Consider the following 56436-nt stretch of genomic DNA (forward strand, 5'->3'; position numbering starts at 1 on the left):
CCCACCACATCCGCTGGTGGTCCCACCAACCAGAAACGAACCTCGCCAACGGGATCCTGCTCTGCACCGCCCACCACCACACCATCCACCGCAACGGCTGGGGCATCCACGTCACCGACAACATCCCCTGGTTCACCCCACCCGCAACCATCGACCCCCACAGGCGACCACGACGCGGCGGGAAACCACCCCTGCCCACACTGCCACCGCGACCGGAGGCACGCACCATGCGGCAATGAAACCCATGCGGCAGTGAAACTCATGCCACTGCCACAGCGAAACGCACTGAGCGCGGCCAGCACAGCCGAACACGAAGACGCCCCCTCGCGGCCGGACTCAGGCCGGGTGGGCGAGCGCGAGGGCGAGAGTCGCCGCCACCACCGTGAGCGGCGCGGCGATGAGCCCGAGCAGGCAGTAGCGGGCCCAGGAGAAGTGCACGTCGAGCGCCTTGAGCCTCTCGTGCCAGAGCAGCGTGGCGAGCGAGGCCCACGGCGTGATGAGGGGGCCGACGTTCACCCCGATGAGCAGGGCGACGAGACGAACCGGGTCGCCCGCGACCGGTTCGAGCGCGAGGTACGCCGGGAGGTTGTCGATCGCGTTGGCGCCGAGCGCGCCGGTCGCCGACAGCTGCAGCAGGCTCAGCGGACCGTGTCCGGCTCCGGAGATCGTGGCGAGCAGGGTGCCGAGCCCCAGCGAGTGGGCGGCCTCCACCACGAGGAAGAGCCCGGCCGCGAGCAGCACAAGCTGCCAGGGCAGCAAGCCGAAGCGGATCACGGCGGGCCGACGCACGAGGAAGAACCCACCGAGCACGAGCGCGGCGCCCAGAGCGGGCATCCACACCGGGATCCCGGAAACGAGCAGCGGCATCAACACCGCCACGATCACGCCGCTGGCGATGAGCAGCACGCGGTCGTCCGCCTCCCTGCTCTTCTTCGGCTCGTAGCGCGCGAGAAGGTCCTTTCGATAGACGATGAACAGGATGGCGGCGGGGATCACGATCGACACCACGGCGGGCGCCGCCATCAGGGCCGCGAACTCGAGCGGGCCGACCCCGGGAAGTTCGTGTTCGGCGAGCAGATTGGTGAGATTGGAGACGGGGAGCAGCAGCGACGCGACGTTGGCCATCCACACCGTGGTGAGCGCGAACGGCAGAGGCGAAAGACCGACGTGCCGGGCGAGGATCACCACGACCGGGGTGAGCAGCACGGCGGTCGTGTCGAGGGAGAGGAAGATCGTGCTGAGCACGGCGAGAGAGAGCACAAGCAGCCAGAGCAGCCAGGCCCGACCGGCTCCCCATTTGGCGGTGCGCTCGGCCACGGCTCGAAAGATGCCCGCCGCGGCCGCGAGCTCCGTGACGACGGTGATCGCGATCACGAAGAGCAGGATCGGCCAGACGCGGTCGGCAATCGCCAGGGCTTCCGGCACGGGGAGGATTCCCACGGCCAGCGCGACCAGGCCCACCACCACGAGTGCCGCGCCCAGGATGGCTGTTCGCATCGCGCCCCTTCGACCGGCTCGCCGCTGCTCGGCAGTCAACTCTATGCCGGGTGTGCGCTTTCCCAGTGACGGGGTAGCGTTGTTCCCACCACGGTGGGGAGGCGGTCATGCGCAAGTTCATTTTCAGCGGAACTCTGATCAGCGCGATTCTCGGAGGCTGGAGCACGCTCCAGACCACGAGACGCGGCCCCCGCGACTGGCGGCTCGTCCTCATGTGGATCAGCTGGGCGGCGACCGTCGCGATCGCCGTTGGCACAGTAATCGAACAGTCTCGTGATGCTGACGAGCTAGAGGAGTAGGCATGTACAACCCCTTAATCCCCAACATCCAGGACATGGGCTTCGGTTTCGCGGGGCTGCTCGGCGTGGCCGTGTGGGCGTTCTTCATGCTGCTCTTCCTCTCCGTGGCGATCGGGCTGATCTTCCTCCTCGTCCGCTTCCTGCTCGTGGCCACTCGCGCCGCCCAGATCTACGTGGCCCGCCACGAACCGCCGAAGCCAGCGAAGCCGGCGGCGACCCCTCCGGTCGGTCCGTCAACCGGTCCCAGCCTCGGGCCGTGGGGCGAGACCCCGGCGGCCGGCACCTCCACCACCAAACCGGCGACGGTCGCACCCACGCCGGCCACGCCGCAGGCCGAGCCGAAGGCACCGGCCGCGACCGCGCCTGCCGCGGCGACTCCCCCAGCGAGCAGCACGCCCGAGCCGGCGAAGACGACCGGCCCCGTAACGACCGACACGGCGACCAAGGTCATGCCGGCGGCCTCCGCGACCAGGCCCTCCACGAAGCCGGCCGCGACGGCGCCGGCGACAACGACACCGACCGCACAGCCGGTCACGTCCGCGAACGACGAGACCGAGGTCCTGCCGTCCGCGAGACCCGCCACCCGGACACCTCGGGTGCCGCGCCGCGCGAAGACTCCCCCGCCCACGCCGTAGCCGTCGGTCACGGGGTGACCACCAGGCTCACCCCCAGCGTCACCATGAGAACGGCGATGGCTCCGTCGAGCACCCGCCAGGCCACGGGCCTCGCGAACAACGGAGCGAGAAACCGGGCGCCGAAGCCGAGCGCCGAAAACCAGGTCGCGCTGGCTGCCGCTGCTCCTCCACCGAACAGCCAGCGTCCGCCGTCGCCGTGGGTGGCGGCCAGCGAGCCGAGCAACACGACGGTGTCCAGGTACACGTGCGGATTGAGCCAGGTCAACGCGAGACAGCCGAGCGCCGCGGCCGCCAGCGACATCTCGGGTGCCATGGCCGCCTCCAGCGCACCCGGCCGGAAAGCCCGTCTCGCCGCGATCAGCGCGTAGCCGATGAGGAAGGCCGCGCCGGCCCACCGAGCGATCTCGAGGGCGACGGGCGCCGCCCGCACGAGGGCGCCGACCCCCGCGACCCCCGCGAAGATGAGCACGGCGTCGGAGAGCGCGCAGATCGCCACGACGGGAAGCACGTGCCGCCGGAGCAGACCGATCCGCAGCACGAAGGCGTTTTGCGCGCCGATCACGACGATGAGGGAGCCGCCGGCGGCAAACCCGGCAAGCACGGGAAGGAAGAGCATCCTCGAACCCTACGAAGACCACCACGGGTAATCCAGCTAAACATTCTTATGATTCATTAGCATTGCTTCATATGGATCTCCACCTCGACCAGCTCAGGACGCTCAGCGTCGTCATCGACACCGGGAGCTTCGAGTCGGCAGCCCGCGCCCTGCGCGTGACCCCGTCCGCGGTGAGCCAGCGAATCAAGTCGCTCGAACAGCAGGTGGGTCGGGTGCTGGTGCAGCGGTCGAAACCCGCGAGGCTCACCGACTCGGGCCTCGTGGTTCTGAAGCTGGCACGGCAGGTGCAGCTGCTGGAGCACGACACGGCCGCGGCCTTGAACCCGGCCGAGACCGCCGTCACGAGCGTTCCCCTGGCGATCAACGCGGATTCCCTCGCCACCTGGCTGCTCCCCGCCCTCGCGGAGGTGACCGGCATCTCCTTCGACCTCTACCTGGCCGACCAGGACCACTCCGCCGCGCTGCTGCGCGCAGGGACCGTCATGGCCGCGGTGACCTCCGAGCCGGATCCCGTGCAGGGCTGCACCGTGTCCCGCCTGGGATGGATGCGCTACCGCGCGGTGGCGAGTCCCGGATACGCCGCTCGATGGATGCCGCACGGCCCGACCGTCGATGCGCTCGCGGTCGCCCCCATGCTGGTCTTCGATCGCGCGGACAGCCTGCAGGACCGCTACCTGCTCGCCCGCAGCGGCGACGTCCTCGCCCCGCCCAGGCACTTCATCCCGGCTTCGACCGAATTCGTGACGGCCGCGGCGCTCGGCCTCGGCTGGGCGATGCTGCCAGACGCCCAGAGCGCCGGGCTTCTGGCGGATGGTCGGCTCCTGCTGCTCGATGCCGACACCCCGATCGACGTGCCGCTCTACTGGCAGCAGTGGTCGCTCGACTCCCCCGCACTCGAGTCGATCGCCGACGCGGTAGCCCGCGCCGCCGCGGCCCACCTCTTCTAGACGAGTACTAGACGAGAAAGCCGCGCAGCAGGGCGGCCGATCCCTCGAGGTGCTCCTGCATCGCCGACGCCGCGCGAGCGCCGTCGCCGGTGAGGATCGCGATCACGATCGCCTCGTGCTGTTGGTTGGAGTGTTCGATGTTGGGCTGCAGCAGCGGGATGTTCTCGAGCAGTTCGTTCACGCGCATCCGGTTGTCGGCGATGAGCGGCACGAGCGATGGCGCTCCGGCAAGCTCGCCGATCGTGAGGTGCAGCCGGGAGTCGAGCCGACGATAGTCCGCGATGGACGCCCCCGCCGTCTCGCCGAGCCGCGTCCAGAGCGCCTCCCGCTCCTCGGCGGAGAGCGAGCGAGCCGCGGCGGCCCGCGCCGCCCCCACCTCGAGGATCTCGCGCAGGCCAAGGATGTCGTCGATCTGCTCGGCGGTCGGCGGCGCGGTAGGTGCGAGCCCCTCGATCGCAGCACCGGCGCTCCTCGCCGGCAGCTCGTCGACCACGAAGGTGCCGCCGTACCGGCCGCGGCGGGAGACTAGGTAGCCGGCGTCGGCGAGCGACCGGATCGCGTCGCGCACGGTGTCCCGGCTCACGGAAAACCGCGAGGCGAGCTCTCGCTCGGCCGGGAGGGCCTCTCCGGGCGCGACGATTCCGAGCCGGATCGTCTGCAGCAGCCGCGACACCGTCTCCTCGAACGCGTTGCCGGCCCTGACCGGCCGGAACAGGGCATCCCCCGCCACGCTCGAGCGGCCGGTGTCCTCCCCCGGGTCGCTCACGGCGACCGCCATCACAGTGGGGTGACGTAGGCGGCGCTGATGCCGCCGTCAACCAGGAAGGTCGAGCCGGTGATGAACGACGAGTCGTCGCTCGCGAGAAAGGCGACGGCCGCGGCGAGCTCCTCCGGCTCGGCGAAGCGGCCCTTCGGAATGTGCACGAGGCGACGCTGGGCGCGCTCCTCGTCCTTCGCGAAGAGCTCCTGAAGAAGCGGAGTGTTCACCGGACCAGGGCAGAGCGCGTTCACCCGGATACCCTGCCGCGCGAACTGCACGCCAAGCTCGCGACTCATCGCGAGCACGCCGCCCTTCGAGGCGGTGTAGGAGATCTGGCTCGTCGCCGAACCGAGCACGGCGACGAACGACGCGGTGTTGATGATGGAGCCCGACTGTTGCGCCACCATGTAGCGCAGCGCCGCCCGGCAGCACAAGTAGACCGACTTGAGGTTGACGTCCTGCACGCGCTGCCAGGCCGGGAGCTCCGTGGTCTCGATGGAGTCGTCGTCGGGCGGCGAGATGCCGGCGTTGTTGAAGGCGATGTCGACCGAGCCGTAGGTCTCGTTGGCGAGGGCGAACAGGCGGTCGACCTGCTGCTCGTCTGTCACATCCACCTGCACGAAGAGGCCATCCACCTCGGCCGCCGCGGCGGCCCCGGTCTCCGGGTTGAAGTCGCCGATCACGACCGTCGCCCCCTCGGCCGCGAATCGGCGTGCCGTCGCGAGGCCGATGCCACTCGCGCCGCCCGTGACGACGGCGACCTTGCCCGCGAGCCGCTGCGTGAGGTCGATCTTCGGAACTGCCATGGCGATTTCTCCTAGTCGGTGCTGATGAAGACGTTCTTGGTCTCGGTGAAGGCCGCCGCGGCATCCGGCCCGAGCTCGCGCCCGAGACCGCTCTGCTTGAAGCCGCCGAAGGGAGTCGAGTACCGCACCGAGGAGTGCGAGTTGACCGAGAGGTTGCCGCTCTCGATGCCGCGAGACACGCGGAGGGCGCGGCCCACGTCGCGGGTCCAGATCGAGCCGGAGAGACCGTACTCGCTCGCGTTCGCCAGGGAGATGGCGTCGGCCTCATCGTCGAAGGGCAGCACGGTCACGACGGGTCCGAAGATCTCCTCTGTCACTGCCCGATCGGTGCGGGATCCCGGCAGCAGCACCGTGGGCGGAAACCAGAACCCTGCGCCCTCCGGCGCGCTCCCGCGGAAGGCCACGCGGGACTCGTCGGTCACGTACGACCGCACCTTCTCCCGGTGGGCGGCGGAGACGAGCGGACCCATCTCGGTGGACTCGTCGGTCGGCGAACCGACCCGCACGCCCTTCACCGCGGGCTCGAGCAGTTCGAGGAAGCGATCGAGAACGCTGCGCTCCACGAGGATGCGGCTGCGGGCGCAGCAGTCCTGCCCGGCGTTCTCGAACACCGCGTATGGCGCGGTCGCCGCCGCCCGCTCGAGGTCGGAATCCGCGAACACCACGTTCGCCGACTTGCCGCCGAGCTCGAGCGTCACGGCCTTGACCTGGTCGGCACACCCGGCCATCACCCGCTTTCCGACGGCGGTCGACCCCGTGAACACGACCTTGCGCACGTCCGGGTGGGTGACGAACCGGTCGCCGACCACGTCGCCGCGCCCCGGCAGCACCTGGAATAGCGCGGGCGGGAGACCGGCCTCGCGGGCGAGTTCGCCGAGCCGGATCGCGGTGAGCGGGGTCCACTCGGCGGGCTTCAGCACAACCGCGTTTCCGGCCGCGAGCGCGGGGGCGAAGCCCCAACTCGCGATGGTCATGGGAAAGTTCCACGGCACGATGACGCCGACGACGCCGAGCGGTTCGAGGAAGGTCACGTCGATGCCGCCGGCCACCGGGATGGTCTTGCCGATCATCCGCTCCGGCGCGGCGGCGTAGTAGTCGAGCACGTCGCGCACGTGGCCGGCCTCCCAGCGCGCCTGGGAGATCGGATGCCCGGAGTTCGCGACCTCGAGACGGGCGAGAGTCTCGATGTCGTTGCCGACCGCGGCCGCGAAGCGGCGCAGCGCCCCGGCCCGCTCGGCCGGGGCGAGCGCCGCCCAGAGTCGCTGGGCGGCGACCGCGTCGCCGATCGCCTCGTCGACGCGCTCCACCGTGGAGTGCTCAACGGTCTGCAGCACACGCTCGTCCGCCGGGTTGATGATCGTGGTGACGGTCACTTCTTCGCCTCCCGCGCAGCATCCACGAGCCCGGCGAAGAGCCGCAGGTCGTCCTGGTTCTGTTCGGGATGCCACTGCACGGCCACTCCGAACGGCATCCCGCTCACCTCCACGGCCTGCACGACGCCGTCGTCGCTTCGCGCGGTCACGACCAGTCCGTCGGCCACCCGGTCGATCGCCTGGTGGTGGTAGACCTCCACGTGCAGGGGCTCCGCCCCGATGAGGGTCGCCACCGCGCTGCCCGGCTCCGCCTCGATCGGCACCCGGTTGAAGGTGCCGCCCCCGAGCTGGTACCTCGAACTGCCGATGACCTCGGGCAGGTGCTGGTGCAGGGTTCCGCCGAGCGCCACGTTGAGCATCTGTGCGCCGCGGCAGATGCCGAGGAAGGGCAGTCCGCGCTCGATTGCCGCGGTGAGCAGCGCATCCTCCCAGGCGTCGCGGTCGATGCGGGGCTCGTCAGTCGCCGCGTGCCGATCCTGGCCGTAGCGACCGGGGTCGACGTCCTTACCGCCCGTCACGATGAGCCCGTCGATCGAGTCGAGAACCCGGTTGGCGATCTCCTTCGACACCGGCTGGGGCGGCAGGAGCACCGCGATGCCGCCGGCACGAGTGACCGCGTCGAAGTACAGCTGAGGCAGGAAGGCCGCCGGCACGTCCCAGACGCCGGTCTGCGCCTGCTCGAGGTAGGTGGTGAGGCCGATCACCGGCGCGCTGGAGCTATGGTGATCGCGCCAGCGATCACGCGACGCCAGCGCCGACGGAGCCTGCGACGTCGGGTTTGTATGGGCCGTGTTCTCAGAACCGCTCAAAGCCGCGCACCCTCTCCCAGTCGGTGACCGCGGCGTCGTAGGCCGCGATCTCGATGCGCGCGTTGTTGAGGTAGTGCTCGACGACGTCGTCGCCGAAGGCGGCTCGCGCGATCTCTGACCGGCCGAACAGCTCGGCCGCCTCGCGAAGCGTCGTGGGCACCCGCGGGGCGTCGCTGCCGTACGCGTTGCCCTCGAACATCGGCTCGAGCTCGAGCTCGTTCTCGATGCCGTACAGTCCGCCGGCGATGAGGGCCGAGACCGCGAGGTACTGGTTGACGTCGCCACCCGGCACTCGGTTCTCCACGCGCAGCCCGAGGCCATGCCCCACCACGCGCAGGCTACAGGTGCGGTTGTCGAGCCCCCACGCCACGGCTGTCGGGGCGAAGCTGCCGTCGACGTAGCGCTTATACGAGTTGATGTTGGGGGCGAAGAAGAGGGTGAGTTCACGCATGGTCTTCAGCTGGCCGGCCAGAAAGTGCCGGAACATCTTCGACATCCCGAGCTCGTCGTCCTTGTCGGCGAACACCGGGTCGCCGTCCACGCCGCGGAACGAGATGTGGATGTGGCAGCTGTTGCCCTCGCGCTCGTTGAACTTGGCCATGAAGGTGATCGCCTTGCCGTGCTTGTCCGCGATCTCCTTCGACCCGTTCTTGTAGATCGAGTGGTTGTCGCAGGTGGTGAGGGCGTCCTCGTAGCGGAAGGCGATCTCCTGCTGGCCGAGGTTGCACTCGCCCTTCACCCCCTCGCAGTACATGCCAGCCCCCTCCATCGAGACGCGGATGTCGCGCAGCAGCGGCTCCATTCGCGTCGAGGCGAGCAGGGCGTAGTCGATGTTGTAGTCGCTCGCCGGCGTGAGGTCCCGGTAGCCCTTGGCCCAGGCGTCGCGGTAGCTGTTGTCGAAGACGATGAACTCGAGCTCGGTGCCCACGTACGGCACGAGCCCCTTCTCGGCGAGGCGTGCCATCTGGCGCTTGAGGATCTCCCGCGGCGCCGGGGCGACCGGGGTCTCGTCGAGCCAGGTGAGGTCGGCCATCACGAGGGCGGTGCCCGGCAACCAGGGCACCAGCCGGAGTGTGGACAGGTCGGGGATCATGGCCATGTCGCCGTAGCCCTTCTCCCAGGAGGAGATGCGGTACCCGTCGACGGTGTTCATCTCCACGTCGACGGCGAGGAGATAGTTGCAGCACTCGGCACCGTGCTGGCTGATCTCTTCCTTGAAGAGCCTGGCGGACGTGCGTTTGCCGACGAGTCGACCCTGCATGTCGGTGAACGCGACGATGACCGTGTCGATCTCCTGCCGGTCGATGAGTCCGTTGAGCTCGTTGGTGGTGAGCATTCCGGAGCGTTTTGTCATGCACGTTCTCCTCGGTCGGTGAGAGTCCTGCCGACCATTACACCACGCGATTTCGTCGCGCGGGTGAGCAATCGTGTGAAGGGACGTAACAAGATATTTACACCCAAAGGTAGACAAGAGGTACCAATAGGCCAGTACGCTCGGAGCACTCTGATCCACCTCGCGCGCAATGGAGCGCGCGAATAACTCGTTCTACCCATGGGAGAGAAAACGAATGACAGATCACGGCAACACGAGCGTTTCCGGGGTGACGTACACGAGGGCGGAGGTTGGCTACTTCGAGAAGCGCACGCTCAAGCGGTCGGCGGGCGTCTGGGGGCTGTGGGGTCTCGGAATCGCCGCGGTCGTCTCCGGTGACTTCTCCGGCTGGAACCTCGGACTGGCCACGTCGGGCTGGGGCGGCATGGTGATCGCCTTCATCATCGTCGTCATCATGTACTTCGCGATGCTGTTCAGCATCGGAGAGATGTCGGCGGCGATGCCGCACACGGGCGGGGCCTATTCCTTCGCCCGGGCCGCGATGGGCCCGTGGGGAGGCTTCGTCACCGGACTCGCCGAGACGATCGAATACGTCGCGACGACGGCCGTGATCGTCTACTTCTCGGCCGGCTACGCGAACGGGATCACCGCCACGTTCGGCCTCCAACTGCCGACCTGGGTGTGGTGGATCATCCTCTACATCGTCTTCATCGCCCTGAACACCGCGGGCGCGTCGATCTCCTTCAAGTTCGCCGTCGTGGTCTCGATCCTCTCGATCGCGATCCTCGCCGTGTTCACCGTCGCCGCTCTCGTATCAGGCGCCTTCAGCGTCGAGCACCTCTTCGATGTGAAGCCGGATGCCGGTCAGAGCGCGTTCCTGCCGCACGGGGCCTTCCCGATCCTGCTCGTGTTGCCGTTCGCGATGTGGTTCTTCCTGGGAATCGAAGAGCTGCCGCTGGCGGCCGAGGAGGCGCACAATCCGGCCAAGGACATCCCGAAGGCCGGCATCGTGGGCATGATCACCCTGGTGATCTGCGGTGCGGTTGTGCTGCTGCTCAACCCGGGTGTCAACGGGTCGACGAAGCTCTCAGCATCCGGCGAGCCGCTGCTCGACGGCTTCCGCGCGATCCTCCCCGACGGCCTGGCGGCGATCCTGTCGGCCTTCGCCCTCATCGGCCTGCTCGCCTCGCTGCAGGGGATCATGTTCGCCTACGGTCGAAACATGTATTCGCTCTCTCGCGCGGGCTATTACCCCAAGGTGCTCTCCCTCACCGGCGCGCGCCAGACGCCATGGCTCGCCCTCATCGTCGGCGCGGTCATCGGCTTCATCGCCATGATCGTCGTGGACCTCACCGGCGGAGCCACCGGATCCGGCGGAGCGATCGTACTCAACATCGCGGTCTGGGGCGCCGTGCTCTCCTACCTGCTGCAGATGATCTCGTTCGTGGTGCTGCGCCGCAAGTTCCCCAAGGCGCACCGGCCATACCGGAGCCCGGTCGGGGTGGCGGGTGCGGTGGTCGCCGGCGTGATCGCCGCGGCGACCTTCGTCGGCTTCCTGCTCAACCCACCGTTCCTTCCCGCCATCGCGGCCATCGCGGTCGTCTACGTCGTGATGCTCGGCCTCTTCGCGCTCTTCGGGCGCCAGCAACTCGTGCTCTCGCCGGAGGAGGAGTACGCGTTGAGCGGCGGCCTGCACGGTGACCCGCAGGAGGAGGGCTACGACGCCATGGAGACCGAGGTCTTCGGCACGAAATAGACCAACACCACCACGGCGGGGCTCGGAGCACTTTCGGGCCCCGCCGTCGTTGTCTGGCGTGTCATCAGGGGCGCAGGCGCGATGGTCGGTGATAATGAGCACACCATCGTCCCTCGTGGTGGAAGGTTCGAGAAGCATGTCCCAGACAGTCAGGTCCAACAGCAGCGTGAGTCCCGCCGATAACGAAGAGCTCCAGGAGCTCGTCTTCGATCTCGTGCGCGAACGCGTGCTCGCGGCCATCGGCGTCGGCGGAATGTGGAGCATCGACTTTCGCAAGGCGGGCGACACGGACGCGTTCTTCGGCGAGACGGTCGCCGAACGGATCGCCAGGGACGTCGCCGCCCAGATCGCACCGCAGTCGGCGGAGCTGGCCGATAGCGCGCCGGTCCTGGGCTCCTACTACGTGGCCCCCGCCGTTTCTCCTTCCGTGGCCTCCACCGTCTCCGCTGACGTCGAACAGAGCACGGGCGAGCCCGCATTCTCGAACGAGAATCCCGCGCCCGTCACCGGGAGCGTCGAGCGTGTCGTCTGGGTCGCCGAGCCGTCCCAGGTGGCCTGGGTCGCCGAGTTCGCCGAGGCTCGCACGAGCGACCGAGCCGCCGCCGCGACCGCCGAGACGGAAGCCGAAGCCGAGCGCGCGCACCGCAGGCTCGTCGCGTAACACCCCCGCAGCAGCCGTCCCACGCCGCTTGTCCCGTCATCGGCGCGCCCGGCGCTTAACCGTAGATCGCCGCCGCTCCGATGGAGCGGCGGCGATCGAGTCGGTCTCTATTTTCCCGAATTGAGACACGCCTGGACCCGCCGTGCGATTCAACGCCCCCGCGTTTCCGCTCGGCGACCAGGAGAAGATGAGGTAATCCCCGTCATCTGTTTAGAAAATTACCAGACGATACTGAGCAATTCTTGCCCCATTACGGGGTTAGACGGGTGGTACCAGTGTTACTGGAGTGACGAGTGTGACGAGTGTGACTTCATGCCACGCTTCCGGCGCTGCAATACGAGCCGGGGCTGTGGATGAGGTGGGCGATGCGCAGCTCGGCCTCGTCATCCTCCCCCGTCTCCGGCGTGTACCGCTCATCGATTCGCCAGTCGAACGGATCTTCGCCCGGGTTCGCGCGAGCCCACCGGCGCGCTACCGGCGGCAGCATTCTCTCGGCTGATCCGCCCGGCGCTCGACTCAGCGAACGGCCTTACCAGCGCTGCCGAGGGCCACGATCTTCTCCTCCACCACCGCCTGCACGGCGTCGCAGACGACCGGCATGAGCCTCGGCACCGAATACTCCGAGGGGTTCTCGGCGAGCACCCGCTCGAGTGTCGTGCGAAAGGCGAACCGCAGGTCGCTGTTCACATTGACCTTGCTCACCCCGATGCGCGCCGCCTCCTCGAAATAGTGCAGCGGCGTGCCACTTCCGCCGTGCAGGCTGATCTGGCAGTCGATGGCCTCGCGGATGCCGGCGAGCAGTTCCAGGTCGAGGATCTTCGGCGCGGGGTACCGTCCATGGAGGTTACCGACCGCCGCGGCGAAGGTGTCGATGCCGGTCGCGTCGACGAACGAACGCGCCGTCTGCGGGGTGCTGAACGTCTTCTTGATCTCCTCGTAGTCGAAGTCTTCGGAGTGCACCGTGCTCGACCCGGCGAAGTAGTGCGGCTCGCTCTCGACCTGAGCCCCGGTGAAGAGCGCGTACACCACGACCTCCCTCGTGCCCTCGATGATCTCGTCGAGCGAGGCGTCGTGGTCGGCCTGTGAGATGTCCAGGTGAATGAACTCGTAGCCCGCGTCGATGGCCCGCTTGCAGCCGGCCACGGTCGGACAGTGGTCCAGGTTGAGATACATCTCGATGCCGTACTCGTCCCGGTAGTTGTCCACGAGGTCACGGATGTTCGCCAGCCCCATCGAGGCCACCTCGCCGTCGCTCGCCTCCACCAGAACCGGTGAGGCGAGCTTCTGCGCGGCGTGCGCCACGGCGATGAGCGTCTCCTGGTTGTCGATGTTGAACGCGCCGACCGCGAAGTGTTCCCGGCGGCTTCGCGCCATGAGCGAGCGCGCTCGAGCGCTGTTCTCGCGCATCCGGCGGATCGTCTGCTCCATCGTCACTCCCCGGCTCTCAGGACGGCACGCTCACCGCGACGCGATCACACCCGCGCCGGCACGACGGGCCGCACGGCCTCGACTCGCTTCTCGGCCTCGGCGATGCGACCGACGGTCTTGAGGAAACTGTCCGGATTGAGCGAGATGGAGTCGATTCCCTCGCTCACCAGGAAGGCGGCGAAGTCCGGGTAGTTGCTGGGTGCCTGCCCGCAGATGCCGATCTTGATCCCGGCCGCGTGCGCCTTGTGGATCGCCTCGCTGATCATCCGCTCGACGGCCTCGTCGCGCTCGTCGAAGAGCGCGGCGAGTTCCTCGGAGTCGCGGTCGACGCCGAGCACGAGCTGGGTGAGGTCGTTGGACCCGATCGAGAAGCCGTCGAACATGGCGGCGAACACCTCGCCGAGGATCACGTTGGAGGGGATCTCGCACATCATGTAGACCTGCAACCCGTTCTCTCCACGCACCAGGCCGTTCTCGGCCATCACGGCGAGCACCCGATCCGCCTCGGCCGGGGTTCGGCAGAAGGGCACCATCACGATCACATTGGTGAATCCGATGTGCTCACGCACCCTCTTGAGGGCCTGGCACTCGAGGGCGAAACCCTCGCGGTAGCGTTCGTCGTAGTAGCGCGAAGCACCTCGGAATCCGAGCATGGGGTTCTCCTCCAGGTGCTCGAACGCCGAACCACCGACGAGGTGCGCATACTCGTTGGTCTTGAAGTCGCTGAGCCGAACGATCACCGGGTTCGGGTAGTACGGCGCGGTCAGCTTGGCGATGCCGAGGGCGAGGGACTGAACGAAGTATTCCTTCGGGTCGCGGTAGCCGCGGGTGAGTTCGGCGATCCGGCGCCGGTCGTTCTCGTCGGTCACCCGCTCGGGGTGAACGAGCGCCATCGGGTGCACGGCGATCAGGTTGTTGATGATGAATTCCATCCGGGCGAGGCCGACGCCGTCGGCGGGCAGACGCCACCACTGGAACGCCGCCGCCGGACTCGCGATGTTCACCATCACGGCAGTGCGGGTCTTCGGCAGGGATCCCAGATCCACCTCCTCGGCCTCGAAGGCGAGCGTTCCGTCGTAGACATGGCCCTGGTCGCCCTCCGCGCAGGAGAGGGTGATGGTCTGCCCGTTCCTGATCGCGTCGGTGGCATTCCCGGTGCCGACGACGGCCGGAACGCCGAGTTCCCGGCTGATGATCGCGGCATGGCTCGTTGGGCCCCCGTGGTCGGTGACGATTCCCGCGGCCCGCATCATGATCGGCACCCAGTCTGGATCGGTCATCTCGGTGACGAGGATCGCGCCATCCTGGAAGCTCTCGATGTCGGCGGGGTTGCGGATCACGCAGGCCGGTGCCGAGGCGATCGAATCGCCGATCGCGGCGCCGGAGACGAGCACTGTACCCGTCTCGGTGAGACGGTGGATGGTGAACCGCGTTCCGCTCTTGCGGGACTGCACGGTCTCCGGGCGGGCCTGCACCATGAAGAGCTCGCCGGTGACGCCGTCCTTGGCCCACTCCATGTCCATGGGGTGCCCGTAGTGTGCCTCGACGAGGGCCGCCCAGCGGCCGAGCTGCACGATCTCCTCGTCCTTCAGCACGAACGACTCCCGCTCGCGCACCTTCGTGTCCACCATGCGGGTGCGCGCGCTGCCTCCCTCGGCGTAGATCATCTTGCGTTCCTTGGGGCCCATGGTCTTCTCGATGATCGGAGAGCAGGTCGGGTCGTCGAGGAGCGGTTTGAAGACGAGGTACTTGTCGGGGTTGACCGTCCCCTGCACCACGGTCTCGCCGAGTCCCCAGGTGGCGCTGATCACGGCGGCCCCCGGAAATCCCGTCTCGGTGTCGATCGAGAACATCACCCCGGAACCGCCGACATCCGAACGCACCATGCGCTGGACGCCGATCGAGAGAGCGACATCCAGGTGGTCGAACTCCTTGACCTCTCGGTAGCTGATCGCCCGGTCGGTGAAGAGCGAGGCGTAGCAGCGCCGGCACGCGTCGAGCAACTCTCGTTCGCCGGACACGTTGAGGAAGGTCTCCTGTTGGCCGGCGAAGCTCGCATCCGGCAGGTCTTCGGCGGTGGCGCTGCTTCGTACCGCTACCGACAGCGGCCCGCCGCCGGCGCCCTTCGAGAGCGCGGCATAGAACGTTCGGATGGTCTCCGCGATCTGGTCGGGAAACTCGCCGGCCAGGAAGAGTTCGCGAATCGCCTCGCCCGTCACGCGCAGGGTCGCGTCCCCGGAATGGTAGCGGTCGAGAGCCGCGCGGATGGCCGGCTCGAGACCGTTGGACCGCACAAAGGCCCGGTACGCGGCGGAGGTCGTGGCGAACCCGTCAGGCACCCGCACTCCCTCGCTCCCCAGGGTGCGCACCATCTCCCCCAGGGAGGCGTTCTTGCCTCCGACCTGGGGGATGTCCGCCATCCCGATCTCGTCGAAACGCACCACGTAACGCTCGTCCATCTCTTCTCCCACCTCGTTGGGCACCTCGTTGGCCGCCACGCTACTCCGGGCCCGCCGCCCGGCTTGGGGCTTTCGGCTCTATTCGGCGAGTGCCGTGTGTCCTTCGATGGAGGGGTCGGCTCGACCGATTCCGGCCGGCGATCGAGAGTGAGGATTACCGTGACCACGAGCGAGAAATCGAGTCAGCTGCTCATCACCGAGGCTCTTCTGGCGGCCGCCAGCGACGTCGCGGATTCCGTGGCGCAGATTCCGCGGCCCTCTGACTCCTACGCCATCCTGGGCGACCTCGCCCGGGTGCAGGAGTCGCTCACCCTGGCCTACGAGCGGCTCGCGGCTTGGCACGGCCAGGTCGTCGAGGGGGTTCACCACGCCGGCGACGGCGGCGACGACCCGGACAACCCGGCATGGGTCGACGCCGAACGCTCACTCCGGCGGGCCGCCGACAGCAGCACGGCCGCCGTCGACGCCCTCCGACACGCGCACAGCGCCAACGGCGTCGCCCGGTGGTTCGACGAGATCAGGGCCGACGAGCCCTGACCTGGAGCAGCCGCGCCAGCGACCCCAACTCGACGATCGGGTCGCCGCCCGCTGGGATGAGCACGACGCTCGTGGCCCCCGCCTCGTGCAGTTCGTCGATGCGGCGGCGGGCGGATTCGGGGGTTCCGACGATCGCAAGCTGGTCGATCCACTCGTCCGGCATCGCCGCCGCGAACTCCGCGCGCGAGCCGCTCGCCGCCCTCAGGGCGAAGAATTCGTCGGCGAACGGCAACGGCACGATGTGCGGGAGCCAGTCCGGTTCGCCGATCCACTCGAGGGCGGGTCGGGCCAGGAGCCGCGCGGAGCCGGCATCGTCGCGCACCGCCGCCACGTTGTAGGCCACCACCTGGTGCCCCGCCGGCACGTTCTCCAGCTCGACGAAGCCCCGGCCATCCGGTGCCTCCCTGCCGACGCCGATTGCCGCCAGCGCTGCGGCCAGGTATTCGGGCGTCACCGGCTCGGCGAGGATCGTGCCGTCGGCGTGCCGTCCGGACACGGCGAGGGACTTCACCCCGCGCACCCCGGCGAGCACGGGCGGAACCCGTTCGAGTCTCGCGTTCAACTCCACGTCATCCGCGTCAACGTAGTGTCCGGCCACCATCACGCTCTCGCCGCGCAGCAGCGCCCTGGTCACGTCGAGGTGCTCGGCGAGCAGGTTGAGGATGCTCGCGGGCCACGCGCCGACCTGCCTCATCCACACCGGCATGCCGTGCCCGATGCCGACCGAGACCCGCCCGGGGAAGAGCTCGGCGAGGGTCGCCGACTCGATCGCTGTGAACGACGCGTTGCGCACGGCAGCCGGCAGGATGCCGATCCCCACGTGGATGCGCGTCGTGGCGGCGAGCGCCACGGCCGCCTGGCTGAACCCGCCGCGGTAGAAGCAGTCCTCGACCACCCAGAGATCGTCGAACCCCGCATCGTCGGCGGCGCGGGCGAATTGAACGAAGTCCCGGGGCGCGATGTCGCGCGGCAACATGACTCCGATGCGCCGCTGGGTGGTGGGTTCGAGTTGTTCGGTCACGGCCCGATGCTATGCCGCCCGGCGAGTTAACACGATGTTTACTCGGAGCGTCTGTTCCCGGCAACCCCGTCGTGCCTAATCTGTGAGCATCTCTAGCATTGCGGCCTCGAGGAGAACGACATGACGATACCGGTCCGGAGCACTCCCGCCTACGAGGTCGTGGCGTCGTGGATGTCCTCGCCCGCCTGAGGGGACGGCCCCCGGTCCCGCGGCGGGCCGGCATCCCCTCGTCGGCGTCCCCCGTCGAGACTCCCCCGCGCGCCGAGGGGCTCGTGGTGATCCGCTGCGTCGGCCGTGAGTTCCTCACCCGGATCAGCATGGCGACGATCTTCCTCAAGCGTTCCGCGGAGGTGATCGCCTCGGATGGCTCGGAACTCGTGCCGCTGCTGCACGAGGGCGGCATCGAGCTCCTGGCGGTGACGAAGTCCATGCCGATCACGGTCGCGGAGGCCCCGGAGGGTTAGCGGGGGAACCAGGCACGTGCTTCGTCGCTCGCGGGGGGAGTCCCGCTGTGCTCCCGCGTGTCGCGGCGGGAGTCGTGACCCCGCGGAGGGAGTCTCGCAATGCTCCCCCACGTCGCGGAGGGAGTCGTAAACCCGCGGAGGGAGTCGTAACCCCCGCCGCGAGCACATTTCCCCGCCGCAGGGGGTCACAACTCCCGCCGCGAGTAGAGCAGCTCGGGCAGCCGCGAGGCCGCGAGTAAAGCAGCTCGGGCAGCCGCGAGGCCGCGAGTAGAGCAGCCCGAGCATCCGGCTCGATTGACGGCTGAGCTGCACACGGCGGACAGACCCCCGCTAATTCAGCGGCGCGTTCTGCCGGAGCCGTGCCGAATCGGAAAGTGCGGCGGCGTCCAGGGCGAACAGGTCGCGGGAGCCGGCAGTCGCCGCCCCGAACAAACCGCCCGACTGCGGCAGCAGCTGCTCGGCGTAGAACCGGGCGAGCACGAGTTGCGTCTCCGCGAGTTCCGCGTCGTCGATCCCGCGCGCGGCGAGTGCGGAGCGCGCGAGCAGCCAACCCCCGGTGCAGAGCCCCCACATCCGCAGGTACGGCGTGGATCCGGAGAGCACGGCGTTCGGGTCCGCGCGACCGGTGCGGAGCATCCACTGGGTCGCGGTCTCGAGCGTGTCGAACTGGCGGCCGAGCTCGAGTCGGATCGAGTCGAACTCGTCCCCGGCGTCGGCGAGCTCCGCCTCGACCTCGCGCATGGTCGACAGGAACTCGGTCACGGATGCACCGTCCCGAATCCCGAGCTTTCGCCCGACGAGGTCGGCGGCCTGGATGCCGTTGGTGCCCTCGTAGATCGGGGTGATGCGCACGTCCCGGTAGTGCTGGGACGCTCCGGTCTCCTCGATGTACCCCATACCGCCGTAGACCTGGAGTGCCAGCGAGGTGAGTTCCACGCCGAGGTCGGTGCCGAACGACTTGCAGATCGGGGTGAGCAGCCCCACGATCTCGTTCGCCCGCGCGCGGCCCGTCTCGTCCGGGTCGTGGGTGCTGCGGTCCATGTGCACCGCGTTGAAGAGCATGAGACGCCGCAGCGCCGCCAGGTAGGCCTTCTGGGTCAAAAGCATCCGGCGCACGTCCGGGTGGTCGATGATGGCCGAGTTGACGCCGGTCGCTCCGATGGCCAGGCCCTGCCGCCGCTCCTGGGCGAAGTCGAGAGCCTGCTGGTACGCCCGTTCACCGATGGCGAGGCCCTGGGTTCCCACGGAGAGCCGGGCGCTGTTCATCATGACGAACATGATCCGCATGCCCAGGTTCTCCTCGCCGATGAGGTATCCCGTCGCATCCTCGTAGGACAGCACGCAGGTGGGAGCTCCGTGGATGCCGAGCTTGTGCTCGATCGAGAGGCAGTTGACCCCGTTGTGCTCACCGAGCGACCCGTCGTCGTTCACGAGGAACTTGGGAACGATGAAGCAGGAGATCCCCTTGGTGCCGGCCGGGGCGTTGGGCGTACGGGCCAGCACGAGGTGCACGATCTGGTCGGCCATGTCGTGCTCGCCGTAGGTGATGTAGATCTTCTGGCCGGTGATGGCGTACGTACCGTCGGCGCGGGGCACGGCGCGCGTGGTGAGCGCCCCGACATCCGATCCGGCCTGCGGCTCGGTGAGGTTCATCGTGCCTGTCCACTCGCCACTGATCATCTTCGGCAGGTAACGCAGCTTCTGGGCCTGATCGCCGTGGTGCAGGAGCGCGTCGATGGCACCCTGGGTGAGCAGCGGACACAGCGCGAAGGCCATGTTCGAGGAGGCGAGCATCTCCTGGATGGCCAGTCCGACCGACCACGGGAATCCTCCGCCGTCGAACTCCTCCGGGAACGGCACGGAGCCCCATCCGGCATCGACGTACTGGCGGTAGGCGGGCTTGAACGACGCGGGGGTCGTGACCGAGCCATCCGGCTGGCGCCGCGCACCCTCCACGTCGCCGGGCTGGTTGGTCGGCGCGACGACGTTCGCCATGAAGTCGCCACACTGCTCGAGCAGCTCGACCACGGTGGCGAGGTCGGCATGCTCGAAGCCCGGTAAGCGGGCGACGTCGGGATACCCGACGACGTGTTCGAGGACGAAGGCAAGATCGGAGACTGGGGGTCGGTAATTGCTCACGTTCGTCAGGGTACCTCCGACACCGTACGGAGCCAAAGGACGTTGTACCTAGTCTCACGTGTAGCGTTGCGGCAGCCTCGAACCACACTCGGATATCGACTATGGGGCACCCATTTCGGGCCGAACGCGACTACTACTGAAAGAATGAGAGTCGCTGAGCGCGGCCCCCGGCAAAGAAGCAGGAGACTAATCGTGAAGATCGTCGTGTTGGTGAAGCAGGTGCCAGACACCTGGGGCGCGCGCAGGCTCAACCTCGACACCGGTTGGCTCGACCGCGGCGGAAGTGAGGCCGTGATCGACGAGATCGATGAGCGCGCTCTCGAGGCGGCACTCGCGTACCAGGACTCAAACGACGCGGAGGTGGTCGCCCTCACGATGGGGCCGGACTCGGCCAAGGACATGCTGCGCAAGTCCCTCGCGATGGGCGCCGATTCCGCGGTGCACATCCTCGACAGCCGGCTGGCCGGGGCCGATCTCGCCTGGACCGCCAGGGTGATCGCCGCGGCACTGACGAAACTGGGGTACGACCTCGTCATCGCGGGCAACGAGTCGACCGACGGTCGCGGCGGCGTGCTGCCGGCCCTCGTCGCCGAACACCTGGGAGTGCCGCTGGCCAGCTATCTCGACTCGGTGGCCATCACCGCCGACTCGATCGCCGGGGAGCGGTCGACCGAACTGGGGACGATGTCGGTGCGAGCGCCCCTCCCCGCCGTCATCTCCGTGACCGAGCGCACCGCCGAGGCGCGATTCCCCAACTTCAAGGGCATCCTGCGCGCGAAGAAGAAGCCAGTCACCGTGTGGTCGCTCGACGACCTGGGGGCGGATGCCGCGGCATCCCCCGTCCGTTCCGTCGTTCTCGCCACGAGTGAACGGCCCGCCCGTTCCGCCGGCACGCAGATCGTCGACGACGGCACCGCCGGCGTCGAGCTCGCCGAATTCCTCGCCGCCCGGCACCTGATCTAGGAAGGCACGCCCTCATGTCGAATGTTCTGGTCCTGATCGAGACCGCGCCCGATGGCTCCGTCGGCGCGAGCGCCGCGATGCTGCTTGGGGCAGCATCGCGCCTGGGTACCCCCGTCGCCGTGCTCGCCGCCGCGCCGGGTTCGGCCGCCGCGCTGGCCGAGAGCCTCGGCTCGCTCGGCGCCGAGCGGGTGTACCTCGCCGAGACCGACAGCGTGTCGTCGCTGCTTCTCACCCCCCAGGTTGCGGCGCTCGCGGCGGCGTTCACCGCCCTCGAGCCCTCGGCGATCCTTGTCGCCAATTCGATCGACGGGCGCGAGGCGGGCGCCCGCCTCGCCGTGCGAGTGGGCGCCGGACTCCTGGTCGACGCCGTGGATGTGCGCGCGGAGGCCGACCGCATCGTCGCCTCGCACTCCGTGTTCGGCGGTTCGTACACCGTCGAGTCGACGGTCGAGGGCGGCCCCGTCGTCATCACCGTGCGCCAGGGCGCGATGGACGGTCGCGCCGAGGCGAAGGTCGCCGTCGTCGAGTCGATTACCCTCGACATCGACGCGACCGGCTCGACCGTGATCGAGTCGATGCGACCGCTACCCGCCGCGTCAGACCGTCCCGATCTGCGCGGGGCGGCAACCGTGGTCTCCGGCGGCCGCGGCCTGCAATCCAAGGAGAAGTTCGTGCTCGTGGAGCAGTTGGCCGATGCCCTGGGCGCGGCGGTGGGAGCCTCGCGCGCCGCGGTGGACGCCGGCTACGTGCCCCAGACCTCCCAGGTGGGCCAGACCGGCGTGACCGTCTCACCCCAGCTCTATATCGCGCTCGGAATCTCGGGAGCGATCCAGCACCGGGCTGGCATGCAGACGGCGAAGACGATCGTCGCCATCAACACCGACGCCGACGCCCCTATCTTCGAGATCGCGGACTTCGGTATCGTCGGTGACGTGTTCACCGTCGTCCCCCAGCTCATCGACGCCATCGGCAAACGAAGCGGCACCAGTTGACCGCCAACGGTGGCCGGCTCTCCGCGTTTGCCCAGAGCCGGTGGTTCAAGCTGGTCTGGATAGTCCCCGCCGTGCTCGTCGCGCTCTTCCTGCTCGTGCTCGCGGCGCGAGGCATCCGTGCATTGCCCGCGGTCCAGTCGTTCATGACCGACTTCCCCGGCGCGACAACGCTTCCGGCCGGCGCACCAGTGGGCTTTCCGGCGTGGCTGGCCTGGCAGCACGGGTTGAACGGGTTCTTCATCCTGTTCATCATCCGTTCCGGCTGGCAGGTGCGCACGGTCAAGCGCCCCACCATGTTCTGGAAGCGCAACAACACGGGAGTCATCCGCACCAAGAACCCGCCGACCAAGATCAGCCTGAGCCTCTGGCTGCACCTCAGCTTCGACACGCTGTGGGTGCTCAACGGCGTGCTGTTCTACGTGCTGATCTTCTCCACGGGACAGTGGCTGCGAATCGTGCCGGTGAGCTGGAGCGTGTTCCCCAACGCGGTGTCGGCCGCTATTCAGTACGGCTCGTTCGACTGGCCGGTGGAGAGCGGCTGGGTGAACTACAACGCCCTGCAGATGCTCACCTATTTCGTGGTCGTCTTCATCGCCGCCCCGCTCGCCCTCCTCACCGGGCTTCGGATGTCGCCGGTCTGGAAGTCGAAGCGGCTGAGCGCGATCTACCCCATCGGTGTGGCGCGGGCCGTGCATTACCCGGTGATGCTCTTCTTCGTGGCGTTCATCATCGTGCACGTGATTCTCGTGTTCGCGACGGGCATCCTGCGCAACCTGAACCACATGTATGCGGTGCGCAACGACGAGAGCTGGCTCGGCTTCGGCATCTTCGCGGGCACGGTCGTGCTGATGATCGTGGCCTGGTTCGCGGCGCAGCCCGTCGTGCTGCGCTCGATCGCCTCCCTCACCGGATCGGTCACCCGCTAGGGGTGCCGGTCAACGGTGCTGGAAGGCCGGCTGCCGCTTCTCCAGGAACGCCGCCATGCCCTCCTTCTGGTCGTCGAGGGCGAAGGCGGCGTGGAAGCTCCGCCGTTCGAACCGCACGCCCTCGGCGAGGGAACTCTCAAACGCCCGGTTCACCGCCTCCTTGGCCGCGATCAGCACCGGCAACGACTTCTCGGAGATCGTCTTCGCCACGGCCAAGGTCTCCGCGAGGAGGCGATCGGCCGGGATCACCCGCGCGACCACTCCCCAGCTCTCCGCCTCCGCCGCTCCGATCGAGCGGCCGGTGAGAATGAGGTCCATCGCCTTCGCCTTGCCGATCGCCCTCGTCAGCCGCTGCGATCCGCCGATGCCGGGGATGACGCCGAGGTTGATCTCCGGCTGCCCGAAGCTCGCGGTGTCCGCGGCGAACACGATGTCGCAGAGCATCGCCAGTTCGCAGCCGCCGCCGAGCGCGTACCCGGCAACCGCCGCGATAATCGGCTTGCGCACCGCGGCGAACCGATCCCAGGCCGCAAACCAGTCGGCGAGATAGACATCCTGGTAGGACTGGGACGCCATCTCCCGGATGTCCGCTCCGGCCGCGAAGGCGCGCTCGGACCCGGTGATGACGATGACCCCGACGGCGGGATCGCGGTCGAAGGACTCCGCGGCGCGGATGACCTCGTTCATGAGCGCCTCGTTGAGCGCGTTGAGCGCCTTCGGGCGGTTCAGGGTGATGAGGGCCACCCGCCCGGTGACCTCGACGAGGATGTTCTCGTAGTCGCTCATGCCGCCGCTCCCTCGGACCGCGCGCGGATCACGGTGATGATGGCGGAAAAATCGAGCCCCGCTCCGCCCTCGTCGGCGAACTTGCGATAGATGTCCGCGGCCAGCGAGCCGACCTCGGCCTCCACCCCGGTCGAGTGCAGTGCCTCGACGGCGAGCCCGAGATCCTTGGCCATGAGCGCCCCGGCGAATCCGGGCTGGTAGTCCCGGTTCGCCGGACTCGCGGGTACTGGGCCCGGAACGGGGCAGTTGGTGGTGAGGGCCCAGCACTGTCCGGAGGCGGCCGAGGCGACGTCGAACAGGGCCTGGTGGGTGAGACCGAGCTTCTCGCCGAGCACGAACGCCTCGCTCACCGCGATCATCGAGACGCCGAGGATGAGGTTGTTGCAGATCTTCGCGGCCTGCCCCGAGCCGGGTTCGCCGCAGAGTACGACGCGGCGGCCCATCGTCTCGAGGATCCCGCGCGCGGACTCGAAGTCGGCGGGCGACGCCCCCACCATGAAGGTGAGCGTGCCCGCGATCGCTCCGATCACGCCGCCGGAGACGGGGGCGTCGATGTTGCGGTGGCCCGCCTCGGCGGCGAGGGCGTGAGCCGCGCGGGCATCGTCGACGGCGATCGTCGACGATTCGATGAAGAGGGTTCCGGCCCCGGCCGCGGCGAGAAGCCCCCCGCCGGGCCCGCCGCCCCGGTAGGCCTCGAGCACGTGCCGGCCGCTCGGCAGCATCGTGATCACCACGTCGGCGGTCGCCACGGCCTCGGCGGCCGTTGCGGCGATGGCCACCCCGTGAGTCGCGGCGGCCTCGAGGGCGGCGGGCACCAGGTCGAACCCGGTCACGTGGTGGCCGGCGGCCACGAGGTTGGCGGCCATCGGGCCGCCCATGTTCCCCAGGCCGATGAAGGCGATTGATGCACTCATGCGTTTTCCTTTCCGATGCGTCGAGGAGTCGACGCGGTGACGTGTGGTGCGGGCGATCCGAGGACAAGATCTCCCTCGGCGGGCTCGGTGAAGTACGCGGCGACCACTGACGGGTCGACGTCGGCAAGGTTCGCGGGCCGCCAGTGCGGGGTGCGGTCCTTGTCCACCACCTGGGCGCGAATCCCCTCGGCGAGGTCGTGGGACCGGAGCGCGTGCACGGAGGCGCGGAACTCCTGAACGAGCGTCGCCGCCAGGTCGGGCAGCCGGCGCGCGGCGCGCAGCGAGGCGAGGGTCACCGCGAGCGCGATCGGGGACTTCGAGGCGATGGTGGCGGCGGCCTCCCGGGCCGCCGGCACCGGCGAGGCGAGCAGCCGCCGCAGGATCTCCTCGACGTCGTCCGCCGAGTACGCCTCGTCGATCCATTCGCGGTCGGCGAGCAGGGCCGAGGCCCCTGGAGCGACGGAGGCCGCGTCGATCGCGGACCGAGCGTCGGCGTTCTCGAGGGCTTGCAGGAGTTGCGGGAGTCGATCGGCCGGCACGAGGTGGTCGGCGAGTCCGATCGCGATCGCGTCGGCGGCTCCCACCGACCCTGCCGTGAGGGCGAGATGAGTGCCGGTCTCCCCCGGGGCGTGGGACAGCAGCCAGGTGCCCCCGACATCCGGGGTGAATCCGATCGAGGTCTCCGGGAGCCCCACCGAGGAGCGCTCGGTGACCACGCGGAACCTCCCGTGCGCCGACAGCCCGATGCCGCCGCCGAGCACGATGCCGTCCATGATCGCCACGTACGGCTTGGGGTAGTCGGCGATGGTCAGGTTGAGGCGGTACTCGTCGCGCCAGAACTGCACCGATTCCGATCCACCGCCCCGCGCGTCCCGATAGATGGAGACGATGTCGCCGCCGGCGCACAGCCCGCGCGCACCGCTTCCGGTGAGCAGCACGGTCTCCACCTCATCGTCGTGCGCCCACTCGTCGAGCACCCGCTGCAGCGTTCTCACCATGTCGTGATTGAGGGCATTGATCGCGCGCGGCCGGTTGAGGATGAGGTGCCCGAGCCTGCCGCGCTTCTCGACGAGCACCGGCGGCTCGGCGGCCTGCGCCGCGCTCTCGGGGCTCACTGGGCGTCCTCCACGATCGCCCGCCCGACGATCAGCCGCATGATCTCGTTCGTGCCCTCGAGGATCTGATGCACCCTGAGGTCCCGCACCACCTTCTCGATGCCGTAGTCGGCGAGGTAGCCGTAGCCGCCGTGCAGCTGCAGCGCGGTGTTCGCGGCGGTGAAGCTCACGTCGGTGACGAAGCGCTTGGCCATGGCGCACAGGCTCACGGCATCCGCGTCTCCCCGGTCGAGCGAGCTCGCGGCGTGGCGCAGCAGGGACCGCGCCGCCTCGAGCTCCGTGGCCATGTCGGCGAGCTGGAACAGCAGGGCCTGCTGGTCGATGAGCGGCCCGCCGAACGCCGTGCGAGTGCGCAGGTGCGCGACGGTGCGCTCGAGCGCCCACTGGGCGCCGCCCAGGGAGCACGCGGCCATGTTGAGGCGACCGCCGTCGAGCCCCTTCATCGCGATGACGAACCCGCCGCCCTCCTCGCCGAGGCGATGGTTCACCGGCACCCGAACGTTCTCGAGGATCACCTGGCGGGTCGGCTGGGCATTCCAGCCCATCTTCCGCTCGTTCTGGCCGAACGACAGCCCCGGGGTGCCCGCGGGCACCACGAACGCGGTGATGCCGTGCGGGCCGGGTTCGCCGGTGCGCGCCATCACCAGGTAGACGCTCGACGCCCCGGCCCCGGAGATGAACTGCTTCACTCCGTTGAGCAGGTAGTGGTCGCCGTCGAGGATCGCGGTCGTGCGCAGCGCCGCCGCGTCGGATCCGGCATCCGGCTCGGTGAGGCAGTAGCTGCCGAGCTGCTCCATCGTGGCCAGCGGCGGGATCCAGCGCCGGCGCTGCTCGTCCGTGCCGAACCGGTCGATCATCCACACCACCATGTTGTGGATGGAGATGTAGGCGGCGATGGTCGTGTCGCCCCTCGCGAGCTCCTCGAAGATGAGGGCCGCGTCGCTGCGGGTCAGGCCGGACCCGCCGACATCCTCGTGTGCGTAGATCGCGCCGAGCCCCAGTCCACCCGCCTCGCGCAGCACGTCCACCGGAAAGAACTTGGCCTGATCCCACTCCACGGCATGCGGGGCGAGCTGCCGATTCGCAAAGTCCCGAACGGCGTCGACCAGGTCCTGTTGCTCTTCGTCGAGAATGAACATGTCAGCTGCAATCTCCGCATCCTTGCGGTCACCCGTGCGACGACTCCACGTTTTTCACCCTAGTTGGCATTCCCGTGATTTACGAGGATGCCCCAGCTGCAACTAGCCGAACTCGGCCAGAATCGCCTGCGCGGTCCACGGGGTGCCGCCACTCTCTTCGGTCCAGCTCGCCGAGAGGGCACACCACGCGGTGAGCCAGGCCCGCAGTCCCTGCCGGTCGATGCCGGAGTGCTCGCTGACGATCGCGAGCCGCCGCGGGAAGTTCGCGATGGCCGTCGCGGTGTCCGGATTGCAGAAGATGTTGGCGTAGTCGAACGCGCGATGGCCGATGAGGCCCTTCGGGTCGATGGCGCGCCAGCGTCCGTCGAAGTCGAGCACGTTGGCGTGGTGAATGTCGCCGTGCAGCACGACCGCGTGGGCGTCGCCCGCAAGCAGCTCCCGCGCGACCGCGGCGGCACGCTCGATTCCGGGCTCTCGTGCGGCCCCCGGCGCCGGTTCGATCAGGCCGCGGAACCACCGCGTGAGCGGCACCAGCGCGTCCGGCGGTTCCTTCGTCCCGGTCACCGCGTGCAGGGCGGCGATCGACTGGCAGAGGATGCCGGTGGCCTCGTCGTCGAGGCCGTCCGACCTCGTGCACCGCGACCGCCGCGCGATCCCACCAGCCCAGAACGAGTCCGGCCCGCGCCTCCTCCTCCACCCTGGCAACCTTGAGCATCACGCGCCTGCCGCGCCAGACCCCGGGAACCAGCCAGCTCGACGGGGTCGACATCGCCTCGCCGTCTGGACGCACGCCCCACCGCTTCATGTAGGCAGGCAGGCTCCCCGCACTCCAGCTCATACCCGTCACGCTATCTCCGTCCCGTGGCCCATCCAGGCGATAGATTCGGCTCATGCGACTGGGAGTTCTCGACATCGGGTCAAACACCGTGCATCTGCTCCTGGTCGACGCGCATCCCGGCGCGCGACCCATCCCGTTCACCTCGCACAAACGGCCGCTGCAACTCATCCAGTTCCTCCAGGACGACGGATCGATATCGGCCGCCGGCCAGCGGAAACTCATCGAGTTCGTGGGCGAAGCGGCAGACCTCGCGAGGGAACACCGAGCCGAAGACATGATGGCCTTCGCTACCTCGGCGATCCGCGAGGCCACCAACGGTCCGGCCGTGCTCGAGCGCGTCTTCGCTGAGACCGGCACCCAGCTCATCGAGCTCAGCGGCCCGGACGAAGCCGCGGCGACGTTCCTCGCGGTGCGCCGCTGGTATGGCTGGGGCTCCGGCACCATCCTGAACCTCGACATCGGCGGCGGGTCGTTCGAGTTGGCGATGGGCGCAGACGAGCAACCCGAACTTGCGCTGTCGCTTCCGCTCGGCGCGGGCAGACTCACCCGGGACTTCCTGCACGAAGACCCGCCGACGGCAAAGAGCATCAAGGCCCTCCGCAAGCACGTCCGGGCGATGCTCGACAATCCGATCGCCGACGTCGGGAGACTGGGCTCACCGACGATCGTCGCTGGAACCTCCAAGTCCTTCCGCTCGCTCGCCCGGATATCCGGTTCGGCGCCTCGGGCGAACGGGCCGTACGTGCGGCGGGAGCTGCGGTTGCACGATCTGTCCCTCTGGGCGACGCGACTGTCCGCGATGGCCTCGGCGGACCGCGCCGAGCTTCCCGGAGTGTCCGCCGTTCGCTCGCGGCAGCTACTCGCGGCAGCCCTGGTGGCGGAGACGGCGATGGAGGGTCTCGGTGTGGACTCGGTGCAGATCTGCCCGTGGGCGCTACGGGAAGGGCTGATCCTGCGGCGTTTCGACCACCTCAGGACCACCTAGGTGTACTGATCTCGTGGTCGTGGACCTCGACCCCGTCGCGGCGGTCCCGGACGCCCTCCGCTCCATGCCGGTCGCTGCGACGACGCGTGCCGGAGGCTGGACCTTCTCGGCCCTCTGGCGGTGCCGCTCGCGTCGGTCGGGCCGCGTTCTGCAGGACGGGCCCCGAAGGCGCGGATGCCTACCCCACAGAATCTGGTTATGCAGGACAGCTTGTGCAGGACACGGCAGGGGTGTCGCGACCCGAAGGGTTCCGGTCTGCAGGACGCTCCCCTCGGTTCTGCACCTATCGTCCTCGCCATCCGCCCGAGCCGTCCTGCACCACCCGTCCTGCACAACTGGAGTCTGCCGGGTGGGTACCCGTGGACGGCGGAGCCGTCCTGCGCAACGCGCGCCAGGGGCAAGGGAGTGCCGCACAGCGGCGGGGACAGGCGATCCCCACACCTCAACCGGAGCCCGCCCACCCATCAGCTGGTCAAGTACAACTAGGCGAACGCGCCACGGTAGCGCGCGGCCGGGTGACGCTCGTTGAGCGTGTCCGTGCCGAAGAGCTTCTTGCGCAGCGTGCCCTCCGCATACTCCGTCTGCGCCAGTCCACGCGCCCTCAGCACCGGCAGCACCTTGTCGGCGAATTCCGCGAACGAGCCCGGAAGCACCCAATTGATGACGTTGATGCCGTCCACCCCCGCATCCTGCCATTCCTGGATGCGGTCCGCGATCTGCTCCGGAGTCCCGACAATGCGCGTGCTGCGCGAGCGGGTGATGGCGAGGTCCCTCACGATCGGCTCGCGGTCGGTGATGTGCTTGGCCACCGACTCCAGGAAGCCCTTCGCCGTGTTGCTGTCGACATCCCTGATCGGGGTCTCGGGGTCGTAGACCCGGCCGGCCTTGTCGACGATGGCCGAGTGGGCCAAATACCCGTCCACGCTCACGTACTCTTCGTACTCTTCCGCCTTCGCGAGCGCCTCCTCTTCCGTGTCACCGATGACGAAGCTCAGCCCCTGGAAGAATTTGATGTCGCCGGGGTTACGGCCGAACTCGACTGCCAGCCTGCGGGTCTCCGTGATCTGGTCGCGGGCGATCGCCGGCGTCGGCGCGATGATGAAGACCGCCTCGGCATTGCGCGCCGCGAACCGACGACCGGACTCCGACGAGCCGGCCTGATAGAGCACGGGCGTGCGCTGTGGCGAGGGCGACGGGAGGTGCGGGCCCTCGACGGAATAGCGCTCACCGACGTGGAAGATCTTGTGGATCTTCGACGGGTCGGAGAAGGAACCGCCCTCCCGGTCCTTGAGCAGCGCGCCGTCGTCCCAGGACCCCTCCCAGAGTTTGAATGTCACGTCGACATATTCCTCGGCCCAGCGATAGCGCTCGGCGTGGTCGGTGAGGCGCGGCAGGCCGAAGTTGCGCGCCCCGTTGTCCTGCACCCCGGTCACGATGTTCCAGGCGACCCGGCCGTTCGAGATGTGGTCGAGGGTCGAGAGCTGGCGAGCGAAGTTGAACGGATGATTCTGCGCGACGTTCGACGTGAGCGCGAGCCCGATGTTCGTGGTGCTCACTGCCAGGGCGCCGAGCAGGACAGTCGGATCGTTGCTGGGAATCTGAAGTCCCTCGCGCACGTACACGTCGAAGTCGGCGTCCGAGTCGCCGTAGAGTCCGCTGACGTCGGCGAAGAACATGCCGTCGAACTTCGCATCCTCAAGAAGCCGGGCGAGCGCGATCCAGGTGTTCACGTCGTTGAACTCGACCTGCCCGGCGTCGGGGCGGCGCCACTGCCCGTGGTGGATGTGGCTCGCCGTGTTCATCACGAACGCGTTGAAATGGAGGGGCCGTGTGGTCATAGTAAGTGTCTCTCTTCCGGGTGCGGTGGTCAGTCGTCCAGCGTGGGCACTGAACTGACGAGCTGCTGGGTGTAGGGATGCCGTGGGTGGTTGAAGATCTGGTCGGGAGTCCCCCGCTCGACGACCGCGCCGTCCTTCATCACGAGCACGTGATCGCTCAGGTGGCTGATGACCCCGAGGTCGTGGGAGATGAACAGGTAGCTGAGTCCGAGCTGCCTCTGCAGCCCGACGAGAAGGTCGAGGATCTGCGCCTGGATCGAGACATCGAGCGCCGAGACTGCCTCGTCGAGCACGATCACCGACGGCGACGGCGCGAGCGCCCGCGCGATGGCGATGCGCTGACGCTGCCCGCCGGACAGTTGCAGCGGGAAGCGGCGGAGCACATCCTCGGGGAGGCCGACCTGGCCTGCCAGTTCGCGAACCCGCGCGTGACGCGCAGCCGAGTCGCCGTCGAGTTCGGCGGGCAGGCTGTCGAGGAGGATGCGTTCCGCATTCCAGCGCGGATCGAACGAACTCAAGGGGTCCTGGTAGACGACTGAGATCCGCCCCCGCAGGGCGCGCCGGCGAGGTTCGGCGAGGGTCGTCCAGTCCCGGCCGAGTAATGACACCGAACCACCGTCCGGGCGCGACAGGGCGAGGGCGAGTCGCGCGGTCGTGCTCTTGCCCGACCCCGATTCGCCCACGATCCCGAGCGTCTCCCCCCTCGCGAGGGTGAACGACACATCGTCGACCGCGACGCTGACGCTGCCATCGGGCGTCGTGAACCGCTTGACCAGATGCTTCGCCTCGAGCACCGGTCCGTCGTAGTCGGCGAACTCCTCGGCGACCCGGGGCGGGTGCGGCGTCGCGATGATCTCGACGGGCGGACCGAGCGGCTTGCCACGGGTGTGCTCGCTCGGCACCGCGTCGATCAGGCTCCGCGTGTAGTCGTGCCGGGGATCGTGCAGCACCTGATGCGCCTCCCCCGATTCGAGCACCTGCCCGCCCTTCATCACGAGGATGTGGTCGGCCAACTGGGCCACCACCGACAGGTCGTGGCTGATCAGGATGACCGAGACCCCGCGCGACTTCATGTCGGCGATGAGCGAGAGCACCTGCGCCTGCACGGTAGCGTCGAGCGCCGTCGTGGGCTCGTCGGCGATGATGATCTCCGGGTCGAGGGCCAGCGCCGAGGCGATCAGCGCGCGCTGCCTCAGGCCACCGGACAACTCGTCGGGGCGCTGTCTGGCACGATTCTGCGGATCGGGCACGCCGACGGAATCGAGCAGGTCGAGGACCTTCCTCTTGCGCTCCGAACGGTTTCCCCAGTTGTGCAGCCGCAAGGCCTCGTCGATTTCCCTGCCGACGGGGCGGAGGGGGTCGAGCGAGACCAGCGCATCCTGCAGGATGAAGCCGATGCGCCGCCCGCGGGTCGAGCGCCACTGCCGCTTGGTCGCGCCGATCAGGCTCTCGCCATCGAGGCTGATCTCATCGGCCGTCACGGTGGACCGCCCGCCGGTGAGCCCGACGATCGTCCTCGCGGTGACGCTCTTACCGGAGCCGGACTCTCCGACGATGGCGACGCACTCGCCGGGCTCGAGCGTGAACGACACGTCGTGAACAACGTGGTGCTCCGTGCCGCCGCGGGTGAAGCTGACGTTGAGGTTCGCGACCCTCAGCCGACCCTCGCGCCCGTGTGGAGCGGTCACGACGCGATCCTCGATGCGTCTCGTCTCGACGATTCCGGTCATCTTTCGCCCCTCTCGAGTGCCTTCTGGATGTATTTGCCGAGAGTCGTCGCCGCCAGCGCGAGCGCGACGATCACGAGCCCCGGGATGACGGTGAGCCACCACGCCTGCGTGATGTACGCGCGGCCGCTGTCGAGGAGGGCGCCCCACTCGGGCGACGGCGGCGCGACGCCGAGACCCAGGAACGACAGGCTCGAGGCCCAGACGATGGACTGGCCGACCGACAGTGCGATGATCGCGACGAGGGGGCGGAGGGCATTCGGGATGATGTGCTGCCGCAGAATGCGGGGTCGGCTGTGCCCGAGCGAGATCGCTGCCTCGACGTAGCCGGAGTTCTTCGCCGACAGGATCTGGCCTCGGATGATCCGGGCGTATCCGGGCGCGGTTCCGATGCCCACGGCGAAGATCTGCGTGAGAATCGACGGGCCGAGGATGGCGACCAGCAGCAGGGCGAGCAGCAGGGTCGGAAAGGAGAACAGCACCTCGATGACGCGGTTGACGACCCCGGCCGCGAACCGGTTCGACAGCGCGGCTATCGACCCGAGCAGCACCGCGAGGGAGAGGCTCACGCCGGTCGCGCCCAGGCCGATCAGCAGTGACTGGCTCGTGCCATAGACCACCCGGCTGTACAGGTCCCGACCCGACTCATCGGTGCCGAACCAGTAGGTGAGGGACGGCGCGTGCAGCGACTCCTGCAGGTGAAGGGCAAAGGGCCCGTGGGTGGCGATCAGCCCGGGAGACGCCACCGCGATCGCGAAGAGCACGACGGTGGCGACGGAGGCGATGAGCCCGAGCGGAACGGCCGTGACGCGCCGGGGCGAGAGGATCCCGTTGTGGGTGAGGAGGGATGTCATTGGGCCTTCAATCTCGGGTCGATGAGCACGTAGGCGATGTCGACGAGCACGTTCGCGACGACGTAGAGCGTGGCGATGAGAATGACGATTCCGGTCACCACGGGGAGGTCCTGCGAGTTGACCGCGGTCACGAGCACCTGGCCGATGCCGGACCGGGAGAACACCGTCTCGACGACGACCGCGCCGGACAGGGTCGCTCCGAGCCCCCATCCCGACAGGGTGACGGCGGGGAGGATGGAGTGCCTCAGCACGTGGCGGAGGCGGACCTCGAAGTCGCCCATCCCCCGCATCCGGGCCGAGATGACGAACGGCTGCTCGAGGGAGTTCTCGAACTCGGCTCGTGTCGCCTGACCCATGAATCCCGCGAGCGGGATCGCCAGGGTGAGCGCGGGCAGCAGCAGGCCGGCGATGCTGTTTCCGCTGATGACCGGGAACCACCCGAGGCCGAGCGCGAAAACGAGCAGGAGGATGATGCCGAGCCAGTACTGGGGAAGTCCCGCGGCCGTGGTGTCGACGACGGACCCGAGCGCGCTGACCCGCGCAGACCGCCCAGCGGTCAGTGTCACCCAGAGGATCATGATCACCCAGGACAGCGCGATGGCCGTGAGGGACAGCACGATTGTCGGCCCCATCTGCTCGGCAATGATCTGTGCCACCGGACGATACTGCTGGTAGGAGACTCCGAGGTTGCCGGTGACGAGACCCCGGATGTAGTCGAAGTACTGCACGATCAGGGGGTGATTCAGCCCGTACTCGGCGTTGATCTGCGCGAGTTCGGCGGCGGTGCGGCGGATCGCCTGGCCGGCGCGGATATTGAGGATGACCGTGGCCCGGTCGCCCGGGAGCGAGGCCTGCGCCACGAAGGCGGTGGTGGCCGCACCGAGGAGAACGACGACGGCGTTGACGAGCTTGCCGCCCGCGAGGCGCGCGAGACGCGCGCCCGAGCGGGGGGCGGCCCCGAGCGACTGAGCGCTCGGAGCCGACACTGCCGGACTACTTGACGAAGTACGCGTCATCGAAGACCGGCCCTCCCTGGGCGTTTTCCTGCCAGACGCCCTTCAGCCTGGGCGAGACGGCCAGCGTGCTCAGGCGGTCATAGACGCCGATCGCCAGCGCGTGGTCGGCGATGTACTGCTGCGCCTGCTCGTAGAGCGCGTTCTGCTTTGCCACATCCGACTCCGAATTCGCGGCGAGGATGATCTTCTCCAGCTCCGGCTGGTTGACGAACGCCGCGTTGTTGTAGTTCGGCGCGGCCGCGGTGCTCTGCTTCCAGTTGACATAGAGGATTCCGGAGGTCACGGCGGTCCAGTACCCGACCGACAGGTCCTTCTCGGTCGGCTTGGCGTAGGCGCCCGCGAACAACTCGCTCTGCGGAACCGGGACCAGCCTGACCTTGAAGCCGACGCCCTTCGCCTGCTCCTGGATCCCCTGCAGGATGGCGGCGCCATCCGCGTTGATGATCGAGCCCGCGCCGTAGGGCAGCACGACCTCGAGCGTCGTTCCGCCCTTCGTGCGGTAGCCGTCCTTGTCGCGCCCCGTCCATCCGGCAGCATCCAGCAACGCCTCCGCCTTCGCCGGGTCGGATGTGTACGCGCCCGCCGCCGCCGTGCTGTAGCCGGGGGTGGTCCGGCTGACGCCACCGTTGCCCTCGAACGGGATGACTCCGCGTCCGATGGTCTGCACGATCGCCTTGCGGTCCAGGCTGTAGGCGAACGCCTTGCGCACGTTCTCGTCGTTGAACGGCGCGCGGCTTAGATTGAAGGTCAGCTGCTGCGGTCGACCGGGCGTGACGTAGCGGTCGAGTTGGAATCCGCCGCTCTTCAGCGTGGACCATTCGATGGACGGAACGTCGTAGATCGCATCGACCTGGCCGGACTTGAGCGCCGCGGCGCGAGTGGTCGCGTCCGGGACGAACTTCCAGTCGATCGCGTTCACGTATGGTGCGCCGGAGTGCTTCGCATTCGCGGGGGCCGACGCGTAGTTCGTGTTGCGCGTGAGCAGGATGTTCTGCCCTCGGTTCCACTTCTTGACGATGAACGCTCCCGATCCGATCGGGGCCTCGCAGTTCTGCGCGGCGGTGCGCGTGGTGAGCGCGTGCTGCGACTGGATGCCGAAATAGCCCTGGGTGAGAGTGTCGGCGAGACGCGGATAGGGCGCGCTCAGGGTGATCTGGAGAGTCTGCGAGTCCACGGCCTGCGCCGACTTGTAGTACCCGGCGAGCCAGACCTGGGCGGTGCTGTTGCCGCCCTTGAGCCAGTAGTCGAAGTTGTAGGCGACGGCCGCGGCATCCACCGGGGTGCCATCGGTGAACGTCACGCCCTTCTTCAGGGTGAAGCGCCAGGTGAGACCGTCGGCGGAGGTCGACCAGGAGTCGGCGAGCCAGGGGACGACCTTGTGGTTGCTGTCGAGCGAGACCAGGTTGTCGAGCACCTGGTACGACAGGTACGCCTGCTCGATCCATCCGCCGAAGACGCACGACGGTTCCTGTTGGTGGGCGTACTGAATGGTTCCGCCAAGAACCTTTGTTGCCGCGGCGTTGCCGGCGGGGGCCGCGGTTCCTGCACCGCATCCCGTCAGCGCGAGGGCGGCGCCAAGCGCGAGCGCGAGCGTGGGGAGAAGTGCGGAGGTCTTCTTGGGCATGTGGTTGTGACTCCTCGAGTGATGCCGTGGTCTGAAGCCACCACGGAAACAGGAATCGCAACCCGGTGCATCCAATGCGACGCCGGAGGGACACATTTCGTAGGCGGGAGTAATGAAGTGGCGAAATCCGAACTTCCGTGGCAAAGGTTGAGCACTACCCCAAAGGAGCACCGGTGACCGCACCCAAGAAACTGATCCTCAATCTCTTCGAGATGAACTGCGTCAGTCACATCACCCACGGTCTGTGGCGGCTCCCCGGCAACAATCGGCATCGCTTCAACGAGATCGGGTACTGGACGGAGCTTGCCCAACTCGCCGAGGCCGGTGGATTCGACGCGATCTTCCTCGCGGACGTGATCGGCGCCTACGACGTCTTCGGCGACAGCGCGGCGGCGGCCCTCGAGGAGGGACTGCAGATTCCGAACAACGATCCGATGCTCGTGGTGCCCGCCATGGCGGCGGTCACGAAGAATCTGGGGTTCGGCGTGACCTTCTCCACAAGCTACGAGCCGCCCTTCGCGTTTGCCCGCCGAATGAGCACGCTCGATCACCTCACCGACGGACGGGTCGGCTGGAACGTGGTCACTTCCTACCTGCCGAACGCGGCCCGCAACTTCGGACTCGACGACCAGATCCCGCACGACACTCGCTTCGAAATCGCCGAGGAATACCTCGAAGTGCTCTACAAACTCTGGGAGGGCTCGTGGGAGGACGATGCCGTCGTCATCGACCGCGAGAACAACCTCTACACGGATCCCAGCAAGGTGCACCGCATCGACCACGTCGGCACGCATTTCTCCGTCGCCGGGCCGCACCTGTCGCAGCCGTCTCGCCAGAGGACTCCCGTGCTGTTCTTCGCCACGGCGTCGTCGGCGGGCATCGCCCGTGCCGCAAAGCATGCCGAGGTCGTGTTCACTGGCGGCACCCAGGTTCGCCGGGTCGCCGCGGAGGCCCGGGCGGCTGCCGTCGAGAACGGCCGCCGTCCCGATGACATCGCCTTCCTCGTGCAGGCCGGAGTCATCACCGCGCGCACCCAGGCCGAAGTGGATGTGAAGCTCGCGCTGTACAGGGACCACGCGAGCAAGCGGGGGCGCCTCGTTCACGCGAGCATTCCGTTCGACGCGCTCGCACACCCCCTCGACAGAACGCTCGGCGAGGCGCTCGCGATCGACGGAAAGAGCCAGCACCCCGCTGCGGCCACGCTGCCACGGGACAAGACCATCGCGGAGTTCCTCGCCCTGATCGACGAGTCCTGGTCGGGGCCCTTCTTCAGCGCGGGGACTCCCGAGAAGGTCGCCGATGACATCGAGCGATGGCTGGACGAGGAGGGCATCGACGGAATCAACCTGCGGCAGTACCACAGCTTCGACACGCTGAAGGACTTCGTCGAGCTGATCGTGCCGGTGCTCCGTCGACGCGGACGGCTGCGAGAGAGCTACGTCGATGGGCAGAGCCTCCGGGACCGGCTCTTCGGCGAGGGCGATCGACTACCCGACCGCCATGTCGCACGGAGCTATCGGCCCGTCGTAGTCGGCTCATCTGATTAGTGGGGTGCCCCGGACGTGAAGCGGGAACCCACTGATTAGCCGACGGCGATTCAGGGACGTTTTGACCTACGTCATGACGATCGAGCCGAGGAGGGATCAGCCCGTGTAGGGCGCCGCAGCGAGTATCTCCACGGTCATCTGCGAGCCGGACGGCGTGGTGTAGCTGATGACGTCTCCGACATAGCTGCCGATAATGGCGGACCCGAGGGGCGATGTCGGGGAATACACATCGACTGTCACGTTCGGGTCGAGAGCTGACAGGTTTCTGTCGCCGAGCAGGAACACGGTCGCGCGGGTTTCCCCGGCGAGCCGAGCAGTGATGCGCATTCCCGGTTCGACGAGTCCGTCATCCGGTTTGATCGTGGCTTCTGCACTCCGCAGCAGCCGTCGCACTTCGCGGGTTCTTTCGAGCTCGGTGTTGCTTGGGCTGGGGAGGTCGGTCAGGTGGGCGAGTTCTTCCGTGAGAGTTGCGAGAACGGCAGGGGGAATCCAGGTCATTTCAGTGGTCACGGTTGCTCCATGTGTATTGGCGGGTTGCCGAAGGTCAACGCACCAGAATACCTGCTTCGGCAGAGCGGGGGTGAGGATTCAGGAAGGCGATGATCGGGCGTGGTCAGGCGAGCACGCGATCGGACAGCCGTCCGTCGACCATGTGCACGACCGCGTGCATGCGCGGCAGATGCACGAGGTTGTGCGTGACGAGCAGAGTGGAGGTGTTGAGGTCGTCCGTGAGGCGCAGGATCAGCTCGATGATTCTCGCCCCGCGATCCTGGTCGAGGGCGCTGGTTGGTTCGTCGACGAGCAGCACGCTCGGGTCATTCATGAGTGCCCGCGCGATGTTCACGCGTTGACGCTGTCCGCCGGAGAGCTGGTGCGGAAGTTCGCCCGCCCGCCTGGTGTGAACGAGAATCGGTCCCGACCGGCGTCTGGCGCGCCGGCTCGTGGGTCGTCGCCTGCGCCGGAGAAAGGCTCGAGCAGCGGACGCGCTAAGCGGCATGCGTGCGCGGCAACGAGCGTGCCGCCCTTGCGTCGCATCGCGAGACCGGCCAAACTGACCTGACTGACCGTAGGTCACGGTCTCTAGGTAGAGCGATCGGAAGACAACCATGGGTGGGTTCAAGAAGTTTCTTCTTCGCGGCAACTTGGTTGATCTAGCCGTCGCCTTCGTCATCGGTGCCGCCTTCGCTGGGCTCGTGACCGGCTTGGTGAAGGACCTGATCACCCCCCTCATCGCCGCAATCGGTGGTCAGGCCAACTTCGCCGACCTGTCGTTCACCGTCAACCACTCCAAATTCCTTTACGGCGACTTCCTCAACCTCCTCATCTCGTTCCTGATCGTCTCGGCCGTCGTGTATTTTCTGGTGGTCGTGCCGTTCGGCAGGCTGCTCGATCGATTCAAGCCCACCGCAGAGGAACCAACACCCGTGCATGACTGCCCGCATTGCCTATCGTCGATCCCGGTCGCGGCTTCGGTATGCGCGTATTGCACGCGCGACGTGGCGCTGCCTCGCACGGAGCACACCGGGGCGCACGTTTAGCGCGCAACTCGCTGCCATCTGAGTGAGTTCACACCGCACTCACCGTGCTGCTCTGAGCGCACAGGCGGTCTCCGCGATCTCTTCCAGTTCAAGCGTCGCCGACGAAACCTCTCCGCGGCCATCAGCGCGAGCCCACAGGCTTTCCATTCGGGGCACTACCCCCGGCGGTCGCTGTATTGATCACAGATCCGGAGACCACATCGGGCGGACGTGACGGTGTACAGATCGGCCGTCACGGCTTCGCGCTGGCCGGTCAGAAGAGTGGCACGCGAGGTTGCCGCATCATCCTGCCAGAGTGAGCACCCCATCTACGCGTCGGGGAACAGATGTGTCGGCGTCGCGCAGTTCGGTCGGCAATAGTGTTTCGGGGGCATCCTGCCAAACGAACGGGCGCAAGAAACGCCGCACCGCGGTCACACCAACCGAAGTGTGGAGCGAATTGGTTGCGGGCCACGGGCCCCCGTGGTGCTGCGCCCAGCTGACTCGGACGCCTGTCGGATAGCCGTTGAAGACCAGTCGACCGGCACGCGGGCTGACCGTTTCGACGAGGGAAGCGACGAGTTCATCGTCACCAGGTTCGCTGTGGATCGTGGCAGTGAGCGAATTGGGAATCACTCCGAAGGCGCGATCTACATCAAGGAGATCGTCGTACCAGGCGACCACCAGCAGTGGGCCAAACGCCTCCTCCGAAGTCGCCGCGGTGAGGTCTGAGGCGTCTATGGTCAACAATCGCGGTGCGACCTGGAATCCGTCACCTGAGACTGTTCCCACGGCGCTCACCGCTGCGCGACCAACGCTCTCGATTCGTGATTCTATTTCGCCGAACGATTCAAAAATGCGCGCGTTGAGCAGTGGGTTGCTGGTTGCGGCATTGACCCGATCGATGATGCCCTCCACCAGCACGCGTCCGGCATTCGTTCGGGGAACGAATGCGATGCCGGGCTTGGTGCACAGCTGGCCGGATGATGCGGTGAAAGAAGTAAACAGGCCCTCGGCGATGGCCGCGGTTCGCGCTGCCGCTGCCGCAGGCGTGATGATCAGCGGGTTGATGCTGCTGAGTTCGCCGTAGAACGGGATCGGTTCCTCACGTCCCGAGACGATGTCCATGAGCGCCTGGCCACCAGAAAGTGACCCGGTGAAGCCGACTGCTTTGATGTTGGGGTCGGCTACCAGCGCCGCTCCGGCCGCGGTGCCGTAGACAATCCCCAGGGTGCCCGCTGGCGCACCGTAGGCGACTGCGGCATTGTTCAGGACTGTGAAACTGGCGAGAGACACGAGTGGATGCGACCCGTGCGCCTTGAGTACAACCGGGCAGCCTGCCGCGAGCGCCGATGCCGTGTCGCCGCCCGCCACAGAAAAAGCGAACGGAAAGTTGCTCGACCCGAAGACCGCGACAGGACCGATCGGTATGAGCATTCGCCGCACATCGGGACCGGGACCCATGGGGGTCGGGCCTGCGTGGTCGATGGCCGCATCGAGGTACCCCCCATCTCGGAGCGCTTCGCCGAACAGTCGGAACTGGAACACAGAGCGGGTCAGTTCGCCGGTGAGCCGTGGCAGCCCGAGAGCCGTCTCCGCCTCAGCGGTGGCGACAAGTTCGGCGCGGTTCGCCTCGAGGGCGTCGGCCAGCGCGTCGAGGAGCCCGGCCCGCCAAAGGCGGCTGGACTTCTGGATGGTGGCGAATGCGGTGCTCGCAAGGGAAGCGATTGACGCAACGTCATCGGTCGCGGTGGGCCCGAGGGCGGTGTCCGATTCGACAGCTGTCCTCGGGTTAGTCGTGGTAATCAAGAGATTCCTAACTTTTGTGCATGAAAGAAAAAGGGCTCAGGCGCTCTCGCGCGCCACCACGGAGAAGCCGAGATCGACCATTTCGGATTCTTCGCCGATGCCACTCATGCGAGCGATGAGAAGCTCGCCGGCGCGAGTGCCGATTTCGACGTTGGGAACTGCGACGGTCGTGAGCGTCGGTAGCAGATGGCGAGAGATCTCAAAGTCTCCAAACCCTGTGATGGCAAGGTCGCCGGGGACGGAAATCCCCCGGCGGCGACATTCGAGAAGCGCTCCGGCAGCAAAGATGTCGCTGGCGAACATGAGCACGTCGGTCTCGGGGTGCCGTTTGAGGGCGATGTCGAGGAGACGAACTCCGGCATCCATGTCTATGACGCCGGTGCCGGAATCGACAACGCGAGGGGGCTCTCCGGGGAGTAGCCGGGCAACGGTTCGAGCGAAACTCTCCTGTCGGTCGAGTGCGCGTGAGTCACCGGGCTGCAATGATGCAGCGAAGGTCGGGTGTTTGTACCCCTTGCTGACAACATATTCGACAATCGCTTCGATTGCGTCGCTGTTCGAGAACCCGACGAGGTTATCGATGGGCTCATCCGTCCAGTTCCATGCCTCGACGATCGGTATGCGTGACTTTCTGAGCAATAGGGTCGCGGCGGGGGTGTGTTTTGTCCCGACGATGAAAAGCCCGTCAGGTCGACGACCCATGAACGCGCGAATCAGTTCCTCTTCACGATCGATGCTGTAATCGGTGGCACCGATGAAGAGTTGGTAGCCGTGCGGGGTCAGCACTGCGTCCAAACCGTGAAGAGCGTCAGCAAAAACCGACGCGCTGATGGTGGGGATGATTGCCGCGATCGTTTTACTTCGATTAGAGGCGAGGTTGCTCGCAGCGAGGTTCGGCACATAACCGGTCGTGGAGATCGCCCATTGAACCCGCGTGACGGTTCGTTCGGAGACCAGTTCCGGGTTGCGAATGGCACGAGAAACCGTCTGCGGCGATACGTTGGCAAGGCTCGCGACGTCGTTCAGAGTCACTGACAGCGTGGCGCGGCGAGTGAGTGGCGGTCCGAGAGGATCCGCGGTCACAGCAGATTTCTTTCGGCCAGGTTTGCCATCAGCGCTGCCACTCCGAACTGCCACGGGGCGCACCTTTCACTAAACTGCACGTGATTCACCAGAGTACCCAGCAGCGGGGCCGAAATTCTGACGACATCACCCACGTGATGGGTGAAACCCTGGCCGGGTTCGGCACGGTCAACCACCGGCGCGAACATCGTGCCGAGGTACAGCACAACGCCGTCGGGGTATTGGTGATGCTCGCCCATGAGTTGGGCCACGAGATCAGCGGGGTCTCTGCTGATCTGGTCGAGGTGCGAAGTGGCGTGAAGGGTGAACCCATCATCGCCTTCGATTTGCAGCGTGACGGTCGTCGCCCGCACGTCGTCGAGGCTGAACCCAGCATCAAAGAAGCGAATGAACGGGCCGAGAGAGCCCGACGCGTTGTTGTCTTTCGCCTTCGGTAGAAGCAGCGCTGACCGCCCTTCGACATCCCGCAGATTCACGTCGTTGCCGAGGCTCGCACCGACAATGCGACCGTCCGATGCCACGGCCAGCACTACTTCGGGCTCCGGGTTGTTCCAATTGGAGGTAGACAAAACGCCCACTTCGGTTGCCGTGCCGACCGTCGCCAAAATCGGTGCTTTGGTGAAGATCTCGGCATCCGGTCCGATGCCCACCTCGAGGTACTGGCTCCACAACCCCTGCTCGATGAGCAGTGCTTTGAGTTTGATCGCTTCGGCAGAACCTGGGCGAATGATGGAGAACTCGCCGCCTATTTCACGCATGATGTTTTCGCGGATGCTGGCCGCGGCCTCCACATCCCCTCTCGCACGTTCTTCGATCACGCGTTCGAGCATCGAAACGGCGAACGTGACACCGGCCGCTTTCACGACCTGGAGGTCGATGGGCGAGAGCAGATACGGCTTGGAGTCGTCACGGGTTTCGGGCACGGTGTTGGCTAGAACATCGGCGAAGCTGCCGAGGCTGTCTCCCTCTGCAGCCGCGAGGGAAGCCGCGGGGTCGGCCTCTTCGAACAGTTCTCGCATCGTTGCGAATGTTGCGCTGAGGTCAAAGACACCGTCTTCGCGAAAGGCCACAACCGAGGGGCCCTCCACCGCCGGATTGAAGACGCGGCCCGCGAGTGAGCCGGCGTACCGATCGATGGGCAGCGCGGCTTCGGTGCCACCAGTCCAATCAGATGAAGTCATTGTTGGGTCCCTTATGGTTAGCGACGGTTGTAGAGGCCTTGGCGCTTCTCGGCAAAAGCTGCGCGCCCTTCGGCTGCATCTTCGGTGGCAAGACAGATGGTCTGCAGGTCGCGTTCGTAGCGAATGGCCTGATCCTGCGGCAGGTTGAATGCTGCGTGCAGGTTCGCTTTCGCCGTTTCGGCAGCGATCGGCGGTCGGGATGCGATGGTTTTGGCGAGTGCGATTGCGCGCGGCAGCAGTTCGTTCGGCGCGACAACTTCGCTCGCGATCCCCCATGCCTCGGCCTTCGCCGCGCTGATCGGGTCGCCGGTCATCAGCATGAGGGCCGCGTTGCTCGAACCGATGGAGTGGGCGAGCAGGCTCGACATGCCTCCCCCGCCAATCCAGCCGAGCTTGATTTCGGGGGCCGCGAAGCTTGCGGTCTCGGAGGCGATACGGATGTCGCAGGTGAGAGCCGTTTCGAGCCCGCCGCCGAAGGCATAGCCGTTGACGGCCGCGATGATCGGTTTTCTGAGTGCGGCAATGGCGTCGCAATAGTCACGGCGATTGCCGAAATCGAAGGGTGTTTTGTAGTTGTCGAGTTCGCGAATATCCGAGCCCGCACAGAACGAACGCTCCCCCGCACCCGTGAGCACGACGGCGCGGACGCCATCCGATTCGTTGCACCATTCGACGGCGCGAACGAGGTCGTCTGACATTTCAGCGGTGACCGAGTTGAGCTTCTCGGGGCGGCTGATGGTGATGACGGCGACAGAATCGGCCACGGTGAAAAGCACGTTGCTGCTCTGAAGCAAGGGAAGTTCGGTGGTCATGCTGCTGCTTTCTCTGGGAAGAGTTGATTGAGCGCTTCAAGGGTTGCCGCCGTGGCCGTTCTGTTGATCACGGCTTCGCGAATGATGGCGGATGCCGCGGACTGCACAGGCACGAACCCAGCAAAGCGCGGACGCACCCAAGCATCGTCGATCGTGGCGAGGGTGTTGCGGTAGAAATCGTGGGAGTCGCGGTTCACGGCCTCGTTGGTCCAGGCATCCCGCGCTGACGGCTGGCCCTCGTGCTGCGGAATGTAGCGCTGCTGCGCACTGGCCGACATCAGCCAGCGGATATGGTCGAGCAGTTCGGGCGTGACCTCGCAGCGTGCGCTGATGGCGATGCCTGTGCCGCCGATCACCGAACCGTGCCGGCCGCCTTCTTTCACAACGGGAGCGTCGCCGAATGCGACAGCGCTGGAGTAATTGACGTAGCCGTAAATGAGCGGGCAGTAGGCGAGCTCGTCGGTGTTCTGGATGAGCTCGAGCAGCGCGATGGGGTTGAGAGACTCGGTGCCAACGGGCGCTCGGCTGGAAATGTCGGTCATGAGATTGAGCACGCGAATGCCCGTTTCGGGCGAGATGAACGGCGCGCTGCGGCTCGGCTCTTCACCAATGGCAACCGCAATAGAACAGAACGTGAGAAATGCGTGCGGGCCGGCGAGATTGAGGGCAACGCGGGCGCTGTGCGAGAGGGCGACAACGTCATCCCAGGTGGTGGGGATTTCGGAGAGATTCTTGGAGGCGGAGACCTGAGTCGCAGCGTCCAGCGGCAAAGCCCACAGTTTGCCCTCGTAGCGGTAGCTTTCCAGGCTTGGGCCGACCGCTTCGAAAACATGCGGAAAATACTCATCGAGCGGCAAGAGATGACCGCCCTCGACGGCATCACCAAGATGGGGATGATCGAGCACCACGAGATCGTAATTCGCGGCATTTTCGGCAATCGAGCTGGACTCGAAGCCTTCGAGGGGCTGTACCTTCCAGTCGATCGAGAGGGCCGAGCCGCTGATATCAGCGGCGGCAGACAGCAACGCTGTTCGGCCCCGTGGATGATCCCAAGTGAGACCTGCATACGACGACATTAGGAGGCGGCAGCGATTTCGACCGATGGTGTTCCGACTGCCTTCGAGTTCAGCAGCTCATCGATGCGCTCCTCGGAGATGCCGCTTTCGGCCAGAATCTCACGCGTGTGCTGGCCGGTGAGCGGTGCTCCGCGGTAGACCTGCGGTGGGGTTTTGGAAAACTTGTACGGAAACCCGGGTGTCTTCACGAGCCCTTCGGTCGGGTGCTCGTACTCGACGAAAGTGCCGTTGTGGGCGATCTGCGGGTCGTTGAGGAGGTCTTCGTAGCCATAGACCGGGCCGGCCCAGATGTTGCTGGCGGCGAAGGCATCCAACCAGTATTTGTTTGTTTGTGTTTCGAGTTTGGCTGCCGTCTTGCGGTGCAGTTCGTCGCGGTGGGTCCAGCCGTGGATTTCGCTCGACATACTCAGAAAACTGTCTTCACCGATGATCCTGCCCAGCTCATCGAGGGCTGGCATGGCGAGGGCAATGAAGCCGTCGAGCGTTTTGAACGTGCCGTACGGCGCACGAATGTAGACGTGGGCGTGCGGCTCTTCGCTGCGCTCTTGCGGCACTTTGCCGACGGTGAAAACCGAGAGCTCCTGCATTTGCAGTGTGGTGATCGAGTCGAGCATGTTTACCGTCACGAGTTGGCCTTCGCCCGTGCGCTCGCGGTGCAGAAGGGCCGCGAGGGCGCCTTCGAACGCCGTGGATGCCGTGATCGCGTCCACCAGATATTGCCCTGCTGGCGTCGGTGGCTCCCCCGCGCGACCACTCGAATTCATTGCGCCGGACATGGCTTGCAAGAGCAGATCTTGGCCGGGGCGGTCTTTGTATGGGCCGTCTTCTCCGTAACCCGAGATGGAGATGTAGATGAGTTTGGGGTTGATCGCTTTGAGTGATTCGTAGTCGACGCCGAGTCGCGCTGCGACGCCTGGGCGGTAGTTCTGCAGGAAGACGTCAGCCGTTTTGACGAGTTCGTAGAGGGTGTCCTTGCCGCCGTCAGACTTGAGATCGATGGCGACCGACCGCTTGTTGCGGTTGAGGGAAAGAAACGAGACGTTGATCTTGTTGCCTGCGGCCCCGCCGGCGGCGGCGTGACGCTGCCACTCTCCCGTTATGGGTTCGACCTTCACGACATCGGCCCCGAGGTCGCCGAGACGTTGCGCGGCGAACGGGCCGGCCATCGCGATCGAGCAATCGAGCACGCGATAGCCGGCGAGGATGCCGGTGGCTTGAGAGGTTGAGCCGGTGTCAGTCATGAGGCCTTTCAGGGATGGCAGCGCAACTGCTAGCGCTAACATTCAGTCTACTGGGAAGAAGCGGAGCGTGGACTAATCACTCGGGCTGGCCATAGATCGCCCTGATCGCCGCGCGACTCGCGCTGGTTTCAGCCACACCGTCGAGCACGCGGATCGTCGTGCGATATTCGCGTGACTCGCCGTGTTCGAGCCAGGTGAGACTGCCGTCTTCCCGCGCCGCCGTCTCTCCCTGAACCCGGTTGGTTGAGGGCTCGAGGCCGAGGGCGTATTGGCCGTCGCGCAGGTTCTGCCACTCGAAGAAATAGGGCATGGTGGCGGCATCCCAACTCAATTCGATGCCTCGCCCGCCATCACCGCTGATCAGCGCGACCCGGTGACGACCATCCGGGCCGGCCACGAGCTCATGCTCGGTGACCTGCTCGACGAAACCGCGAATCGGCTCGGGCAGTATGCGGTAGCCGATGCGCTGCTCGGCAATCGAATCCGATTGCCAGAGGTGAGACTTGATCGGCGCGACCACTTCGGAGCCGGCATCCACGTACGGCCAGCCGAAATTGAGGTGATAGAGGTACATATGCGGGGTCTTCTCGAACCCGAGATTGTCGACAACATCGTGCAGGCGAATCTCTTTGCCATCGAAGTCGACTTCCACAGTTCGGTGCAGTCTCAGATGCTCACCGAACGCTGTCGCCTGGATGACCTCGCCCGAAACCTTCAGTGTTCCGCTCTCGCCATCCCAGTGTTCGCCAGCCTCGAGCAGTCGGGCGGGAATTGCCGTGAGACGGCCGTGCAAGCCATGCGTGACGGTTGGTTTGGGGGGATACGCGTAGTTCGAGGAATCCACTGTTCCACCGAAGAGGGTGTGGTCGAGGCCACCGCTGACGAGCAGACCGTCGATGGAGCGCAGCCAGCTGAGGCCGCCCTCGTCATTGTGCTCGTGCAGGCCCGGGTGCCGGAAACCATTGCCCGAACGCCAGCCGAACGGCACGCCCCTGAAGCGTGCGTTGCCGATATCGAGCGCGCGATCAACTAAGAGATCGAACTCGAGACCGGCGGCGGTGCGAACCTCGACGGCTCGAACACCCCGCTCGGACCCGTTGTCGAGAACCACCTGGCGGATGCCAGCGATGGCCGAGAGGTCGCCGGTTCGGCGTTTCAATTGTGCCGCGCTGAGGTCGTGTCCAAAAATATCCATGATTAGTCCATCGTCCAGCCACCGTTGACATTGATCGTTTGACCGGTGACGAAGCTCGAATCGTCTCCCGCTAGGAATGAGACCACTGAGGCAAGTTCTTCGTTGGCACCGCGACGCTTAAGCGACTGGTGATCGAGCACAAACTGAGTATAGATTTCGGGGTTGTCGTGAATTTTTTCGGCGTCCGTGGGAAACGCGCCCGGCGAAACCACATTGACGCGGATGTTGTGGGGCCCTAACTCTCGCGCCAATGCACGCGCCATCGAGACCGAGGCACCCTTCGTGGTGACGTAGCTCGCAAGCGACGCCCATCCCCCACCCCAGGTGATCGATCCGATGTTGATGATCGAACCGTGCCCGCGCGGCACCATCAAGCGAGCCGCCGATTGTGCGGCCACAAAGTAGGCGCGCTGGTTGACGGCGACAACGTCGTCGTATTCGGCAATCGGTATCTCGAGAAACGGCGTGTTCGGGTAGATCGCCGCATTGTTCACGAGCACCGTCACGGGTCCGAACTCGGCTTCGACGGTGCGGATCTCGCGATCGATGGCGTCAGCATCGTGGAGATCACACGTGACGGCGATGGCTCGGATGCCAGCATCCACGAGTTGCCGCAGCGTTTCGGTCAGGCCCTCGCCGGCCCGACCGAACGCGGCGATCGAGAATCCGTCCTTCCCGAGGCGCAGCGCCGTGGCGCGCCCTAGAGCGCCGGCGGCACCGGTGATTATTGCCGTGCGATTCGGGAGGACGGAGGTCATCTCAGATACCGTATTTCTTCAAAGTGTCGTCAACAAAGCGCTTGGCGCGGGGAACATCGCTCTCATCGAGGTGCTCGATGATGAGCGGTGCGTTTGGATGCTTCTGGCTCAACCTTTGCAGGTAGAGGTCATAGTTGAGCTCACCAAGGCCGGCGGCGGGCAATTCGATCTCGCCAACACCGCGAAATGTGTGCGACTCGGGGGCATCGTCGTTGCCAATGCTCGCGTGCTTCTCGGATTTGTCTTCGCCCGATCGCTTCACATCTTTGGCGTGCGCGATCTTGATGCGGTCCGTGATGGGGTGGTCGAATACTTCATTGAGCACGGCATCCATATCGTCGATGTTGTGCGATTCGAAGTAGTTGGTCGGGTCCATGAGAAGTTCGATGCCGGGGCCGGAAACGTCGTCGAAGAGGCGGACGGTCTCATCGAGCGAACCGATCACGTTGTTCACATAGGTCTCGAGCAGGAACACTGCGCCGTGGTCGTGAGCGGTCTGTGCGAGGTCCTCGAGCACCAGGCGCGCCGCGTCGTAACCCTCGGGTGTGTTGTTCTTCGGGTCGGGCGACCAGTCGCTCTCCGTGTTGAAGGTGCCCGATTCGCTGATCACGTAGGGGGTGCCGAACTTGCGGGCATTGCGCAGGATCTCTTTGAGGTAGCCGACTCGCCGGCCGCGCTCGTCGAGATCCGGGTGCACGATGTTCGTGTAGGCAGAGATGCCGCAGATGGGCAGATTGTTGTCCCGGAAAGTGTCGCGAACCCGTTTGGCCTTATCGTCTGTGATCTGGCCGGCCGAGAGGTCGATGTCCTTGAACTGGAGGTCGAGCTGAACGGTGTTGAACCCGAGGCCGCGAATGGTTTTCGCCGTCGTTTCGAGGTCATACGGAAAGTATCCGCTGAAGATTCCTACCTGGATCATTTCGTAGTGCTCCTTCTTTTTGCTAGTGAGAGAGGGAAAATTCATTGAGCTTCACGGGCCGGTTTTCGGCAATTGAGCGGTACCCGGCTTCGACCAGCGCCATCGTCTTGACGTTGTCGGCCACGGTCAGGGCGGGCTCCGTTGCCGACTCGATCGCATATTGCAGCTGCTCCATCACGCCGATGAACGCGTGTGGGAACCAGTGGGTATCCCAGCTCGGGCTTACCCACTGGCCGCTGGTCGAAATGTTCGACGAATACCGAATAGTGGATGGCACACCAGTTGCCCAACCGATGGTGCCCTGTGCGACTCCCGCCGTGCCCTCCACCCGCCACGTGATGTAGTCATCCGATACGAAGCCATCGGTCTTGGGGCCGCCCCACACGTCTTCGAGCGAGACAGCGATGAGGCCACTCTCAAAACGCAGGGTCGACACCACGATGCCGTCGGTGTGGGCGAAGTGGGTACGTGGATCTGTGCGGGCCGCGGTGAAGATATCGATCGGTTCGCCGAACAGAAAACGGAGGGCATCCAGATGGTGAACGCTCATGTTGGCGAGCGTCAGGCGATCGTACTCGCTCAAGAAATCTTGCCAGTGTGGCACGGCGCGCATGTCAATCGAGGCGATGACGGGTTCGCCGAGTTCGCCCGCATCGAGAATTTGTGAAAGCACCTGGATGCTCTGGTCGTAACGCATGTTCTGGTTGACCGAGAGAATCTTGCCGGCGGCGGCCGCTTCATCCCGCAGCGTGATCGCCTCTTCGAGGCTGAGAGCAAGCGGCTTTTGCGCAAGGATGCCTTTGATGTGCGGCTGCGTGAGGGCGTGGCGAATGAGATCGGGTTGCAGATCGGGCGGAAATGCGATGTCGAGAATCTGGATGCGCTCATCTTCGATGAGTTCGCGGGGCGTGGCGTGCACTGTACCGATGCCGTAACGCGCTGCCACCGCCGACGCTTTGGCTTGCGTTCGGGAGGCAATTGCCACCACATCGAACCCAGCCTCGGCGTAGGCCGCAAGCTGCACTTCGGAGACGATCATGCCGGCACCGATCACGCCGATGCGCTGGGTTCTGGCTCGCACTACGACGTCTGGGGTGATGGTTGTCACGTCGATTCCTCTCGCTTCGTTGCGAATGTTGGTGGCACGTACTGAGCTGCTGCTCGAAATGTTAGCGCTACTGGTAACGCTATTACAAATGCGCTAGTGTCCCAATCAATCACTCGCCTGGCACTGCGGCATCACCGGGGTTTCGCTCGGCCGAGGCAATCACACTGCGTTTCAAAGGAGAAACAATGAGGCACTTCAGTACCCATGTCGTGAGACGAGGCGTTCTACCCGCGCTCGCAACAATTGCAGCGATTGGCCTCCTTTCCGGTTGCAGCAGCGCACCCGGCGCAGCAACAGCAGCAGCCAAAACCGATAAGAAGTTCGTGATCGGGTTCGAGCAGCCTCTGGGCGGCCAGGCTTGGCGCGAAACCGGCCTTGCGGCCCTTCAGGCGCTCGCTCACTCCCCCGCCTACAAAGACAAAGTCACCCTCAAGATCGTTCGCACCAACGACAACGATGCGGCTCAGCAAAACGCAGCAATGCAGAACCTCATCGCCTCGGGTGTTGACGCCATTCTCTTCGACCCGGCCTCATCATCCGGAGCCAATGCGGCCATCACCCAGGCGACCGCCCAGAAGATTCCGGTGATCGCCAACGGCGGCCCCTACGACAGCAAAGACGTCTACGTGGTCTCGACCGACTGGGGCAACGCTGGCACGATCGGTGCGAAGTGGCTTCTGGCCAACCTCGGCACAAACAAGAAGGTGGCCGTTCTCGAGGGCCTCGCTGGCGTTCCGCTCAACGATGGAACGATGCCTGGCGTCCTCAAGATACTGAAGGACGGCGGCGCAGAAATCGTGGCGCAAGGCACCAACGGCTGGAACGAAGCGACAGCGCAGCAGAACATGGCGACCATTCTTCGTTCCAACCCCGATGTTGGAGGGGTGTACTCGTTCCTCACTGGCGGCCAGGGTGTTCCCGAGGCGTTCAAGGCTGCTGGCCTCAAGTTCGTGCCGACCGTTGGTGGTTCCGGCTACAACGGCGAAGCGTGTGAGCTTTCGAACAACGCCGCAGCCGGGCTCAAAGGCGACATGGTCTTCGGTCAGCCCGCCATTTATGCCAAGGGCCTTGAGCAGGCAGTGAAGCTCCTCGAAGGCAAGAAGATCGCCAAGACTCAGCTCTTCCCGCCCCTCGAAATCACCGCTGCGAACGCCAAGACCTATTGCCTGCCAGACCAGGCGGCAAACTTTCAACTCGGCTACGACTTCCCCGGCCTCGACATCAAGGTCGCCGATGTCGTGACCTACTACCAGGGCAAGTAACCATCTCACGGCAAGTTAGGCACCATAAATGACTGTACTGACAGCGGATGGCGTCGCGACACCTGTCGCGGCGCCGCCCGCGCCCTCGAACGCATTGCTGGTTGTTCAGAACCTCACCAAACATTACGGACCCGTCGTGGCTGTGCAGGATGTCTCGTTCTACTGCCTGCCCGGCGAAGTCCACGCGCTCATCGGCGAGAACGGTGCCGGCAAGAGCACCATCGCCAAGATGCTCGCAGGCGCTGTTGTGCCAACCTCGGGCAGTGTGACGGCGGGCGGAATCGCCCTCGTTTCTGGCCGCATCAAAGACGCCCGCCTCGCCGGTGTCAGTTGCGCCTTTCAAGAACTCGCCCTTGTGCCCGATTGGACTGTGGCCGAAAACCTGGCCCTGCCCGACGGCGCCGCGTTGCGCGGTTTCTCGCAGCGCAAATCGATTCACGCAGCAACGGCGTTGCTCGCGGGGCTCGAACTCGATCACATTGACGCTCGCGCACTCGTCTCGAGCCTTTCGCTCGCCGACCGCCAGTTCGTAGAAATCGCGCGCGCCATCACCGGCGCGCCTAAGGCACTGATCCTCGATGAGGCATCCTCGGCCCTCGGCCCTCCCGGGGTGGAATGGCTGTTTCGCCGCATTCGCGAACTGACCGCGCTCGGCACAAGCGTGATCTATGTGTCGCACCGGCTTAGCGAACTGGCTGTCATCGCCGATCGCGGAACCGTGCTTCGCGACGGTCGGGTTGCTGGCGAGTTCAGCCGAGGCAACTGGAGCGAAGACCAGCTCATTTCGATGATGGCGGGGCGCGAAGCTTCCAAAGCCTTTCCTTCATCGCCACCGCTGCCCGTGAGTTCGAAGCCAGATGTTCTGCGGATTGAGAACCTGGTCGCCGAGGGGCTCAACGGCATTTCGATTCTCATCAAGCCCGGCGAAATTCTGGGAGTCGGCGGTTTGCAGGGGCACGGCCAGCGCGAACTTCTTCGCGCGCTATTCGGCGCGACGCCGGCCTCAGCAAGCAAGTGGATGCTCGGAGGCAGGCCCGTTCGCCGCCTCACCCCGGTGAAGGCGGTGCGGCTCGGAGCCGGTTATGTGCCCGAGGATCGCAAAGTCGAGGGGCTCGCGCTCGAGCTCGGAGTGGGTGAAAACCTGCTCGCACCGTGGTTGAAACCTTTTCAGCGTGGAGGGCGACCACGACTTGCCAGTGAGAAGACGTGGATCTCCGGGGTGATCGCATCCCTCTCTATTCGCACGCGCGGCCCGCTCGAGAACGCAGGCGCTCTCTCGGGTGGCAACCAGCAGAAGATCGTCTTCGGGCGCTGGACCGACCGGAGCCGAACGCTGATTCTGCTGCACGACCCCACCCGCGGCATCGATGTGCGGGCGAAGCAAGAACTGTATAAAGCGATCATCGAGCTCTCCCGCCAGGGCGTTGGCGTGCTTTGGTTCTCGACCGAGGTCGAAGAACTCGTCAACATTTGCCACCGCGTTGTGGTGCTCTACGAAGGCAAAATCGCCGACGAGCTCGAAGGCGACCGGCTCACTGCTGAAGCCGTAGTCGGGGCGGCCGTTGGCGTGGCTTCACCGGGCGTCTCACAGAGAGAGATTTCATGACTCTCCCCACTGCACCAAGCCGGGCCTGGAATGCGCACGGCGTCACACGCCTGCGCCGCGAGGGTGCCGTTGCACCGGTCGCCGCGTTTCTCGTGTTCTTCATCGTCTACGTGATCATCAACCCCGGCCTGCTCACCCGTTTTCAGCTGCAATCGGCGGCAAATCTCGTGGTGCCGCTCGCGCTTGCAGCCCTCGGCCAGCTCATCATCGTGCTCGTCGGCGGCATCGATATCTCCATCGGGGCCATCATGAGCCTCTCGAATGTGGTCTTCGCCCTCTCGATGGAGCACCTTCCCGTACCACTGGCGATGCTCGCCGGTATCGGCGCTGGACTCGCTTGCGGCCTCTTCAACGGATTCCTGGTCGCCTACCTCCGGCTGCCAGCGATCGCCGTCACCCTCGCCAGCGCATTCATCATCGGCTCGATCACCCGCGAGATCATGGACCGCCCGGGTGGCGGAATAACCCCAGCGTTCTACCTCGCAACGAGCGGCGAACTGCTGCCTTATCTACCGATCTCCATCTTCTGGCTCGCCATCGTCGGTGTGGCGCTGTGGTTGGTTCTGCAACGCTCGGCCCTCGGTCGCCACATCTATGGGGTCGGTTCGAGTGCCGACAGCGTGCGCGCAGCCGGCCTCAACGCCCGCGGTGCCCAACTGGCTGCGTTCGCCCTATCGAGTGTGATCGTCTCGTTCGGCGCGATTATGCTCGCCGGCAGCACCATCACCGGCGACCCGCGAAGCGGTGACTCTTACCTGCTCAGCTCTATTGCTGCCGTCGCACTCGCCGGGGCTGCCTTCACGGGCGGTCGGGGCAGCATCCTCGGCACCATCCTCGCTGCCTGCACGCTCGGCCTCGTGGGCAGCCTGCTTTTCTTCGCCGGCGTCAATTCTTATTGGCAATACGTGATCTCGGCCCTCATCGTCATCTCCGTGGTGGGCGTGCCCGTGATCTGGCGCACTACCTACCTCGCGATCAGACGGGTTCGATCATGACCACAACAACAGCAATCCAGACCGTGGATGACACGAGAACCCGCGTCACAAACCTGGCAAGAATTGTCTCCCGCATGCCTCGCAGCGCCTGGCCCCTGCTCGTCTTCGTGGCGCTCTTTCTTATCGGCGGGCTCATCCGCCCCGGGTTATTGAGCATCGACTCACTGATCGGCACAGCAACTTTCGCCATGATTCTGGCCATCGCCTCTTTCGGGCAAACGGCCGCGGTCATCCAGGGCGGGGTGGACCTTTCGGTACCGAACACGATCGCGTTCTCGGCGCTCACCTTCCTGACCCTCATCGGGCCCCTCGGCCCGCTCGGCGGCCTCATCGGCGCTCTCCTCGGCGGGCTAGCAATCGGCCTCATGAACGGCGTGATCGTTGCCAAGCTCGGCCTGACGCCCATCGTCACGACGATCGCGATGAACGGGCTACTTTTCGGAGTACTGCTGCTCACGTTCAAGAACTCCGAGTTAACGGTCATCCCGCACCTGCTTACCCAGCTGACCGCGACCAAGTTCAGCCTATTCGGCGTCAAAATTGCCGCAGTGCTTCCGCTCGGGCTTCTGCTCATGATCGTCTTGCAGCTCATCTTGAGTTACACGGGCTGGGGCCGTTCGCTGTTTCTGGTTGGCTCAGCGCCCGAGGCGGCGAAGCTTGCCGGGCAGCCTGTGGACCGCATTCGTATCGCCGGTTACGCACTCAGTAGTGTGATCGCGGCGATCGCCGGGATCGTGCTCGTTGGCTTCTATGCGCAGGCATCGGCCACGATGGGGGCCGACTACCTGCTGGGGTCCGTGGCTGCAGTGTTGGTGGGTGGGGCATCCATCGCGGGTGGGCGCGGCTCGATGGTCGGCACGTTCGGCGGCGCGCTCGTGCTCGGGCAGGTTGCGACGCTGGTTGCCGTGGCCAACCTCGGCTCGAACATCCAACAGCTCATTTATGGCGCGATCGTGCTCGTGGTCATTGCGTTGTACTCGCGGCGGGCGCGCGACTAGGCGTACTGCCCAGGGACGTTGGTTAACCAGCTGATGGGTGGGCGGGCTCCGATCGCGGTGTGGGGCCCGCCTGTCCCCGCCGCTGTGCGGCACTCCCTTGCCCCTGGCACGCGTTGTGCAGGACGGCTCCGGCGTCCACGGGTGCCCACCCCTCCGGGGCCCGTCCTGCAGGCGGCGACCGGCCTGCAGCGGAGGGCGGCCGCGAAGGGGTCGAGGTCTACGACCGCGAGATTCGCAAGGTCACGCCCGGAGGACCTCGCTCACGTTCACCGACTACAGCGAGTCGTCACACCCAATCAACCAACCTGCCTGGGCAGTGCACCTAGCGGGGCGTACTGCAGCCACATTCACGGACTGCTCGACTGCCTCAGTCGCGGTGGAGGCGTGATCGAGCAGATGATGCGGACGTCGTGGCCGCCAGAGCGAGCAGTGAAACATCATTGGACACCACGACGAACCGATAGCCCTTCGCGTAGAGGCGAAGATCGACGCCCTCGGAGTTCCCTACCGCTGTTCCCAACGCGATTCCTGAGCCCGCGGCGGCTTCGTACGTGGCCACCAGTCGATCCACGCCATCTGGCCCTGCTTGCCGCCCCATCGACACCGTGAGGTCGGTCCTGCCGATCAACAGTCCGTCCACTCCCTCGGTATTGCCGATCTCGGCCGCAACCGACACCGCGTGGGCGGTCTCGATCTGGGCGATGACGTATGGCTGGCCAGCTCCAGGAGCGAGATACTCTCCGAGATCCATGAGACCCCACCCGCCCGCCCGACTCGTTGGCCCGACACCTCGCTCCCCCATCGGGGGGAATCGGCAGAGCCGCACGGCTTCGACCGCCTCGGCGACGGAATCAATATGCGGAAACACGATTCCAGCGGCGCCAGCGTCGAGCAGCCTCCCCACGTCAGATCGCGCAGCGAGAGGCAGTCGAACCAGTGGAAGAATCCGCAGTGCTCGAGCCATCGCTATCTGTTGCGCGGCGCGCTCCGTGTTGATTGTGGAGTGTTCGAGATCGATCACGACGAAGTCGTAACGCGACGCCGCCGCGATCTCGATCGATTCGACCAGGGGCAGTTTGACCCACAGCCCGAGGGCGACCCTGCCGTCCTCGATCAGGGTGTCATTCATCTGTGTCGCCGTGTGCGTTGAGCAGCCATCCGGGCTGTCCGGCGAAGTCCGCTCGCGGCGGCCCGAAGATGTCGACCAACTGATTCAAAGCGAGCCCTGTCGCCTGACTTGTGTGGATGAGCGGCGGAGGGAAGATCACGATCGACGGTCCCGTGCACAGCCGGTGCTCGTCCGGGCGCCAGTTCCCGCTGTCCGGCCCCCAGCTGGTTCGCACGTGGTGGACGAATTCGCCGTGAATCTGCAATGAGATCTGATCGAAGCTATCATGCACGTGAGGCGAGAGAGCAGAGGGATCCCTCGGTCCGTGCTGCGGGTAGAACACATTGACCATGGCAGAGTCGCTGCGGTAAATACGTCCGAATCTCCCCGGAGCGGGCTCCACCGTCCCGAAATCGAAGCTCACCGGGGTCGAGTTCGGCGCTGCGTCAGACCACGGGCGGAAGGGGGGGATGTTCGGGTCGTCGATCGTGTAGTACGAGGCATTCAGGCATCCCGACAACAGGTCTGTGTTCCCTGCTGAAAAGACTCGCACGATCGGGCCCGCAGCACTGACCGACAGCGTCGCGGTTCCTGGGGGCACCACCGTGAACGTGTTCGGCTGCAGTTCGATCGTCGCCTCCGCTTCGCGCTCATCGCCGCGCCAGACGAGCGTTGCTCGCGGGCCCTCGCCCGGCAGCAGCACAACCATCTCGTCGCCGGAACTGGAGCAGTCGAAGGTGTCGCCTTCGCACGCCTCCGAGTACCCGACGACGAGGTTCTGCGATCTAACGAGCCAGGTCCGGGAACCGTGCTGGCTCAGCTCGCTCGGATCAATCGCACCGAATTCGAAGAACTGCGGTTCACGAGCAGGGAACGATGCCTCCGACGACTCGGTAGCGAGTGCCCGCCGTGGGTCAGCTGTGGGATACATCAGAGGCGGCATCCAGACGGCCTGAGTTGGAGG

54 protein-coding genes and 1 pseudogene (1 of these 55 only partly in view) are annotated in these 56436 nt (G+C 66.2%); 18 read left to right on the forward strand and 37 right to left on the reverse strand.

Annotated features, from left to right (window positions below):
* A pseudogene (locus tag FVP33_RS19595) lies at window positions 1-239 on the forward strand (HNH endonuclease signature motif containing protein); the annotation flags it as partial.
* Between the two features lie 97 nt (window positions 240-336).
* Here FVP33_RS19595 and FVP33_RS16050 read toward each other — a convergent pair.
* Window positions 337-1497, reverse strand: a complete 1161-nt coding sequence (locus FVP33_RS16050; protein ID WP_147784707.1) for an SLC13 family permease — start codon at window positions 1495-1497, stop codon at window positions 337-339.
* A gap of 107 nt (window positions 1498-1604) precedes the next feature.
* Here FVP33_RS16050 and FVP33_RS16055 point away from each other — a divergent pair, with 107 nt between their 5' ends.
* Window positions 1605-1796: a hypothetical protein gene (locus FVP33_RS16055; RefSeq protein ID WP_147784708.1), complete on the forward strand. Its 192-nt coding sequence runs from the start codon at window positions 1605-1607 to the stop codon at window positions 1794-1796.
* 2 nt (window positions 1797-1798) lie between these two features.
* The gene (locus FVP33_RS16060; RefSeq protein WP_147784709.1) at window positions 1799-2431 is read left to right on the forward strand and encodes a hypothetical protein; all 633 of its coding nucleotides are present in this window, start codon (window positions 1799-1801) and stop codon (window positions 2429-2431) included.
* Window positions 2432-2438: 7 nt separating this feature from the next.
* On the opposite strand, the gene FVP33_RS16065 is transcribed toward FVP33_RS16060, so the two are convergent.
* Window positions 2439-3047, reverse strand: a complete 609-nt coding sequence (locus FVP33_RS16065) for a LysE/ArgO family amino acid transporter (RefSeq protein WP_147784710.1) — start codon at window positions 3045-3047, stop codon at window positions 2439-2441.
* Window positions 3048-3118: 71 nt separating this feature from the next.
* Here FVP33_RS16065 and FVP33_RS16070 point away from each other — a divergent pair, with 71 nt between their 5' ends.
* Complete coding sequence (locus FVP33_RS16070) at window positions 3119-3994, forward strand: LysR family transcriptional regulator ArgP (protein WP_147784711.1); 876 nt, start codon at window positions 3119-3121, stop codon at window positions 3992-3994.
* A 7-nt stretch (window positions 3995-4001) separates the two neighbouring features.
* On the opposite strand, the gene FVP33_RS16075 is transcribed toward FVP33_RS16070, so the two are convergent.
* From FVP33_RS16075 to FVP33_RS16095, 5 genes are all read right to left on the reverse strand, one after another.
* Window positions 4002-4760 (reverse strand): FadR/GntR family transcriptional regulator, encoded by a 759-nt coding sequence (locus FVP33_RS16075; protein WP_246142381.1) that lies wholly within the window; start codon window positions 4758-4760, stop codon window positions 4002-4004.
* Between the two features lie 11 nt (window positions 4761-4771).
* Window positions 4772-5560 carry a 3-oxoacyl-ACP reductase gene (locus tag FVP33_RS16080; RefSeq protein WP_187270765.1) on the reverse strand — a complete coding sequence of 263 codons (789 nt, stop codon included), beginning with the start codon at window positions 5558-5560 and terminating at the stop codon, window positions 4772-4774.
* 11 nt (window positions 5561-5571) lie between these two features.
* A complete protein-coding gene (locus FVP33_RS16085) occupies window positions 5572-6933 on the reverse strand; it encodes an aldehyde dehydrogenase family protein (protein WP_147784713.1) in 1362 nt (453 codons plus the stop codon).
* A complete protein-coding gene (locus tag FVP33_RS16090) occupies window positions 6930-7637 on the reverse strand; it encodes a gamma-glutamyl-gamma-aminobutyrate hydrolase family protein (protein WP_147784714.1) in 708 nt (235 codons plus the stop codon). Before FVP33_RS16090 ends, FVP33_RS16085 begins: the two co-directional genes overlap by 4 nt.
* Window positions 7638-7728: 91 nt before the next feature.
* The gene (locus tag FVP33_RS16095; protein WP_147784715.1) at window positions 7729-9096 is read right to left on the reverse strand and encodes a glutamine synthetase family protein; all 1368 of its coding nucleotides are present in this window, start codon (window positions 9094-9096) and stop codon (window positions 7729-7731) included.
* Window positions 9097-9310: 214 nt separating this feature from the next.
* On the opposite strand from FVP33_RS16095, the gene FVP33_RS16100 reads away from it, so the two are divergent.
* Together FVP33_RS16100 and FVP33_RS16105 are read left to right on the forward strand one after the other, a co-directional pair.
* Window positions 9311-10831 (forward strand): amino acid permease, encoded by a 1521-nt coding sequence (locus tag FVP33_RS16100; RefSeq protein WP_147784716.1) that lies wholly within the window; start codon window positions 9311-9313, stop codon window positions 10829-10831.
* A 136-nt stretch (window positions 10832-10967) separates the two neighbouring features.
* Window positions 10968-11492 (forward strand): hypothetical protein, encoded by a 525-nt coding sequence (locus tag FVP33_RS16105; protein WP_147784717.1) that lies wholly within the window; start codon window positions 10968-10970, stop codon window positions 11490-11492.
* A 310-nt stretch (window positions 11493-11802) separates the two neighbouring features.
* Here the strand turns inward: FVP33_RS16105 and FVP33_RS19600 are convergent, their stop codons facing one another.
* From FVP33_RS19600 to ppsA, 3 genes are read right to left on the reverse strand one after another with little or no spacing between them, the layout of a single operon-like run.
* Window positions 11803-11979: a hypothetical protein gene (locus FVP33_RS19600; RefSeq protein WP_187270766.1), complete on the reverse strand. Its 177-nt coding sequence runs from the start codon at window positions 11977-11979 to the stop codon at window positions 11803-11805.
* Between the two features lie 29 nt (window positions 11980-12008).
* A complete protein-coding gene (locus FVP33_RS16110; protein WP_147784718.1) occupies window positions 12009-12920 on the reverse strand; it encodes a class II fructose-bisphosphate aldolase in 912 nt (303 codons plus the stop codon).
* A 44-nt stretch (window positions 12921-12964) separates the two neighbouring features.
* Window positions 12965-15379: a phosphoenolpyruvate synthase gene (ppsA, locus tag FVP33_RS16115; protein WP_147784813.1), complete on the reverse strand. Its 2415-nt coding sequence runs from the start codon at window positions 15377-15379 to the stop codon at window positions 12965-12967.
* 159 nt (window positions 15380-15538) lie between these two features.
* Here ppsA and FVP33_RS16120 point away from each other — a divergent pair, with 159 nt between their 5' ends.
* Complete coding sequence (locus FVP33_RS16120; protein WP_147784719.1) at window positions 15539-15916, forward strand: hypothetical protein; 378 nt, start codon at window positions 15539-15541, stop codon at window positions 15914-15916.
* On the opposite strand, the gene FVP33_RS16125 is transcribed toward FVP33_RS16120, so the two are convergent.
* Window positions 15897-16937, reverse strand: coding sequence for an LLM class flavin-dependent oxidoreductase (locus FVP33_RS16125; protein ID WP_246142382.1), 1041 nt, complete (start codon window positions 16935-16937; stop codon window positions 15897-15899). The genes FVP33_RS16120 and FVP33_RS16125 overlap by 20 nt on opposite strands.
* A 167-nt stretch (window positions 16938-17104) precedes the next feature.
* Here FVP33_RS16125 and FVP33_RS16130 point away from each other — a divergent pair, with 167 nt between their 5' ends.
* Complete coding sequence (locus FVP33_RS16130; RefSeq protein ID WP_147784720.1) at window positions 17105-17401, forward strand: hypothetical protein; 297 nt, start codon at window positions 17105-17107, stop codon at window positions 17399-17401.
* 330 nt (window positions 17402-17731) lie between these two features.
* Here the strand turns inward: FVP33_RS16130 and FVP33_RS16135 are convergent, their stop codons facing one another.
* Window positions 17732-19540: an acyl-CoA dehydrogenase gene (locus tag FVP33_RS16135; protein ID WP_147784721.1), complete on the reverse strand. Its 1809-nt coding sequence runs from the start codon at window positions 19538-19540 to the stop codon at window positions 17732-17734.
* 192 nt (window positions 19541-19732) lie between these two features.
* Between FVP33_RS16135 and FVP33_RS16140 the strand changes: the two genes are divergently transcribed.
* Genes FVP33_RS16140 through FVP33_RS16150 form a run of 3 tightly spaced genes read left to right on the forward strand, consistent with a single transcriptional unit; the run spans window position 19733 to window position 22421 of the window.
* Window positions 19733-20503, forward strand: a complete 771-nt coding sequence (locus FVP33_RS16140; RefSeq protein WP_147784722.1) for an electron transfer flavoprotein subunit beta/FixA family protein — start codon at window positions 19733-19735, stop codon at window positions 20501-20503.
* Between the two features lie 14 nt (window positions 20504-20517).
* Window positions 20518-21495, forward strand: a complete 978-nt coding sequence (locus FVP33_RS16145; RefSeq protein ID WP_147784723.1) for an electron transfer flavoprotein subunit alpha/FixB family protein — start codon at window positions 20518-20520, stop codon at window positions 21493-21495.
* A complete protein-coding gene (locus tag FVP33_RS16150; protein WP_147784724.1) occupies window positions 21492-22421 on the forward strand; it encodes a cytochrome b/b6 domain-containing protein in 930 nt (309 codons plus the stop codon). Before FVP33_RS16145 ends, FVP33_RS16150 begins: the two co-directional genes overlap by 4 nt.
* Before the next feature lie 9 nt (window positions 22422-22430).
* On the opposite strand, the gene FVP33_RS16155 is transcribed toward FVP33_RS16150, so the two are convergent.
* The 5 genes from FVP33_RS16155 to FVP33_RS16175 all read right to left on the reverse strand — a co-directional run bounded on the left by FVP33_RS16155 (window position 22431) and on the right by FVP33_RS16175 (window position 27080).
* Window positions 22431-23207 carry an enoyl-CoA hydratase gene (locus tag FVP33_RS16155; protein WP_147784725.1) on the reverse strand — a complete coding sequence of 259 codons (777 nt, stop codon included), beginning with the start codon at window positions 23205-23207 and terminating at the stop codon, window positions 22431-22433.
* Window positions 23204-24121 carry a 3-hydroxyisobutyrate dehydrogenase gene (gene mmsB / locus FVP33_RS16160; RefSeq protein ID WP_147784726.1) on the reverse strand — a complete coding sequence of 306 codons (918 nt, stop codon included), beginning with the start codon at window positions 24119-24121 and terminating at the stop codon, window positions 23204-23206. The genes FVP33_RS16155 and mmsB overlap by 4 nt, the downstream gene beginning before the upstream one ends.
* Window positions 24118-25236, reverse strand: coding sequence for an enoyl-CoA hydratase/isomerase family protein (locus tag FVP33_RS16165; RefSeq protein WP_147784727.1), 1119 nt, complete (start codon window positions 25234-25236; stop codon window positions 24118-24120). The genes mmsB and FVP33_RS16165 overlap by 4 nt, the downstream gene beginning before the upstream one ends.
* Window positions 25233-26375, reverse strand: a complete 1143-nt coding sequence (locus tag FVP33_RS16170) for an acyl-CoA dehydrogenase family protein (protein WP_147784728.1) — start codon at window positions 26373-26375, stop codon at window positions 25233-25235. Before FVP33_RS16170 ends, FVP33_RS16165 begins: the two co-directional genes overlap by 4 nt.
* Window positions 26376-26477: 102 nt before the next feature.
* The gene (locus FVP33_RS16175) at window positions 26478-27080 is read right to left on the reverse strand and encodes an aminoglycoside phosphotransferase family protein (RefSeq protein WP_147784729.1); all 603 of its coding nucleotides are present in this window, start codon (window positions 27078-27080) and stop codon (window positions 26478-26480) included.
* A gap of 185 nt (window positions 27081-27265) precedes the next feature.
* On the opposite strand from FVP33_RS16175, the gene FVP33_RS16180 reads away from it, so the two are divergent.
* A complete protein-coding gene (locus FVP33_RS16180) occupies window positions 27266-28198 on the forward strand; it encodes a Ppx/GppA family phosphatase (protein ID WP_147784730.1) in 933 nt (310 codons plus the stop codon).
* 482 nt (window positions 28199-28680) lie between these two features.
* Here the strand turns inward: FVP33_RS16180 and FVP33_RS16185 are convergent, their stop codons facing one another.
* The 5 genes from FVP33_RS16185 to FVP33_RS16205 are packed head-to-tail and all read right to left on the reverse strand — an operon-like array spanning window position 28681 to window position 35257.
* On the reverse strand, window positions 28681-30036 hold the full coding sequence (locus tag FVP33_RS16185; protein ID WP_147784731.1) for an NtaA/DmoA family FMN-dependent monooxygenase: 1356 nt from the start codon (window positions 30034-30036) through the stop codon (window positions 28681-28683).
* 29 nt (window positions 30037-30065) lie between these two features.
* Window positions 30066-31766 (reverse strand): dipeptide ABC transporter ATP-binding protein, encoded by a 1701-nt coding sequence (locus FVP33_RS16190; protein WP_147784732.1) that lies wholly within the window; start codon window positions 31764-31766, stop codon window positions 30066-30068.
* Window positions 31763-32617: an ABC transporter permease gene (locus FVP33_RS16195; RefSeq protein WP_147784733.1), complete on the reverse strand. Its 855-nt coding sequence runs from the start codon at window positions 32615-32617 to the stop codon at window positions 31763-31765. Before FVP33_RS16195 ends, FVP33_RS16190 begins: the two co-directional genes overlap by 4 nt.
* The gene (locus FVP33_RS16200; protein WP_246142383.1) at window positions 32614-33603 is read right to left on the reverse strand and encodes an ABC transporter permease; all 990 of its coding nucleotides are present in this window, start codon (window positions 33601-33603) and stop codon (window positions 32614-32616) included. Before FVP33_RS16200 ends, FVP33_RS16195 begins: the two co-directional genes overlap by 4 nt.
* Window positions 33604-33610: 7 nt before the next feature.
* Window positions 33611-35257 carry an ABC transporter substrate-binding protein gene (locus tag FVP33_RS16205; RefSeq protein ID WP_147784735.1) on the reverse strand — a complete coding sequence of 549 codons (1647 nt, stop codon included), beginning with the start codon at window positions 35255-35257 and terminating at the stop codon, window positions 33611-33613.
* Window positions 35258-35430: 173 nt separating this feature from the next.
* On the opposite strand from FVP33_RS16205, the gene FVP33_RS16210 reads away from it, so the two are divergent.
* Window positions 35431-36804 (forward strand): NtaA/DmoA family FMN-dependent monooxygenase, encoded by a 1374-nt coding sequence (locus FVP33_RS16210; protein WP_147784736.1) that lies wholly within the window; start codon window positions 35431-35433, stop codon window positions 36802-36804.
* 96 nt (window positions 36805-36900) lie between these two features.
* On the opposite strand, the gene FVP33_RS16215 is transcribed toward FVP33_RS16210, so the two are convergent.
* Window positions 36901-37314, reverse strand: coding sequence for a GreA/GreB family elongation factor (locus FVP33_RS16215; RefSeq protein WP_246142384.1), 414 nt, complete (start codon window positions 37312-37314; stop codon window positions 36901-36903).
* A 103-nt stretch (window positions 37315-37417) separates the two neighbouring features.
* Window positions 37418-37975, reverse strand: a complete 558-nt coding sequence (locus tag FVP33_RS20250) for an ATP-binding cassette domain-containing protein (RefSeq protein WP_425460955.1) — start codon at window positions 37973-37975, stop codon at window positions 37418-37420.
* On the opposite strand from FVP33_RS20250, the gene mscL reads away from it, so the two are divergent.
* Window positions 37911-38342: a large conductance mechanosensitive channel protein MscL gene (gene mscL, locus FVP33_RS16225; protein WP_147784737.1), complete on the forward strand. Its 432-nt coding sequence runs from the start codon at window positions 37911-37913 to the stop codon at window positions 38340-38342. The two genes, FVP33_RS20250 and mscL, sit on opposite strands and share 65 nt — an antisense overlap.
* Window positions 38343-38624: 282 nt before the next feature.
* Here mscL and FVP33_RS16230 read toward each other — a convergent pair whose 3' ends face one another.
* From FVP33_RS16230 to FVP33_RS16275, 10 genes are all read right to left on the reverse strand, one after another.
* Window positions 38625-40130, reverse strand: a complete 1506-nt coding sequence (locus tag FVP33_RS16230; protein ID WP_147784738.1) for an aldehyde dehydrogenase family protein — start codon at window positions 40128-40130, stop codon at window positions 38625-38627.
* A 36-nt stretch (window positions 40131-40166) separates the two neighbouring features.
* Window positions 40167-41162 (reverse strand): LacI family DNA-binding transcriptional regulator, encoded by a 996-nt coding sequence (locus FVP33_RS16235; RefSeq protein ID WP_147784739.1) that lies wholly within the window; start codon window positions 41160-41162, stop codon window positions 40167-40169.
* Window positions 41163-41209: 47 nt separating this feature from the next.
* Window positions 41210-42394 carry a fumarylacetoacetate hydrolase family protein gene (locus FVP33_RS16240; protein WP_147784740.1) on the reverse strand — a complete coding sequence of 395 codons (1185 nt, stop codon included), beginning with the start codon at window positions 42392-42394 and terminating at the stop codon, window positions 41210-41212.
* A gap of 17 nt (window positions 42395-42411) precedes the next feature.
* Complete coding sequence (locus tag FVP33_RS16245; protein ID WP_147784741.1) at window positions 42412-43206, reverse strand: enoyl-CoA hydratase/isomerase family protein; 795 nt, start codon at window positions 43204-43206, stop codon at window positions 42412-42414.
* Window positions 43203-44231, reverse strand: a complete 1029-nt coding sequence (locus tag FVP33_RS16250) for a type 2 periplasmic-binding domain-containing protein (RefSeq protein WP_222706768.1) — start codon at window positions 44229-44231, stop codon at window positions 43203-43205. Before FVP33_RS16250 ends, FVP33_RS16245 begins: the two co-directional genes overlap by 4 nt.
* Before the next feature lie 50 nt (window positions 44232-44281).
* Entirely contained in the window at window positions 44282-45523 is a 1242-nt protein-coding gene (locus FVP33_RS16255; protein ID WP_147784743.1) for a CaiB/BaiF CoA transferase family protein, read from the reverse strand.
* Between the two features lie 76 nt (window positions 45524-45599).
* Window positions 45600-46634: an aldose 1-epimerase family protein gene (locus FVP33_RS16260; RefSeq protein WP_222706769.1), complete on the reverse strand. Its 1035-nt coding sequence runs from the start codon at window positions 46632-46634 to the stop codon at window positions 45600-45602.
* A gap of 86 nt (window positions 46635-46720) precedes the next feature.
* Window positions 46721-47476, reverse strand: coding sequence for an SDR family NAD(P)-dependent oxidoreductase (locus tag FVP33_RS16265; protein ID WP_147784745.1), 756 nt, complete (start codon window positions 47474-47476; stop codon window positions 46721-46723).
* 1 nt (window position 47477) lies between these two features.
* Window positions 47478-48395 carry a sugar phosphate isomerase/epimerase family protein gene (locus tag FVP33_RS16270; RefSeq protein WP_147784746.1) on the reverse strand — a complete coding sequence of 306 codons (918 nt, stop codon included), beginning with the start codon at window positions 48393-48395 and terminating at the stop codon, window positions 47478-47480.
* 22 nt (window positions 48396-48417) lie between these two features.
* Window positions 48418-49503, reverse strand: a complete 1086-nt coding sequence (locus FVP33_RS16275) for a Gfo/Idh/MocA family protein (protein ID WP_222706770.1) — start codon at window positions 49501-49503, stop codon at window positions 48418-48420.
* 185 nt (window positions 49504-49688) lie between these two features.
* On the opposite strand from FVP33_RS16275, the gene FVP33_RS16280 reads away from it, so the two are divergent.
* From FVP33_RS16280 to FVP33_RS16295, 4 genes are all read left to right on the forward strand, one after another.
* Window positions 49689-50765, forward strand: a complete 1077-nt coding sequence (locus FVP33_RS16280) for a substrate-binding domain-containing protein (RefSeq protein ID WP_147784747.1) — start codon at window positions 49689-49691, stop codon at window positions 50763-50765.
* A 28-nt stretch (window positions 50766-50793) separates the two neighbouring features.
* A complete protein-coding gene (locus tag FVP33_RS16285; protein ID WP_147784748.1) occupies window positions 50794-52371 on the forward strand; it encodes a sugar ABC transporter ATP-binding protein in 1578 nt (525 codons plus the stop codon).
* Window positions 52368-53366, forward strand: a complete 999-nt coding sequence (locus FVP33_RS16290) for an ABC transporter permease (RefSeq protein ID WP_147784749.1) — start codon at window positions 52368-52370, stop codon at window positions 53364-53366. Before FVP33_RS16285 ends, FVP33_RS16290 begins: the two co-directional genes overlap by 4 nt.
* Before the next feature lie 74 nt (window positions 53367-53440).
* The gene (locus tag FVP33_RS16295) at window positions 53441-54364 is read left to right on the forward strand and encodes an ABC transporter permease (protein WP_187270767.1); all 924 of its coding nucleotides are present in this window, start codon (window positions 53441-53443) and stop codon (window positions 54362-54364) included.
* Between the two features lie 367 nt (window positions 54365-54731).
* Here the strand turns inward: FVP33_RS16295 and FVP33_RS16300 are convergent, their stop codons facing one another.
* The 3 genes from FVP33_RS16300 to FVP33_RS16310 all read right to left on the reverse strand — a co-directional run.
* Window positions 54732-55493 (reverse strand): HpcH/HpaI aldolase family protein, encoded by a 762-nt coding sequence (locus FVP33_RS16300; protein WP_147784751.1) that lies wholly within the window; start codon window positions 55491-55493, stop codon window positions 54732-54734.
* Complete coding sequence (locus tag FVP33_RS16305; RefSeq protein ID WP_147784752.1) at window positions 55486-56181, reverse strand: hypothetical protein; 696 nt, start codon at window positions 56179-56181, stop codon at window positions 55486-55488. The genes FVP33_RS16300 and FVP33_RS16305 overlap by 8 nt, the downstream gene beginning before the upstream one ends.
* A gap of 205 nt (window positions 56182-56386) precedes the next feature.
* Window positions 56387-56436: the final stretch of an NAD(P)-dependent oxidoreductase gene (locus FVP33_RS16310; RefSeq protein WP_187270768.1), read on the reverse strand. Its footprint extends 982 nt past the window's final position; the window shows 50 of its 1032 coding nt (coding positions 983-1032); the start codon falls outside the window, past its right edge — the gene reads right to left on this strand; the stop codon is at window positions 56387-56389.

This window comes from Lacisediminihabitans profunda (genome assembly GCF_008040105.1).
Classification (GTDB): Bacteria; Actinomycetota; Actinomycetes; order Actinomycetales; family Microbacteriaceae; genus Lacisediminihabitans; species Lacisediminihabitans profunda.

Excerpts from the sequence above, each read along its gene's own strand:
- FVP33_RS16050 (WP_147784707.1), bottom strand. The coding sequence starts at position 1,497 with ATGCGAACAGCCATCCTGGGCGCGGCACTCGTGGTGGTGGGCCTGGTC.
- FVP33_RS16055 (WP_147784708.1), top strand. The coding sequence starts at position 1,605 with ATGCGCAAGTTCATTTTCAGCGGAACTCTGATCAGCGCGATTCTCGGA.
- FVP33_RS16060 (WP_147784709.1), top strand. The coding sequence starts at position 1,799 with ATGTACAACCCCTTAATCCCCAACATCCAGGACATGGGCTTCGGTTTC.
- FVP33_RS16065 (WP_147784710.1), bottom strand. The coding sequence starts at position 3,047 with ATGCTCTTCCTTCCCGTGCTTGCCGGGTTTGCCGCCGGCGGCTCCCTC.
- FVP33_RS16070 (WP_147784711.1), top strand. The coding sequence starts at position 3,119 with ATGGATCTCCACCTCGACCAGCTCAGGACGCTCAGCGTCGTCATCGAC.
- FVP33_RS16080 (WP_187270765.1), bottom strand. The coding sequence starts at position 5,560 with ATGGCAGTTCCGAAGATCGACCTCACGCAGCGGCTCGCGGGCAAGGTC.
- FVP33_RS16095 (WP_147784715.1), bottom strand. The coding sequence starts at position 9,096 with ATGACAAAACGCTCCGGAATGCTCACCACCAACGAGCTCAACGGACTC.
- FVP33_RS16100 (WP_147784716.1), top strand. The coding sequence starts at position 9,311 with ATGACAGATCACGGCAACACGAGCGTTTCCGGGGTGACGTACACGAGG.
- FVP33_RS16105 (WP_147784717.1), top strand. The coding sequence starts at position 10,968 with ATGTCCCAGACAGTCAGGTCCAACAGCAGCGTGAGTCCCGCCGATAAC.
- FVP33_RS19600 (WP_187270766.1), bottom strand. The coding sequence starts at position 11,979 with ATGCTGCCGCCGGTAGCGCGCCGGTGGGCTCGCGCGAACCCGGGCGAA.
- FVP33_RS16110 (WP_147784718.1), bottom strand. The coding sequence starts at position 12,920 with ATGGAGCAGACGATCCGCCGGATGCGCGAGAACAGCGCTCGAGCGCGC.
- ppsA (WP_147784813.1), bottom strand. The coding sequence starts at position 15,379 with ATGGACGAGCGTTACGTGGTGCGTTTCGACGAGATCGGGATGGCGGAC.
- FVP33_RS16145 (WP_147784723.1), top strand. The coding sequence starts at position 20,518 with ATGTCGAATGTTCTGGTCCTGATCGAGACCGCGCCCGATGGCTCCGTC.
- FVP33_RS16155 (WP_147784725.1), bottom strand. The coding sequence starts at position 23,207 with ATGAGCGACTACGAGAACATCCTCGTCGAGGTCACCGGGCGGGTGGCC.
- mmsB (WP_147784726.1), bottom strand. The coding sequence starts at position 24,121 with ATGAGTGCATCAATCGCCTTCATCGGCCTGGGGAACATGGGCGGCCCG.
- FVP33_RS16170 (WP_147784728.1), bottom strand. The coding sequence starts at position 26,375 with ATGTTCATTCTCGACGAAGAGCAACAGGACCTGGTCGACGCCGTTCGG.
- FVP33_RS16180 (WP_147784730.1), top strand. The coding sequence starts at position 27,266 with ATGCGACTGGGAGTTCTCGACATCGGGTCAAACACCGTGCATCTGCTC.
- FVP33_RS16185 (WP_147784731.1), bottom strand. The coding sequence starts at position 30,036 with ATGACCACACGGCCCCTCCATTTCAACGCGTTCGTGATGAACACGGCG.
- FVP33_RS16190 (WP_147784732.1), bottom strand. The coding sequence starts at position 31,766 with ATGACCGGAATCGTCGAGACGAGACGCATCGAGGATCGCGTCGTGACC.
- FVP33_RS16195 (WP_147784733.1), bottom strand. The coding sequence starts at position 32,617 with ATGACATCCCTCCTCACCCACAACGGGATCCTCTCGCCCCGGCGCGTC.
- FVP33_RS16205 (WP_147784735.1), bottom strand. The coding sequence starts at position 35,257 with ATGCCCAAGAAGACCTCCGCACTTCTCCCCACGCTCGCGCTCGCGCTT.
- mscL (WP_147784737.1), top strand. The coding sequence starts at position 37,911 with ATGGGTGGGTTCAAGAAGTTTCTTCTTCGCGGCAACTTGGTTGATCTA.
- FVP33_RS20250 (WP_425460955.1), bottom strand. The coding sequence starts at position 37,975 with ATGACGAAGGCGACGGCTAGATCAACCAAGTTGCCGCGAAGAAGAAAC.
- FVP33_RS16240 (WP_147784740.1), bottom strand. The coding sequence starts at position 42,394 with ATGACTTCATCTGATTGGACTGGTGGCACCGAAGCCGCGCTGCCCATC.
- FVP33_RS16245 (WP_147784741.1), bottom strand. The coding sequence starts at position 43,206 with ATGACCACCGAACTTCCCTTGCTTCAGAGCAGCAACGTGCTTTTCACC.
- FVP33_RS16255 (WP_147784743.1), bottom strand. The coding sequence starts at position 45,523 with ATGACTGACACCGGCTCAACCTCTCAAGCCACCGGCATCCTCGCCGGC.
- FVP33_RS16265 (WP_147784745.1), bottom strand. The coding sequence starts at position 47,476 with ATGACCTCCGTCCTCCCGAATCGCACGGCAATAATCACCGGTGCCGCC.
- FVP33_RS16270 (WP_147784746.1), bottom strand. The coding sequence starts at position 48,395 with ATGATCCAGGTAGGAATCTTCAGCGGATACTTTCCGTATGACCTCGAA.
- FVP33_RS16280 (WP_147784747.1), top strand. The coding sequence starts at position 49,689 with ATGAGGCACTTCAGTACCCATGTCGTGAGACGAGGCGTTCTACCCGCG.
- FVP33_RS16285 (WP_147784748.1), top strand. The coding sequence starts at position 50,794 with ATGACTGTACTGACAGCGGATGGCGTCGCGACACCTGTCGCGGCGCCG.
- FVP33_RS16290 (WP_147784749.1), top strand. The coding sequence starts at position 52,368 with ATGACTCTCCCCACTGCACCAAGCCGGGCCTGGAATGCGCACGGCGTC.
- FVP33_RS16295 (WP_187270767.1), top strand. The coding sequence starts at position 53,441 with ATGCCTCGCAGCGCCTGGCCCCTGCTCGTCTTCGTGGCGCTCTTTCTT.
- FVP33_RS16300 (WP_147784751.1), bottom strand. The coding sequence starts at position 55,493 with ATGAATGACACCCTGATCGAGGACGGCAGGGTCGCCCTCGGGCTGTGG.
- FVP33_RS16305 (WP_147784752.1), bottom strand. The coding sequence starts at position 56,181 with ATGGTTGTGCTGCTGCCGGGCGAGGGCCCGCGAGCAACGCTCGTCTGG.